At 25.6% G+C, this 57,671-nt stretch carries 52 protein-coding genes and 1 other annotated feature; of the genes, 12 read left to right on the top strand and 40 right to left on the bottom strand.

What is annotated here, in order from left to right; genetic code table 11:
• Window positions 1-250: 250 nt before the first annotated feature.
• The 3 genes from AZI32_RS07235 to AZI32_RS07225 form a co-directional block, all read right to left on the bottom strand.
• The gene (locus AZI32_RS07235; RefSeq protein ID WP_061995204.1) at window positions 251-1,090 is read right to left on the bottom strand and encodes a DUF6544 family protein; all 840 of its coding nucleotides are present in this window, start codon (window positions 1,088-1,090) and stop codon (window positions 251-253) included.
• A 49-nt stretch (window positions 1,091-1,139) separates the two neighbouring features.
• Entirely contained in the window at window positions 1,140-1,574 is a 435-nt protein-coding gene (locus AZI32_RS07230) for a MarR family transcriptional regulator (RefSeq protein ID WP_061995203.1), read from the bottom strand.
• Window positions 1,575-1,697: 123 nt separating this feature from the next.
• A complete protein-coding gene (locus AZI32_RS07225) occupies window positions 1,698-2,195 on the bottom strand; it encodes a hypothetical protein (protein WP_242865276.1) in 498 nt (165 codons plus the stop codon).
• Between the two features lie 147 nt (window positions 2,196-2,342).
• On the opposite strand from AZI32_RS07225, the gene AZI32_RS07220 reads away from it, so the two are divergent.
• Window positions 2,343-2,828, top strand: coding sequence for a GNAT family N-acetyltransferase (locus tag AZI32_RS07220; RefSeq protein WP_061995201.1), 486 nt, complete (start codon window positions 2,343-2,345; stop codon window positions 2,826-2,828).
• 476 nt (window positions 2,829-3,304) lie between these two features.
• Here AZI32_RS07220 and AZI32_RS07215 read toward each other — a convergent pair whose 3' ends face one another.
• From AZI32_RS07215 to AZI32_RS07170, 10 genes are all read right to left on the bottom strand, one after another.
• The gene (locus tag AZI32_RS07215; RefSeq protein WP_242865275.1) at window positions 3,305-4,231 is read right to left on the bottom strand and encodes a transposase; all 927 of its coding nucleotides are present in this window, start codon (window positions 4,229-4,231) and stop codon (window positions 3,305-3,307) included.
• 312 nt (window positions 4,232-4,543) lie between these two features.
• Window positions 4,544-5,443: a HAMP domain-containing sensor histidine kinase gene (locus AZI32_RS07210; protein ID WP_061995199.1), complete on the bottom strand. Its 900-nt coding sequence runs from the start codon at window positions 5,441-5,443 to the stop codon at window positions 4,544-4,546.
• 15 nt (window positions 5,444-5,458) lie between these two features.
• Complete coding sequence (locus AZI32_RS07205) at window positions 5,459-6,199, bottom strand: ABC transporter permease (protein ID WP_061995198.1); 741 nt, start codon at window positions 6,197-6,199, stop codon at window positions 5,459-5,461.
• Window positions 6,192-7,115 carry an ATP-binding cassette domain-containing protein gene (locus tag AZI32_RS07200; RefSeq protein WP_061995197.1) on the bottom strand — a complete coding sequence of 308 codons (924 nt, stop codon included), beginning with the start codon at window positions 7,113-7,115 and terminating at the stop codon, window positions 6,192-6,194. Before AZI32_RS07200 ends, AZI32_RS07205 begins: the two co-directional genes overlap by 8 nt.
• An 88-nt stretch (window positions 7,116-7,203) precedes the next feature.
• Complete coding sequence (locus AZI32_RS07195) at window positions 7,204-7,899, bottom strand: response regulator transcription factor (protein ID WP_061995196.1); 696 nt, start codon at window positions 7,897-7,899, stop codon at window positions 7,204-7,206.
• Between the two features lie 249 nt (window positions 7,900-8,148).
• The gene (locus AZI32_RS07190; protein WP_061995195.1) at window positions 8,149-8,574 is read right to left on the bottom strand and encodes a GNAT family N-acetyltransferase; all 426 of its coding nucleotides are present in this window, start codon (window positions 8,572-8,574) and stop codon (window positions 8,149-8,151) included.
• A gap of 265 nt (window positions 8,575-8,839) precedes the next feature.
• A complete protein-coding gene (locus AZI32_RS07185; RefSeq protein WP_061995194.1) occupies window positions 8,840-9,265 on the bottom strand; it encodes a GNAT family N-acetyltransferase in 426 nt (141 codons plus the stop codon).
• Window positions 9,266-9,793: 528 nt separating this feature from the next.
• Window positions 9,794-10,507, bottom strand: coding sequence for a GNAT family N-acetyltransferase (locus AZI32_RS07180; RefSeq protein ID WP_242865273.1), 714 nt, complete (start codon window positions 10,505-10,507; stop codon window positions 9,794-9,796).
• 203 nt (window positions 10,508-10,710) lie between these two features.
• Window positions 10,711-11,436, bottom strand: a complete 726-nt coding sequence (locus tag AZI32_RS07175; RefSeq protein WP_061995193.1) for an HAD family hydrolase — start codon at window positions 11,434-11,436, stop codon at window positions 10,711-10,713.
• A gap of 320 nt (window positions 11,437-11,756) precedes the next feature.
• Window positions 11,757-12,302, bottom strand: coding sequence for a GNAT family N-acetyltransferase (locus tag AZI32_RS07170; protein WP_061995192.1), 546 nt, complete (start codon window positions 12,300-12,302; stop codon window positions 11,757-11,759).
• A 501-nt stretch (window positions 12,303-12,803) separates the two neighbouring features.
• Between AZI32_RS07170 and AZI32_RS07165 the strand changes: the two genes are divergently transcribed.
• The 4 genes from AZI32_RS07165 (at window position 12,804) to AZI32_RS07150 (ending at window position 17,451) form a co-directional block, all read left to right on the top strand.
• Window positions 12,804-13,499, top strand: coding sequence for a response regulator transcription factor (locus tag AZI32_RS07165; protein WP_061995191.1), 696 nt, complete (start codon window positions 12,804-12,806; stop codon window positions 13,497-13,499).
• Between the two features lie 21 nt (window positions 13,500-13,520).
• Window positions 13,521-14,573, top strand: a complete 1,053-nt coding sequence (locus tag AZI32_RS07160; protein ID WP_061995190.1) for a sensor histidine kinase — start codon at window positions 13,521-13,523, stop codon at window positions 14,571-14,573.
• A 174-nt stretch (window positions 14,574-14,747) separates the two neighbouring features.
• The gene (locus AZI32_RS07155) at window positions 14,748-15,515 is read left to right on the top strand and encodes an ABC transporter ATP-binding protein (RefSeq protein WP_061995189.1); all 768 of its coding nucleotides are present in this window, start codon (window positions 14,748-14,750) and stop codon (window positions 15,513-15,515) included.
• Window positions 15,502-17,451 carry an ABC transporter permease gene (locus tag AZI32_RS07150; protein WP_061995188.1) on the top strand — a complete coding sequence of 650 codons (1,950 nt, stop codon included), beginning with the start codon at window positions 15,502-15,504 and terminating at the stop codon, window positions 17,449-17,451. The genes AZI32_RS07155 and AZI32_RS07150 overlap by 14 nt, the downstream gene beginning before the upstream one ends.
• 116 nt (window positions 17,452-17,567) lie before the next feature.
• On the opposite strand, the gene AZI32_RS07145 is transcribed toward AZI32_RS07150, so the two are convergent.
• On the bottom strand, window positions 17,568-18,383 hold the full coding sequence (locus tag AZI32_RS07145; RefSeq protein WP_061995187.1) for an alpha/beta hydrolase: 816 nt from the start codon (window positions 18,381-18,383) through the stop codon (window positions 17,568-17,570).
• A gap of 126 nt (window positions 18,384-18,509) precedes the next feature.
• Between AZI32_RS07145 and AZI32_RS07140 the strand changes: the two genes are divergently transcribed.
• Complete coding sequence (locus AZI32_RS07140; protein WP_061995186.1) at window positions 18,510-18,818, top strand: hypothetical protein; 309 nt, start codon at window positions 18,510-18,512, stop codon at window positions 18,816-18,818.
• 170 nt (window positions 18,819-18,988) lie between these two features.
• Here the strand turns inward: AZI32_RS07140 and AZI32_RS07135 are convergent, their stop codons facing one another.
• The 6 genes from AZI32_RS07135 to AZI32_RS07110 all read right to left on the bottom strand — a co-directional run bounded on the left by AZI32_RS07135 (window position 18,989) and on the right by AZI32_RS07110 (window position 24,798).
• Window positions 18,989-19,408 (bottom strand): GNAT family N-acetyltransferase, encoded by a 420-nt coding sequence (locus AZI32_RS07135; RefSeq protein WP_061995185.1) that lies wholly within the window; start codon window positions 19,406-19,408, stop codon window positions 18,989-18,991.
• A gap of 534 nt (window positions 19,409-19,942) precedes the next feature.
• Window positions 19,943-21,256, bottom strand: a complete 1,314-nt coding sequence (locus AZI32_RS07130) for a haloacid dehalogenase-like hydrolase (protein WP_242865272.1) — start codon at window positions 21,254-21,256, stop codon at window positions 19,943-19,945.
• Window positions 21,257-21,874: 618 nt separating this feature from the next.
• The gene (locus tag AZI32_RS07125) at window positions 21,875-22,423 is read right to left on the bottom strand and encodes a GNAT family protein (RefSeq protein WP_061995184.1); all 549 of its coding nucleotides are present in this window, start codon (window positions 22,421-22,423) and stop codon (window positions 21,875-21,877) included.
• Window positions 22,424-22,506: 83 nt separating this feature from the next.
• Window positions 22,507-22,920, bottom strand: a complete 414-nt coding sequence (locus AZI32_RS07120) for a CGGC domain-containing protein (RefSeq protein WP_061995183.1) — start codon at window positions 22,918-22,920, stop codon at window positions 22,507-22,509.
• A gap of 116 nt (window positions 22,921-23,036) precedes the next feature.
• On the bottom strand, window positions 23,037-24,302 hold the full coding sequence (locus AZI32_RS07115; protein WP_061995182.1) for a flippase: 1,266 nt from the start codon (window positions 24,300-24,302) through the stop codon (window positions 23,037-23,039).
• 88 nt (window positions 24,303-24,390) lie between these two features.
• Window positions 24,391-24,798 (bottom strand): GNAT family N-acetyltransferase, encoded by a 408-nt coding sequence (locus tag AZI32_RS07110; RefSeq protein WP_061995181.1) that lies wholly within the window; start codon window positions 24,796-24,798, stop codon window positions 24,391-24,393.
• A gap of 228 nt (window positions 24,799-25,026) precedes the next feature.
• Between AZI32_RS07110 and AZI32_RS07105 the strand changes: the two genes are divergently transcribed.
• Window positions 25,027-26,136: a Coenzyme F420 hydrogenase/dehydrogenase, beta subunit C-terminal domain gene (locus AZI32_RS07105; RefSeq protein WP_061995180.1), complete on the top strand. Its 1,110-nt coding sequence runs from the start codon at window positions 25,027-25,029 to the stop codon at window positions 26,134-26,136.
• 155 nt (window positions 26,137-26,291) lie between these two features.
• Window positions 26,292-26,624: an SdpI family protein gene (locus tag AZI32_RS07100; RefSeq protein WP_061995179.1), complete on the top strand. Its 333-nt coding sequence runs from the start codon at window positions 26,292-26,294 to the stop codon at window positions 26,622-26,624.
• Between the two features lie 230 nt (window positions 26,625-26,854).
• Here the strand turns inward: AZI32_RS07100 and AZI32_RS07095 are convergent, their stop codons facing one another.
• From AZI32_RS07095 to AZI32_RS07055, 9 genes are all read right to left on the bottom strand, one after another.
• On the bottom strand, window positions 26,855-28,015 hold the full coding sequence (locus AZI32_RS07095) for a methyltransferase domain-containing protein (RefSeq protein ID WP_061995178.1): 1,161 nt from the start codon (window positions 28,013-28,015) through the stop codon (window positions 26,855-26,857).
• 128 nt (window positions 28,016-28,143) lie between these two features.
• Entirely contained in the window at window positions 28,144-28,776 is a 633-nt protein-coding gene (locus AZI32_RS07090) for a superoxide dismutase (RefSeq protein ID WP_061995177.1), read from the bottom strand.
• Between the two features lie 225 nt (window positions 28,777-29,001).
• Window positions 29,002-29,547: a tryptophan transporter gene (locus AZI32_RS07085; RefSeq protein WP_061995176.1), complete on the bottom strand. Its 546-nt coding sequence runs from the start codon at window positions 29,545-29,547 to the stop codon at window positions 29,002-29,004.
• 144 nt (window positions 29,548-29,691) lie between these two features.
• Window positions 29,692-29,952: a binding site (T-box leader), on the bottom strand.
• 199 nt (window positions 29,953-30,151) lie between these two features.
• Window positions 30,152-31,456 (bottom strand): Na+/H+ antiporter family protein, encoded by a 1,305-nt coding sequence (locus tag AZI32_RS07080; RefSeq protein WP_061995175.1) that lies wholly within the window; start codon window positions 31,454-31,456, stop codon window positions 30,152-30,154.
• Window positions 31,457-32,552: 1,096 nt separating this feature from the next.
• Window positions 32,553-34,004, bottom strand: coding sequence for a catalase (locus AZI32_RS07075; RefSeq protein WP_242865271.1), 1,452 nt, complete (start codon window positions 34,002-34,004; stop codon window positions 32,553-32,555).
• A 298-nt stretch (window positions 34,005-34,302) separates the two neighbouring features.
• The gene (locus AZI32_RS07070; RefSeq protein WP_061995174.1) at window positions 34,303-35,199 is read right to left on the bottom strand and encodes a glucosaminidase domain-containing protein; all 897 of its coding nucleotides are present in this window, start codon (window positions 35,197-35,199) and stop codon (window positions 34,303-34,305) included.
• A gap of 347 nt (window positions 35,200-35,546) precedes the next feature.
• Window positions 35,547-36,053, bottom strand: coding sequence for a GNAT family protein (locus tag AZI32_RS07065; RefSeq protein WP_061995173.1), 507 nt, complete (start codon window positions 36,051-36,053; stop codon window positions 35,547-35,549).
• A 354-nt stretch (window positions 36,054-36,407) separates the two neighbouring features.
• Window positions 36,408-39,659, bottom strand: a complete 3,252-nt coding sequence (locus AZI32_RS07060) for a DEAD/DEAH box helicase (RefSeq protein ID WP_061995172.1) — start codon at window positions 39,657-39,659, stop codon at window positions 36,408-36,410.
• Between the two features lie 168 nt (window positions 39,660-39,827).
• Window positions 39,828-40,340 carry a DUF5698 domain-containing protein gene (locus AZI32_RS07055; RefSeq protein WP_061995171.1) on the bottom strand — a complete coding sequence of 171 codons (513 nt, stop codon included), beginning with the start codon at window positions 40,338-40,340 and terminating at the stop codon, window positions 39,828-39,830.
• Window positions 40,341-40,635: 295 nt separating this feature from the next.
• Between AZI32_RS07055 and AZI32_RS07050 the strand changes: the two genes are divergently transcribed.
• Entirely contained in the window at window positions 40,636-41,070 is a 435-nt protein-coding gene (locus tag AZI32_RS07050) for a DUF2691 family protein (RefSeq protein WP_061995170.1), read from the top strand.
• A gap of 117 nt (window positions 41,071-41,187) precedes the next feature.
• The gene (locus AZI32_RS07045; RefSeq protein ID WP_061995169.1) at window positions 41,188-42,039 is read left to right on the top strand and encodes a hypothetical protein; all 852 of its coding nucleotides are present in this window, start codon (window positions 41,188-41,190) and stop codon (window positions 42,037-42,039) included.
• A 46-nt stretch (window positions 42,040-42,085) separates the two neighbouring features.
• On the opposite strand, the gene AZI32_RS07040 is transcribed toward AZI32_RS07045, so the two are convergent.
• Complete coding sequence (locus AZI32_RS07040) at window positions 42,086-44,038, bottom strand: YgiQ family radical SAM protein (protein ID WP_061995168.1); 1,953 nt, start codon at window positions 44,036-44,038, stop codon at window positions 42,086-42,088.
• A gap of 512 nt (window positions 44,039-44,550) precedes the next feature.
• Here AZI32_RS07040 and AZI32_RS07035 point away from each other — a divergent pair.
• Window positions 44,551-45,279, top strand: coding sequence for a trimeric intracellular cation channel family protein (locus AZI32_RS07035; protein ID WP_061995167.1), 729 nt, complete (start codon window positions 44,551-44,553; stop codon window positions 45,277-45,279).
• Between the two features lie 112 nt (window positions 45,280-45,391).
• On the opposite strand, the gene AZI32_RS07030 is transcribed toward AZI32_RS07035, so the two are convergent.
• From AZI32_RS07030 to AZI32_RS07015, 4 genes are all read right to left on the bottom strand, one after another.
• A complete protein-coding gene (locus AZI32_RS07030) occupies window positions 45,392-46,603 on the bottom strand; it encodes a cytochrome c biogenesis protein/redoxin (protein WP_061995166.1) in 1,212 nt (403 codons plus the stop codon).
• A 268-nt stretch (window positions 46,604-46,871) separates the two neighbouring features.
• Window positions 46,872-47,621, bottom strand: a complete 750-nt coding sequence (locus AZI32_RS07025) for a M15 family metallopeptidase (protein WP_061995165.1) — start codon at window positions 47,619-47,621, stop codon at window positions 46,872-46,874.
• 130 nt (window positions 47,622-47,751) lie between these two features.
• Window positions 47,752-49,512: a methyl-accepting chemotaxis protein gene (locus tag AZI32_RS07020; protein WP_061995164.1), complete on the bottom strand. Its 1,761-nt coding sequence runs from the start codon at window positions 49,510-49,512 to the stop codon at window positions 47,752-47,754.
• Window positions 49,513-49,741: 229 nt separating this feature from the next.
• Window positions 49,742-51,442: an FAD-dependent oxidoreductase gene (locus AZI32_RS07015; RefSeq protein WP_061995226.1), complete on the bottom strand. Its 1,701-nt coding sequence runs from the start codon at window positions 51,440-51,442 to the stop codon at window positions 49,742-49,744.
• 221 nt (window positions 51,443-51,663) lie between these two features.
• Between AZI32_RS07015 and AZI32_RS07010 the strand changes: the two genes are divergently transcribed.
• Complete coding sequence (locus tag AZI32_RS07010; protein WP_061995163.1) at window positions 51,664-51,933, top strand: DUF1294 domain-containing protein; 270 nt, start codon at window positions 51,664-51,666, stop codon at window positions 51,931-51,933.
• A gap of 350 nt (window positions 51,934-52,283) precedes the next feature.
• Here the strand turns inward: AZI32_RS07010 and AZI32_RS07005 are convergent, their stop codons facing one another.
• The 6 genes from AZI32_RS07005 to AZI32_RS06985 all read right to left on the bottom strand — a co-directional run bounded on the left by AZI32_RS07005 (window position 52,284) and on the right by AZI32_RS06985 (window position 57,489).
• Window positions 52,284-52,955, bottom strand: a complete 672-nt coding sequence (locus AZI32_RS07005) for a manganese catalase family protein (RefSeq protein ID WP_010296045.1) — start codon at window positions 52,953-52,955, stop codon at window positions 52,284-52,286.
• Window positions 52,956-53,076: 121 nt separating this feature from the next.
• A complete protein-coding gene (locus AZI32_RS07000; protein ID WP_242865270.1) occupies window positions 53,077-53,736 on the bottom strand; it encodes a peptidylprolyl isomerase in 660 nt (219 codons plus the stop codon).
• A 351-nt stretch (window positions 53,737-54,087) separates the two neighbouring features.
• Window positions 54,088-54,231, bottom strand: coding sequence for a hypothetical protein (locus AZI32_RS18340; RefSeq protein ID WP_157450857.1), 144 nt, complete (start codon window positions 54,229-54,231; stop codon window positions 54,088-54,090).
• 173 nt (window positions 54,232-54,404) lie between these two features.
• Window positions 54,405-54,620, bottom strand: a complete 216-nt coding sequence (locus tag AZI32_RS06995; RefSeq protein WP_061995162.1) for a heavy metal-associated domain-containing protein — start codon at window positions 54,618-54,620, stop codon at window positions 54,405-54,407.
• Between the two features lie 56 nt (window positions 54,621-54,676).
• Window positions 54,677-57,124 (bottom strand): heavy metal translocating P-type ATPase, encoded by a 2,448-nt coding sequence (locus AZI32_RS06990; protein ID WP_061995161.1) that lies wholly within the window; start codon window positions 57,122-57,124, stop codon window positions 54,677-54,679.
• Between the two features lie 101 nt (window positions 57,125-57,225).
• Complete coding sequence (locus tag AZI32_RS06985) at window positions 57,226-57,489, bottom strand: metal-sensing transcriptional repressor (RefSeq protein WP_010296053.1); 264 nt, start codon at window positions 57,487-57,489, stop codon at window positions 57,226-57,228.
• Window positions 57,490-57,671: the final 182 nt, after the last annotated feature.

Here is a 57,671-nt window from a genome sequence, read left to right as displayed (position 1 = left end):
TTCTTCTTTGTATTAGGAAATTGTACAGTTTGTTTAAATACTTTAACTTAATCCCCTCTGCTATTTCTTTATTAATTATAATACTACCTAAGCTTTTTATAGTTTTAGTAGCCTTTTTCAAATACCAACCATACTACATATTCATCAGCAATAATTCCAAAAACTTTAAGTCATATACCTATATATTACTCTTTCTAGATTTCAACTTAAATATAATAATGTATGTAAGATAAAAGCCAATACTTAAAATTTATTTATAATAAATCTCCATACTTTTACTATCAAAATATATCAAATCTCCTTTATCATAATGCCATATAGCCTGTAATCTTGTTGGAGTATTAATCCCTTTAATTTTTTTATAATTTGATGCAACTGCAGACCAATTTTCATAAGAATCAGTATCTTCAGCAAATCGTTTTGATTGAAAACTTGTCATTTCATAACTTTCATTAAAATAAAATATACCACTAACCTTTATATCATTATCTACTATTGTTGCTTCAACTGTATATTTATCAATTTCTTTATATTTTATATTTTTTTGTAATGCTAGGCTTGGATGCATTAAACATTCTGAAAGATATGTAACTAATGCCCCTGAATTCATATCATCTCCCTTTTCATTAAACAGCGTAACATTTTTTGCAATAACTCCTTTCATTGAACCTTGTCCATTTTCATAAATATCAATGCCTTGAAATGGTATTTTAAACATCTTTGTATCAATTAAAGCCAATCTACTTAGATTATTTGTAAAATCATAAACTATATAATCAATTTTTATATTAGGTTTATTTAATCCCATTGAAAAATCAACATTTTTAAAACTAAACATTACTTCTGAAGTTTTTTCTATACCTAAATAACCATTGTTTATAAAATATTTTTGTATTGCTTCTGGTAAAACCCTTAAATCATCCTTAGATATTATTCCTTGTTCCTTAGCTTGTTTTTTTTCAATATTATTTATCTTTTTCCAGTATTCAGTTTTCACTGGAGAATATGGTATATTTAGATAAATTATGATTCCAATTATTGCTAAAATAGTAACTAAAAAAAGCATCTTTAATTTTTTTCTCTTTTTCATATGATTCCTTCTTTCATATAGATATATATTTCGTCCCATCACTAACTTATTATATATCCAAATTTAGTATATTATCTTCAAGTTTTTTCATAATTGAAAACATAGAATCTATTTCATCATCAGTAATGTTTTTATATAAATTTTCAATAAATTCTTCTTCTATGTTTTCTCTACCTTTAAAATAATTAAAACATTTTTTTGTTAGACATATTCTAATAGCTCTATTATCTTCTGAGTCTTTTTCTAGTTTAACAAAATTATTATGTTCTAAATGCAGTGCTAATTTTTTTACATTTTGTCTGCTATATCCCATAATTTCAGAAACTTGAGTAAGTGTTGGATTTTTAATTTTACTTTGTCCTATTGAAATTAATAAAAGCCATTGTTTCATTGAAATTTCATCAAACAATTTATCTCCTGCATTTTGTAATTTATTTGAAAATAGAAATATAGCTCCAAATATATATGCCTTTTTATTTTCCAAATTATCACCTCCAATTAAGTAACTAGTTACCTATATTTTATAATAAGCTCTCATTGTTGTCAATTTTTTAATTATATTTTAATTTATGCAAAAACAAAAATGCGACAGTAATTGCCGCACATTCTAATTGTCATGAAATCTTATCATATCTATCATTATTAAAAGTCCTATTAAAAACAAGGTATATTCTTCATCTATAACTTTTAAATTATATTTATCTCTACCAATAAAATTAAATTCTTTCTCTATATATCCTATATCTAAATCATTTTTACGTATGGTATATGACCTTCCAAGTATATTTTCACTTTCCATTTCTATATCACCATATATACCCGATATATTATATTTAGGAATCATAAATTCTTTTTCTATTAATGCAATTTCTTTACCACTTACATTATACATAACGTATTTATGTGCACCTATTCTTATTTTTTGTTCCATATATAATACTCTCTCATCTTTATTAGGAGTATATACATTTATATTTTTACCAATATCAAACTTATCAGCTTCCACTAAGTATATTTCTTTTCCATTCTCATCAAAAACATCAAACTTAGCACCTAATGCAATCAGTCTTTCTTTTATAAAATAGCTTTTGCTCAATATTATCACCTCACATATAAGTATATAATTTAACATATATTTACTCAATAACTATATTTATTAATATTTTTTTGACTATTTATATGGTATAATATTATGGAAAATAATGTAATAATATTTGTATTATTAATATATTAAAATTTTAGGAGGGACATGATGAATTTTAAATTAGATGTTTTAACTGAAGACTATGCAAAAGAAATTTGCAGTTGGAAATATACTGATGAATATTCTATATATAATTATCCAAGTTGGAGTAAAATGTATAATGAAAATTGGGGTATTACAAAGGAAGAAAAAAGAAAATCTGAATTTAATTCTATCATTGATGAACTCAATAATTTATGTGGCCATATAAGATTAGTAAATAAGGTTAACTACATTGTTATAGGTATTGGTCTTAAACCTTCTTTATGTGGAAAAGGATTTGGATCTATAATAATGAAATTAGTAAAAGACAAATGCAAGTATGAATATCCAAACAAACCTATTATTTTACAAGTTCGTTCATTTAATAAAAGAGCAATAAAATGTTACACTAAAACAGGTTTTAATATAATAGATACTTATAAAACTAAAACCCCTCTTGGCAATGGAGAATTTGTTAAAATGAAATATACATTTTATAATGACTGTCACTAAATTAATGTACTATATTGTAATTTATATAATGACTGTCACTAATAAATATACACTTTTATATTTAAAGTTCAAACTTAAATATAATAATGCACAAAAACACTCTAAATCTCTATTTATTTAAACATTTTATCTATTTACAATAATCATTTATAAAATTATTAACATCCTCACTTATTTCTTTATAGCATGTCCAATGTAAATAATGATGACCTTTTAAAATTACCAATCTTTTAAAATTTAGCTTATCCAAATAGGTATTATAAAAAGAAGTGCTAGTTTTACCCTCATCAGATTATTTGAAATGTTCCTTGTTAAATATCATAACTGGCTGGCACTTTTGTTAAATAATAATGACTGTCACTAAATAAAAACTATCATATTTTAAATTTATAAAAATTTACCTTTACTTATATTTAAGGTTTGTACACATTCTTATTTAATTTTATAAAGCTTTTTTTGTATTTTTAAAATTTCATTTATATTACATACTGTTCTTTTTCTATAAACTTTTTAAATATATTATTATAGTTGCTATTATATCTTATAAGTTCTATTCCATAATTGGTTAAAGTACACACTCTACTTGTTGTTATCCCCCCTAACACTTTTCCTATCTTAAGAGAACTTATACCACATAATGATGTTGCCATTAAAGCAAATATTGCTCTTCCTTCTTTATTATAACTTCTATTTTTTATTAATAAATCTTCTACTTCTAACCCTATTTCTTCTACTATAAACTGAGCCAACTTGCCAACAGAAAAATTTCTTTTTAGTATCTCCCTATTATTTACATATTCTACATTTTTAAATTCCATATCTAATTTTATCTCTACTTCCTTAAATTTATTATTTTGAATATTCATTGTTTCATTAAATAGTTTTACATAATCTTTTACTGCAAAGTATTTAAATCTGCTTAGTATACTTAATATAAATTCACTATCTACTATATCAAATTCATCTATACCTCCTGCATATGCCTTTATACTTGAAAACTTGTAAGTTTCAGGTGTGTTTCTATATCCTATAATATCCTTTGGATTCCTGTGAATATATAGTGATGCTGCTACTAGATACCCATCACTTTCTATTATTGTGCTTTCAAATCTTTCTTTATACAATGATCCATTTGAATCATGTTCTCTGTTGTAATACTTTGAGTATCTCTCTTTTATACTTTTCATAATAACTGATATATCTGTACCATATGAATCCACTATAAGATGTACATGAGTATCCATTAAGCAATAAGCATATACTTTAAATTTATATTTTTGTATACTTTCAGATAATTTTTCCATAAACATTTTTTTATCATATTCATTGTTAAACAATGGTTTTGATTTGCATCCTATTATTCTTACATGGTATATAGCATTTTCTGTTTTTTTTCTTGCCATTCTAGCCAAAGCTAAATTACCTCCTACTAACAATTATCCTTATCTAAAGCTTTGACAATAAAAATATAGTTAATCAAAATTATAATTATAAAATATTTTTATTAAAAGTTAGTAACTTTAATAATTTAATGACTGTCACTAATAAAAAAAGACACTTAATAACTTATTGTTTTGTGTCTTCTTATAACTATTTATTATTAAGTTTTTTTATTTTCCAATCTTTATATCTTACAGAAATATATACAACTAAAGTTCCAAATATAATTGCATAACAATGACTTTTTACCATAACAATATCCCCCACTATAAACTTCATATCTTTATCAAAATATTTATATACAAATACTTATCTTCTAACTTAGATGTAATATTACCTCCTAATTTTTCCACAAGTGATTTAGTTATGGCTAATCCTAATCCAGTATTCTGTCCTGTTCTCATCCTATCCCTTGTAAAAAACCTATCAAACATATGTGATGCATCATATAGTGTTAATTCTGGTGCATAATTTTTAAACTCAACATCCATATAGGGACCCTTTCTTTTTAAAGAAATACTAACTTCTCCTTTAGAATGTTTTAAGATGTTTTGAATCAAATTAATAAAAATCCGATTTATTGCATTTTTATCTGATATAACACACTCCACTTTTTCATCTATACTTATATTAGGCTCTAATCCCTTTGATATAAACTCCTCATAAAACTCCGATATTATCTCACATAAAACATTACCAACATTAACTTTTTCATAATTAAAATTATATTCATTAGCTTGTAATCTAGATAAATCATAAAAACTAGTTATTAACATTTGTAATGAATTAGCTCTTTTTTCAATTATATTTATATATTCATTTTTTTCTTCCTTTGATATACCCTCGTCTTTAATTAACTGAATATATCCTTTAATAGATGTAAGTGGAGTTCTTAAATCATGTGACATGTTTGCAATAGCTTGCCTTAATTCCACCTCTAGTTCTTTATAGTTTCTTTCTAATTGTTGTTTTGATTTTAAACAACTATTTATTTCCATAGCTAATTCTTCAATATACTTATCAGAAACAGAGATTTTAATTTTTTCATTAGTATCACTTGAATTTATTTTATTAAGATTTTTTTTTATATTTCTAATTTCTTTTCTGTTTAGAAAAAGTTTTAAACTTGTAATACTCAATAATGCAATAAGAATTACTATTAATATATAATGCATCAATTAACCCTTTCTTTATTTAATTTCTTGTTTTCTGAAAATTTTCATACCAATTAAACTAAATACTATTGTATATACAGCCCCTATTAACGCTATACTTATCATTTCACTATTAATACTTTCCATTATTTGAAGCTTAGATAGTTGCGATGTAAGTAATAACTTGTATACATAAATGAAACTCTTTGAAACTTTATATTCCAAATATAATATAATTTGACGAAAATTCAATACAATAATATATAAAATTGCTAATAGAAAATCTTTTTTACAAAATAACATTAATATATTTACAAGAGCTATGCCTCCTAAATATAAAGGTAATCCAACTAAAAACTTAGCTAATAATAGCAATAAACTTGCATTTGAATAGCCTTCATAAGGAATTGTAAATGTGTATATACATGTTATAAAAGTTATCAAACACGCTATACAAATTATTATGAAAATTATACTCTCTATAATTATTTTACCTAAAAATATTTTTTCTTTACTTAATCCATAAGAAGCTATGTTCTTTAAAGTTCCTTCTTTAAATTCTTCTAAAAATATTGATGTAAGTATTACTACAAATATCAATATCCCTGCTAAAAACTCATTAGCAATACTTATAAGCACACCTCTAGCTTCCATAGGAGCATTATCTGAAACAACTAAAAAAATAAATACTATTAAAGCCATAATAATTAAAGAACTTACATATAATAAAGGTCTTCTTAACCATTTGTACATCTCTGCTTTTATATAATTAAACATGTGCTTTTCCCCCTACTAAATCAATGAAATAGTTTTCCAAATTAGCGCCTAACCTTTCTAATGAATAAACCATTACTCCATTTTCAACTAATAACTTATTTATAATTTCTGGTTCATCTAAATGAGCGTAAATTTTTATATTATTATCAGGTAGTACTTCATATTCTTTACATCCAACTTTATTTTCCAATATAGCTGATGTTTTTTCTATATCATTAACCTTAATAGCCAAACACGTTCTACATTTTTCATTCATTTCTTTAGCTGAAATTTCTTCAATTAACATTCCATTATCAATAAATCCAAAGCATGTAGCTAATTGTGCAACTTCTCCCAGTATGTGACTTGATATAAGTATAGTTGTATTTTTAAGTTTATTAAGCTTTAAAAGTATTTCTCTAATCTCTACAATTCCCATAGGATCTAACCCGTTAGTAGGTTCATCTAAAACAAGAAAATCTGGATCTCCCATGATAGCTAAAGCAATTCCTAATCTTTGTTTCATACCTAAAGAGAATTTTTTAAATTTCTTATTTCCTACATCCCCTAATCCTACTAATTCTAATGATTCTTTTACAACTTCTCTTTCTACAATGCCTCTTTGAATTCTATAATATTCTAAATTTTGCTCAGCAGTAAAATAAGGATAAAACTTTGGAGTTTCAACAATTGAACCTACACGAGAAAGCTCTTTTAATTTTTCTTTTGTAGAGGTTTTTGAAAACAATTCTATTTCCCCATCAGTTTCACCTATTAAAGATAATATAAGCCTTATTATAGTGGTTTTTCCTGCTCCATTTTTTCCAATAAGCCCATATATATCACCCTTTTTAATATTCATATTAACATTATTAACTACAACATTGTTCTTATATCTTTTAGTTAAATTTCTTGTAGCCAAAATAGTTTCTTCCATTTAACTCACCCTTTCTTAACTCTCTATGTGTCTATATTAAAATAAAATGGTCAAGATAAGTTAAAGAAAATATTAAGAATTTATAAAGTTACTCTCCAAGTTTAAAACCTATTCCCCATACTGTTTTTATATATTCATTTCTATTATCTACTACTGATATTTTAGATCTTATATTACTTATATGTACATTTATAGTTTTATCATCACCTAAAAAATCATCATTCCAAACTTTCTCAAATAAATTTGCTCTAGTAAATACCTTCTTAGGATAACTTAAAAGTAACTCTAAAATAGAAAACTCCTTAGCTGTTAATGCTATCTTTTTCCCTTTTACCTTTACTTCTACTAACTCCTTATCTAAAACTAACTCTTTGTAAATTAAAGGTTCATTATTTTCTTTTATACTATTAAATTTAGTATATCTTCTTAGCTGTGCTTGTACTCTTGCTAAAACTTCATTTATATCAAAAGGTTTACATATAAAATCATCTGCTCCCAGTTTAAGTAAATTTATTTTATCATCTTGAGATTTTTTCGCTGATATAACTATAACTGGCATATTTTTAGTTTCTCTAATATATGAAATAAGTTCTTCTCCTGTCATTCCTGGCAACATTAAATCTAATATTATAAGTTTGAAATCTTCCATATTTATATATAACTTACCTTCCGTTCCTGAATAAGCTGATTTTACATTATATCCTTCTTTCACAAGAATTTTTCTTATAATTCTATTTATATCTTCATCATCTTCTACAACTAAAATATTTACATTTCTATCCATCTTCAATACCTCCATTAACTATTTTATACAATAATTATACAATACTTTTTATATTAATAAAATTTTATTATAAACCCACTTTTATATTCTTATAGAAAAAACAAAAATCCTTAATTGTTTTAATAATAATTTTTATTAAATATATTAAAATCTGCTAGCATTTTCACAATATCATTATCTCTTATCTTTAAATAAAAATATCGTAAAATCCATCTCTGAATAAATACGATATTTTTATAACTTAACAATTTATTTATTTTCTATTAATTGTTTCAAAAGATAATAACGTTTACTTGTTGCAGGATATTCATCTAATTTTAAAACTTCTTTATATCCTAATTTCAAATAAAAATCTCTAGCTTTTAAACTGAAAGTATCAAGAAATGCATATTTACATCCCCTTACTATAGCTTCTGCCTCAAGAGTTTTCAATAATTTAGAACCAATTTTTCTACCTCTGAACCTTTCATCAACCCATAACAATGATATTTCTAACCAATTACCATTAATTTGTGCTGTAATACCACCTATTCTATTATTATTTTTATTCTTAACAAAAATAGCTAAAGGCTTGGCTGCTTTTATCCCTAGATTAGAGCAATTATATTTTTTTAAATTACTTTCAATTCCATTAATATCATTTTCCCTTGGAATATCAGTTATCACAAATTTCATAAACCCTCCACCTTAAAATAAATGTTCTTCTAATTTTTATCTAATAATCATTCCGCTTTCTTCTAACAAAAATTCCATGTCTTATCATTACAATCTAACCTCTCAATTTAAATTACTATTTATTTTTTAAACATTATTTACAATTTACAGTGTATTTAATCGTTTACTTAGTTTATTAAATACATTCTAAAAAGTTAAATCTTAGGCTTGGTTCACTATATAATCAATGTAATTAGATCACATATTTTTTCATCTCATTCTTATCTTACCTACTTTTTATTAGTTGCTTAATAAAATAATGACGTTTACTAGTTATTGGATAATTTTCCAATGTGAAAACTTCCTTATACCCTAACTTTAAATAGAAATCTCTTGCTTGAAAACTAAAAGTATCAAGAAATGAATACTTACAACCTCTTATTATGGCCTCTGCCTCAACATTTTTTAATAACTTTGAACCAATTTTCTTATATCTAACTTTTTCATCTACCCATAATGAGGATATCTCTAACCAATTACCGTGAGTTTCCGCTATAATACCGCCTATCTTATTTTCATTTTCATCATTAACAAAAATAGCTAATGGTTTAACCTCTTTTTCTTCTATATGAGAAATATTATATTCTATTAAATTATTTAAGACTATATCAACATCTTGCTCCTTGGGATTATCTGTCATTATATATTTCATAATAATTACCACCTTTCTTCTTATTAACTTTTCATTAATACATAATAAAAATATGCAAAAATATATTCCTTGCCTTCTATTTTTTGATTATCCAATTTTTCTTATGAATAAAAAATTTCATTTTTTTCAAAATATTCTTAAACTCAGTATCTTTTTATAATAAGAATATAGCACTTTTTTACCATACTCAAGGTTCACAAACTCCCCCTCACTGATTTGTACACCTTGTCCATACGAATCACACTTTTCATTTAAGAATTTTATATATCACATTTCTTTTACATTTTGATACTCTGTAAAATCATTATAAATTTAGCAAAATACTATTTTTCATTAGTGCTATCATTTTAATTTTTTAAATTATATATGGAACGGTATTTATAAGACTGTGAATATTTTTCTTTTCTCCAATTCTATTATCATTCTACATTTAATCTTTTTAATTGTTTATTTTTTACAATTATACCATAATTATAACACAATTCTAAATTTTTTTAATATTCTAGCCAATATTATTTTTTATATTTATTATTCTCTTTCAAACCAATTCACTATCTTATACTTTTCAAATCCTAAACTAGTTGCTAATTTCATAGATTCCAAATTATCTTCTTCAATATGGACAAATGGAATTTTATTTTTATTACGAACTTTATTTATTAAATCTATAGTTATATCATGAGCATATCCATTATTTCTATATTGAGACAAAACATGCAAAAACCCTATGGCACCATCATCCTGTGTAATTGCCCATCCTACTGGTTTATCTATATGACGTATACAAGAATTTACCCCTTTAGTTATTCTATTAATTATATAATCAATAGATATAACATCCTTATAATCTGAGTTTTCATAGATAAACTTAGCATCATTAATATTTAGTTTATCCATAATATTTTCAGCCTCGTTTATATTTACTTCATTTTTTAATATTAATTTCATAGTAGATAATCGCCACTTGATTTCATACCCTTTAATTAGAATAGGCATCATCCATTCTTCCACTGCTGCAAAATTTTTATCATCATAATTTATTTTGCTTTTTATTATTTTCAATTCATCTATTGATTTCGAACTTATATAAATCCACTTTTTATCACTTTTCCCTTTAACTATAATTAATTCTCCTATTTGTTCTATATAGCTTATTGGATAATTTTCAATGAAATTTATAATATTTATATTTCTAATTTTATCTTTATATGAAAATTTTAATACATCTTTTATATCATTCATTTTTTATTCTCCTATCCTTAATTTATTTTCTTAATTTATTTTTAATACAATTTTATTTAGAACATTAGTTTTCTATAAATATATATACCTATATAAGTTTAATGCCTGTCACCAAAAAATTTTAGATATAATAAAAACACCTACTAAATTGCCTAATAAGCGTTTTATATATTATTATATTAATTTTTAATATATTTAGTTTATTATATATAACTTAATAGCTCCTTTATAGTTGATATTTTCCCATGTGGTACTATTTCTAATTTAGTATCATTAATTATATCATTCTTTAGCCATATGGTTTTCATACCTAATTGTAAAGCAGGTTTAATATCACTTTCTAAACTGTCTCCAACCATTATTGCTTCTTTAGGTGAAATTCCCATTTGTTCTATAGCTGCTTCAAAAATTTTTTTGTTAGGTTTTCCTATTTTTAATGAATAGCTAAAAATAAAATTATCTACTAATTCATAAATTTTTGCCTTTGAAAAACACTCTTTCATAACCTCGTCATAATAACAAGTATTAGATATAACACCTATTTTATAACCTTTTTCTTTTATACTTTTTAAAGTTTCATATATATTATCTTCAAACCTAACTTGCTCTCTATATTCTTTGTAAAAACAATGAATAGCTTGTATACATTGTTCTAAACTAAAAGTCAAATCATATTTTTTAAGAAACCCATTTAAAAAACTTTCAATTGGATATTCTATTCTTTTACTTTTTCTATCTTTTATTCCATCCATCCAAATTTTATAAAAATTATTCTTCACATCTTCAAATGTAATATTTTCATCAAATCTATTTAAATACTCAGTTAAATAAACTAAACCTTGAATATCTTTCTCATCATCTGATTGTCCATAATGAAAATGTAATAAAGTATTTCCCATATCAAAAAATATTACCTTAATATTTTTCATAAATTCCTCCATTAACAATAACATCTATATATTAAATTTAAATTATCTATTTTTCTTTGAATTTATTATATATCCAACCAATAATCCTATAAACGTACCAAAACTTATAAATAAACCAATATTATTAAAAATAACTCCAAATGTTACTCCTATACACATTTCACATGATATGCAAATACATATTCAATCTTCTTCTTTTTTCTTATCTTCATCCATTTTATATCTCCTTCTATTTTAATTTTTTATAAATTATAGTTTATATGTTTTTATTCAAATTGAGTGTACCAATAAATTTTAATAATATATTATATTTTTACTTTTCACTTGTCTATATATTTTATTTCAGTATCCAATAAGGAATAAATATGACTTCCATACCAATTATTATTTAATAATCTAACTGCTCTACATGTTCCCTCTTTTTTCATTCCTATTTTTATCATAACTTTTTCTGAATTAATATTTTTATCATTACATAATGCTTGTATCCTATGAGCATTTAATTTATTAAATCCAAATTTCATCAATGCTTTTGCTGCTTCTGGAGCATAACCCTTACCAATGTAATCTATATGAATATCCCAACCAATCTCCCATTCTCTAATAGAAGAATCTATCTCCCAAAACCCTAGTTTTCCTACTGGCTGAAAGTCAGGTAACTTTGTGATAACCAAATAATATTTATTTCTTGGTATTTCATTTATGCATTTAAGTATTTTAGAAAATTTCTCATCAATTTCTTCTTTTGTAGGTATGGTATCTGATTCAAATTTTTGAATAAATTCGCTAGTTTCTAATTCAAAAAAGAAATCATAATCTTCTGCTACAAACTCTCTTAAACATAATCTATCAGTAAATATATTCATATTCTCCACCGCCTATATTTCAATTCTCACCTTAAAACTTAAAGAATTTTATTAGTTAAATATTTATTAAAATTTATATATATGATTTATTTAGACTTTTAATTTACATATATTTAATTTAATTATAAATTATGGTTTTTAAAAATTATATCATATTATATGGATTTCAAGTTAGCTTTTTAAATTATTGATTTCAAGGTCTAATAACTAAAGTAATTTTATATATTAGTGAAAACTTAAAATTTCATATGTAATTTTTTATGACCATCCATAAATTAAAACATTTTAGCATTTTTCCCCTATAAGTACTAGCTGTACTAACCTATTAACATTTGTTGTAGGCAATTTAAAACTACTTAAATAACGAAAATAGTTGAAAACACTGATTATAAAAAGTATATTTATACATAGGAGAATAATATTGGAAAGTATTATGTTATTTAAAGTATTTATGATTTTTTATATAATTTAATATAAAATGACCAAAGGAGGTATATGGGTATGTACAATATAATGATAGTTGAGGATGATGTAAAACTTGGTATTTTGATGAAAAATCACATTGAAAAATATGGTTATGAAGTATGTGTAGTAAATGACTTTTTAAATATAAAAGGAGAATTTATAAAAAACAACCCACAGGTTGTTCTTATGGATATCAATCTCCCTTTCTATGATGGCTTTTACTGGTGTCGAGACATAAGAACACTTTCTAATGTACCCATTATTTTCATATCTTCACGAGAATCAGATATGGACCAAGTTATGGCAATAGAAAATGGTGGTGATGATTATATAACAAAACCATTCTCCTATGATCTTTTAATAGCAAAAATAAAAAGCGTTATAAGAAGAGTTTATGGCAGTTATTCTGAAAGTACTAACAATGAAATGTTTGAAGTTAATGGATTATTTATTTATATAAATCAAAACGTTGTAGAGTTTAATAAAAAAAACATAGAATTAAGCAAAAAAGAATTTCAACTTTTATATTGTTTACTTAAAAATGTAAATAAAATTGTTTCAAGAGAAACTTTACTTGAAGTATTATGGAATGATGTAGATTTTGTAGATGATAACACTTTATCTGTTAATATTACAAGATTAAGAAAACGATTAGAAGAATTAGATATTATAGATGTAATTGAAACAAAACGAGGACAAGGATATAGAATAATAGATAATTGGAAGATTTAATTTTTTGGGTAGGTGACAAATATGAAATTAAAAGATTTTTTTAAAGATAGAATAGGATATGCACTTATTTACTTTGTAAGTACATCAATAGTTATTTTAATAATGTATTTAACTTTAATTATTAACAAAATAAACCTTCCTAAAACTAATATATTTTATGCCTTTTTAGTTTCAACAGTATTGTTTATAATCTTTTTATTATATGATTATTTTAAAAATAAATCTTTTTACATCCAATTGAGCCTTATGATTAATTCAAAAGATGAATTAGATTACATGTTAAACTTAGATTGCACGCGAACACTAGAACAACGATTATATAGAAATCTTCTTTTAAAAATATATAAGATATATGGTGATAAGATTGGAAAATATGAAGAAGAACGTAAGCAATACATATATTTTATTAATCAATGGGTACATCAGATAAAAACCCCTGTATCTGTAATAAATCTTATCCTTCAAGATCAAAAAAACGAAGAATACAGGGCAATATTTGATAGTCTAGCAGAGGAAAATGAAAAAATATCCCATTGCATTGAAATGATGCTTTATAATACTCGACTTAATGAGTTTAATTTAGATTTTAATGTAGAAAGTTTTAATATTATATCTATAGTCAGAAATGTAATTAATCATAACAAAAAGTCGTTGATACGTAATTTTATCTTTCCTAAAATTATTGGTAATGAAGATATTATTGTGGAAACAGATAAAAAATGGCTTTTCTTTGTGATAAATCAAATTTTTGTTAATGCCATAAAATATTCTAAAGATAGCCAAAAAGATAAAAAATATATAACCTTTAAAATAAACCAAGAACCAACAAAAGTTATTTTATCCGTTGCAGACAATGGTATTGGTATTCCTCCTCAAGACCTAAGCAGAATATTTAATGCTTTCTTTACAGGTAAAAACGGTAGAAAAATTGCTGAATCAACTGGTATGGGTATGTATTTATCCAAGAAAATATGTTATGAGCTTGGACATGATTTACTTGTTGAATCTCAAGAAAACCAAGGTACAACTTTTTCTATTGTTTTTCATACTGGTAAAAACATGTTTAAACTATAATCTTTCAATATTGTAAGACTAAAGTATGGCATGAAAGGGAAATCGATACCTTGATTTTCCTATTTTTTTTATAATAAACATAGAGGTTATCACAAAATTTAATTACTTTAAAATATATAAGCTTATTTTAATAGATAACTTATCAATATGAAAAACAGAAAGGAAGTTTAAAATATGTCTGTATTAAAAGGTGTTAATATAACTAAAATATATGGAAATAATAAAGGTGGTTTAACTGTAAAAGCCCTTGATAGATTCAATATAAATATAGAAAAAGGAGAATTTGTTGGTGTAATGGGACCTTCTGGTAGTGGAAAAAGCACTTTATTAAATATTCTTGCTACTATAGATACAGCGTCTTCAGGAGAATTGCTTATAAATGGTACAAATCCCACCGAGCTAGATGAAAAAAATATTGCCTTATTTAGAAGAAGAGAATTAGGATTTATATTTCAAGATTTTAATCTTTTAGATTCCTTATCTATCAAAGAAAATATTATCCTCCCATTAGTACTAGATAAAATTAAGTTAAAAGATATAGAACAAAGGGTTGATGAAATTTCTTCACTTTTAGGAATAAAAAATATTTTGCATAAAAAACCTTATGAAACATCTGGTGGACAACAGCAAAGGGCAGCCTGTGCAAGAGCTCTTATCCATAATCCCTCTATAATCCTTGCAGATGAACCTACAGGAAATTTAGATTCAAAATCTTCTTTAGATGTAATGGAGTCTTTAAACAATTTAAATAATAAAGAAAATGCTACAATTATGATGGTTACTCATGATCCTTTTGCTGCAAGTTTTTGCAAAAGAATTATAATGATTAAAGATGGAAAACAGTTTTTAGAAATTGTACGCGGTGGCAGCAGAGAATTATTTTTCAAAGAAATTATTGATTCATTGTCTATGTTAGGAGGAAAATATAATGACCTTGCGTAGTATTGCTTATAAAAATATTAAAGGCAACTTAAATAAATATATAATGTACTATTTAAGTAATACTTTAGTTGTTATGGTATTTTTTATATTTGCAAATTTTATATTTAATCCTGAAGTTAAAAATATAAAAACTATGGGTAACTTAGGACTACTATCAATACAAATAATGTATCTTTGCGAATTTATAATATTAACATTTACTGTAGTATTTACTCTGTATTCAATATCAACCTTTTTAAAATCAAGAGCAAAAGAATTTGGACTACTTTCAATGTTTGGACTTACTAAAAGTGAAATAAGAAACTATATTATGTTTGAAAACTTAATAATTTCTCTAGCTTCTATAGCAACAGGGATTGTATTTGGAGCATTATTCTCAAAGTTATTTTTCATGGCAATTTCTGCTATTTTAAAGCTTAATTTAGAAATACCATTTTCTATATCTACTAAGGCCCTTATTATAACTTTAGTATGTTTTATTATATTATTTCAATTGATTGGATTTGTAGCAAGTCATAACGTAAAAAATAATAACATAATAGAACTTCTAAAAGGCTCAAGGATAGCAAAGCCTTCCCCAGAGTTTTCTAAATATAAAGCAATTTTATCTATAATACTTATTTTTCTAGGATATATTATAGCTGCATCATCAAGTACTTTAATAATTTTAACTATGTTCCCTATTTTAATTCTTGTAGTTACAGGAACTTATTTATTGTATTCTCAATTCAGTGTATATTTTACAAATAAGTTGCAAGAAAACAAGTTAATTTATTATAAAGGTATTAATATGATAACTTTATCTCAAATTATATATAAATTAAAAGATAACGCAAAAATATTATTTATTGTATCAATACTAAGTAGTGTTACTTTAACAGCATCATCCTGTATATATTCTTTGCAAAAAAGTATGCAAAAGGAAATTCAATTAAACTCTCCCCAAGATATAAGTTTTATTGAAAGTGGATTAAATTCTCATGATATAATAATACCTGAAGAAATTGAGTCTATATTAAATTCTAGTGATCATAATATAACTTTTAAAAGTAAAGTTATTTTAATTAAAGCCTTAAATACAGATGATTCTATGAATAATAGTTTTAGTAACAAGAAAGACTTTTACATTATGTCTAATAGTGAATATAACATATTAGCTACTGAATTTGGAAAAACTCCACTTAATCTTAATTACGATGATATAGTTATACGTTCCTATAGCAATATGAATCCTAAAAATGAAAAATTATTTTCAAATATAAAATATTTAAACTTAGATATAGAAGGATTCAATGAAAAATTTAAGATTAAAGATGAAATTATTGGAGGAATTATAAATTCTGATGAGAAAAATGCAAATATAGCTATAATTAACGATAGTAATTATGAGAAAATCTTAAATAGAATTCCTGACGAAAGTAAATATGTCTACTATGGCTACAATATAAATGATTGGATAAATTCATCAGATATCGTATCACAAATTAAATCTATGGTTTCTAAAGACAAAGAAACTATGTTTAACGAAAGAGTACTGGGATTTCTCACAGTTATGAACGGGATGTCACTATTTTTCTTTATAGGAACGTTCATTGCAATATTATTTTTTATAGCTACAGGAAGTATATTGTATTTTAAAATGTTTACTGAAATTCAAAAAGATAAACAAGAATTTATCTCTCTTAAAAAAATGGGGATGTCAAAGGATGAAGTAAAAACTATTATAAGTATTCAATGCTTTATAATGTTTTTCTTACCTTTTGTAGTAGCCTTTAGCCACACAGCCTTTGCTATAAAATCCTTAAGTAATCTTCTTGGTGAAAGTTTAAGCATATATTTATTAACTATAGTAGCCATATACTTACTACTTCAAACCAGTTACTATTTCTTTTCAAAATCAATATATACAAAGCAAATTAATAATTGGGAATTATAATTTTAAAAGTTAACTTATAATCATATCCATTATTTAATCTTTATTAATTTTATAAAATATAAAACACCGTATAATTAAAATCTAATAATGCGGTGTTTTATTAATAATTAAGATTATTATTCCTCTATAAATTGTATTAGTTCTTTATTAAACTTCTCCTTCTGATCATAAAACAATCCATGTCCACTACTTTCAAATGCTATAAGCTTTGAGTTTCTAATACCTTGATTTTGAGCTTGAGCTAATGGAAAAAGACAAACCTTGTCATGAATACCGTGCAATATTAATGTTGGAACATTTATTTTTTCCAAATCAGAAAATAACCCTTCTTCATTTAACCATGAATTAGCTACTGATGCTGTAGACCATCCTGCAGCCTCCAACCCTAATTGGAAAAACCAATCTGAAAAAGCTTCAGTTATATGTTGAAAGAAAAACATATTTCCAAAATCTCTTAACATCTTAGGTCTATCATCATAGGTTCCCTTAATTATATCATCTACATCTTTTTTTTCTAATCCATATGGAAAATATGATCTTTTTATTAGACTTGGTGCTGCTGCTGCGAAAAGTGCAAGCTTAGACACTCTTGCTTCATTATGTCTAGCCATATATCTGATTGCAATTGCTCCTCCTGTAGAATGTCCGCACAATATAACATTTTTTAAGTCTAAAGCTTCAATTACAGCTTTAACATCATCTGCTAATCTATTGTAGTCATATCCTTTAAAAGGTTTATCTGATTTACCAAATCCTCTTTGATCTATACCTATGCATCTATAACCCATTTTAGGAAGTTGATCAAATTGATATTCAAATAGCTTATGGCTTCCAGGCCAACCATGTAAAAATACAATTGTCTTTTTACCTTTTGGATTAAGATCTTCCACATAGACTTTCACATTTTCTTCTACTTCAATATAATATCCCACTGAAATACCTCTCTTAATAAATCTTTTTCATTAACATTTTATTCCACAAAAGCAGATAGGTGAATTATATATAATTCACCGTACTATATGGTAAAATATAGTTATAAAGTAATAGGTGGGATTTATATGAAAAATAAAAATTATCTTATTTTTAGCATTTTATTAATGATATTTTCATTAATACTATTATTTGTAGGAGCTGTATTAAATTTTACATTGTTTGTTGTCAGTTTAATTTGTTTTTTTATAGGAATTGCTTTATTAATGCATTGGAGTACAATTGGCTATAAATGGATATGCGATGAATGTGGAGAAACTTTTGAAATTACCTTTAGTGAAAATATTTTTGGAATTAATCATGGTGAAAATTGTAAAAGCCTATATTGTCCTAAATGTAATAAGAAAACTATGTGTAAAGGCATTTCAAAACAATAAAATATTAAGGTTATGTTTTACATTACTTTAAAATATAACCTTAATCATAAATAATTTTTATTTAAACTTTTTCTTACACCAATCATCTCTTGTTATTCCAAATAAGTTTAAATCTCTATATTCACCATAATCAAAACTGTATTTTCTTAACGTCCCTTCTAGTTTAAAACCTAATTTTTTCCAAGAAATTTCATGCTTTCATTATCACTTCTAGTCATAAATTGAATTCTCATTATACTTTTTGTATTAAATAAATAATTAATAAGCATACCTATAGCTTCACTGCCTATTCCTTTCCCCCTATTTGAAGATTCTGCAATTAATATTCCAAAATCAATCGAAACTTTACTTGCCATTGAATTAAAATAATCTATTATTCCAATAGGCATACCTTCTTTATTTTCTATAATCATATAAAATGGTGAATTAGTTCTTAAAGCCTTTTTCATTTCTTCAATAAATAAATCCTTATATATTAACTCTGCATTCATATAAAATCCCATATGCTCTTGTGTAGTATTCCACATATAGAATAGTTCAAGATCTTCAGCTGTCATTGGTCTTAAATTGATATTCTTTCCTTTAATCATTTTCATCCTCCAAATCATTTTTATATGTAGTTATTATATTATCTTCTATTATATTATGTAAAGTACTAATAACATAAATGCTTTTCTATAATAATTACTTTTATCCTATCTTTGATAATCTTACTTACCCCAGATATTAAAACAACCTAATTTAGGACCGTAACTCATTGATATAATTCTACTTTCATTTTCATAATTTCTGTGTATATTTTCTTTTCACTTGTAATATACTCTCATATTTATATAAAAAAATTCAATTTAATTTATGAATAAAATTTATAATACTTTTTTTCATAAAGTATTATAGAATCACCAACACACATTGCAGAATTTTCATTTACAAGTTCTTTTATTTACTTATTAATAATTAACTTGAAATATAAATTAAGGGAGATCATAAATGATCTCCCTAGAAATTGATATAATATAAACATTCACTTAAACCGTAGCATTAAATAAAAATCCACATATATTTTACAACATTTACAATATTGTAAATATTTTTGGTATTCTTTTTCACCTTTTATTTAAAAACTATTTGTGTAGTAATCCCTCTTCAGTTTGCTCAAACATTATTGATTTTTCAGAAGGTCTAAAAGTTCCAGTATTCTCATCTCTTCCTTGTAGTAAATATTTTACATCATCCTTACCAATACTGTCAGAAGCAAGTTTACTTAATTCACCTATTTCACCATCTTTAAGTCTATTAATTATTAACCCAATTTTAGTATCTTCAAAATCTTTTAGCATAGCCACATCGCCAGCACTATCTCCCGCTACAAGAATAGGTCCATAACCTTTTTCAGAAGCTAAAAATCTTTTTATTGTTTTAGTCTTTCCTGCTCCTTGAGTTTGATCATATCCTTCTTTAAATTCAGGAACTATAGCATTGTCTTTTCTTTGAAGCTCCATAGCCATTATATTTTGCTCTGGTACATTATATTTATACTTAGGGTTAGAAGCAAATGTTTTAACAATATCAACAAAACTTGCACTGCACACGTATACATCTATTCCATTTTCCATTAATGTGTTGTATAAATTTTGTTGTTCTTCTAAAGTTCTTAATCCACTATTATAAGAAACTGATACAACCCCTGCTTTACCTGGTAATTCTTCAGGACTTGTTAAACTTTTTACCCCTATTTTTTCATTTAATGCATTATCGATGCCTTTTTCTGCTAATTCTTTAACTTCATTTTCATTCATTCCTGCAAATAAATATGTAACCCAAGGATAACTTATATCTGCTGAAAATGTTTTTCCTATAGAATCATATAGATATCTTGTTTTAGCAATAAAATCTTTATATTCTGAAGTTTTTTTCATATCTTCAAGGGTTTTATCGCCTTTCATTCCTTTATAATTTTCATAAATAAATTTATAATCTGAATCGATATCCTCAGCTATTAAATCTATATTTACAGGTTGTCCATCTTTATTGTTACATTTTTCATTAAAATTATCCTTAGGTATATCTTTTCTAAGTACTTTTGACAATTCCTCTGGAGACATCTTAAATTCTAGATTTTCAAGTTGATATATTAATAAAGCCTCCTCTACATCATTATAAATTGATGTATTGTCCCAATCTACTACAATATATGGTTTTTTATTTGCATCATAGTTCTTACCTTTAACTCCATTTTCTTCAATAAGCTTATTTAATGCATTAAAATTATTTTCTGACCAATTTAATTTTTGTAATTTAACCTCATCTTTTTTTACATCACTTGCTACATTTTTATTTTCTTGAGTTTCTGTGTTTTGATTTTTTCCACATCCCACTAAAGTTCCTACTGTTAAACAAGTTACCATTAATAATGCTAAAATTCTTTTATTTTTCAATTTATTTACTCCCCTTCTTTACAAAACTTTTTAATCTTTTGCATTTTTTACTTTAGCAGTTTAAATAGAATGTTTAAAAATAAATTTAAATTGTTTTTTATTATATCAATTACTTGCGATGTAAATATTTAATTAAGCACCTTATTTTTATAATTTCTAACTATAATATAAAAAATTTCTTTACTAATTATATTTTTTATTTCTTTTGTAATACATACCAATTGTACCATATTTTTAAATTAAATTATATATTATTACATAAATATATATTATTTTATTATAATAAAACATATATTATATACTTTAAGTTTTTGTAAATTTGTATGATTTTTCAAGTAAATCAAAAAAGTTACTTTCATTATAAAAGCAACTCTTGATTAATTTCAGCCTTATTATAATTTTTTTTAAATTAAATGTTATATAGGGTTCCAAGTTGACTTTTAAAATTATCTATTTCAAAACTTGGATATTCAAAATAGTGAGACATGCTCTGAATCACTTAGAATTCAACACTACATTTTGTATGAAAATATTTTAAAGTTATTGAATAAATTTAAATTGGAGCTTGTTTCCTATATAATATAAAAAATTAGTATTTTAAAATTTATCACATATTCTCTATTTCACAGCATTATTCCATTCTGATTTAAGAATTGCATATTCATAGGTATCTTGCCAAATAGGTTGATTATCAACATTAGTTTTAAAATATATATTCTGATGATGATGCCCTTCACGTCTCATATTAACCCTTTCAAGTAGTTCCCATGATGGTTTATTCTCTGGATTACACATTGCAATAATTCTTCTAACATTTAATTCTTTAAATGCATAACTAATAAGAGCATTTGCACTTTCTGTTGCATAACCTTGATGCCAATAGTGAGCATTAAATACATATCCTAATTCATAAGTTCCATAATCCTGCTTCGAAAAATAAAGATTACCAATTACTTTTCCAGATTCTTTTAAACATACAGCTATAAAAGCTTCATCCTTAGTTCGATAAATAGCTTCCTCTTTGCTTTCTTCTTCTGAAAATGGATTGTAAGGTTCAAACCTAACTACTTTTTCATCTGATAAATACTCATGTATATCTTTCCAGTCATCCTCCCTAAACCTTCTAAGTACCAATCTCTCACTCATAAATTCATTCAATAACCCCATATTTATTTCCCCCTTTAAATAATTTTTCAATTTATTCTATATTTGTTCATCATATAATACTTATATATAAGCATATATTAACTTTATTTATAACAATTATACTTGTTTTCTTCTCTTTTTCTTTTAGCATTAGTACTAATATAAGATCCTTCAACTATATTTTTATAACCTTTTTTTATCAATATATTTTTTATATAGTCTATATTAGGACATCTATCATAATGATGATTATCAGTTACCATACAAGAGGATAAGTGAATCACAACCTGATCTTTCTTAATATTATATTTTTTATATACTTTTTTAGAAAAATGCTCTAATTTAGAGGCAACTCCCTTTCCACAACATCCACCACAAGTAAATGAAATATATCTTACATTATCATCATATTTTTTAAACATTTCATCTTTATTATAAAATGCATCAGTACAAGCAAACCCACTACACCTCTTATGTGCAATTTCACATTGAATTATAACAACGTATTTAACTTCCATATTTCCCTCCATCTTTTTACTAAATAAATATTAAAATTAAACATATACAACTTGTAAAATTTATGTTTTATAGTTAGTATTTAGATATAATTTTATCTAAACTAAATTTTTCTAAATTAACTATTCAGATATTTATATAAATAAGTATTAGATATTATGGATGATATTACAAATGTAATAACTGTTGCTATTGCAGCTCCATTATATCCAAATTTTAAAATTAACAAAATATCTAATACTATATTTAAAAGCCCACTAAAAATTGAATTAAATAAGTTAACTTTTTCTTTTTTTATAGTAAATAATACATTTCCACTAGGTACCCTAAATGTACCTGCTATAAAATAACCAACCCATAAAATTCTAAAAGCACTTATACAATTTAAATATTCACTTCCGAATATAATTTTTATAATAATTGGAGCAAATACAATACAAATTATACTAATTAAACCATTTATAATAGCTAAGTATCTTTGTAATTTAATATATTTTCCTTTAACCCAATTTTTATCATCACATTTCTTTGCAAAATAAGGATAAACAAAAATCATTACAGATGATGGTAAAAAAAGCATATTCATTGGAATTAATGTAGCTACTTTGTATATTGCAACGATAGATGCATCTCTAATTATATTACCAATTAAAAGTACATCTAATTGAAAAAGTAATTGTGAAATAGCATTTGTTAAAGATAAAACTATAGAATACTTCAAAAATTCTTTTTTATTAGCTTTATCTGGATATTTAACCTTTGATAAATTTGATATATGTTGTCTTAAAAATATTATTCCTAATATGATTGTTAAAATTAACGACATATATCTTGCAAGTATAATACCTTTTATTTTAAATAATATACCTAAAGAAACAATTCCAATTAAATATAATATAGTATTGGAATTGCTTAATATAGCAAATTTTTTATTTTCATAAAGTACTCTTAAATAAATTTGAATAATATCAAAAATTATAGAAAATACAGGTATTGCACTTAAATATAGTAGAATAATCATACTTCCTTTGATAGGTAGTGAACCAAATACAGAAAATAATACCATTAAAATAGATATAACTAAATTACTTATCATACCTATTTTAATTCCATATTTTAAATATGATAATTTTTGATCTTTATCATAATTTCCACTACAATATTGAAGAATAGCTGGTACAACACCTAATCCCTGCAATAATAAAAACATATTTAAAATAGTTTGAGCGTATGTATATTCACCAAATAAATCCTTTCCAATTATTCTAGGTAGAATTATACCTACACCAAATCCAATAACTTTATTTATAAAACTTGATCCAAAAATATGTAAAAATCCATTTTTCATTGCTACTTTAAAATCTAATAAAATACTATTTTTCATAATATTCTCCTTAATTGTAAAATATAACTTGGATTATATCACAATTACATAAATATACAAAATAGCATTTATACTAATATTTTTAATTTTAAAATTTATTTTGATTACGTAACATTCCACATTTACCTTTAGGTAAATATTCAAATTTATGTTTACTATAAATACAATCAGCAGGAGAATTTGCAATAAGAGAAATGTAACTATCTTCAAATGTATTAATATCTAAATATTCATCAATTACATCCATTATTCTATTTGCATATCCTTTTCTTCTATAATTTTCATCAACCATGACATCGCTTACAACATAGGTTATTCCATTATCTCCTACAACTCTCCCAAAAGCTATTAATTTATCGTCATCATAAATACTTGCTGTAAACAATGAATTTTCTATAGCAATACGACTTCTTTCTATATCTTTCTTTCCCATACCAGAACGAATTCTTAAACTCACATAATCCTCAGCAGTTGGTTTTTCATATATAATATTCATTTTCTCCTCCACTTTACATAAATAATTTAGTTATATAACTTATTAGCATATTATACTAAATACTTATCCACACAGTAAAAAAAACAATATAAGTATATTCCATTATGCATTTATATAAATAATTTATTTGCCTAGTATAATAATTTATATTAACATAAAATTATGACTATTAATAAGTATTTTTAGCAATCAATTTATGTTTTTAACAAAACTAAGGAGAGATTTATCATGGAGAACGTTTATTTAAGAAAAGAAGACTGTTGTAATTGTAGTGCTTGTTACAATACTTGTCCTACACAGGCAATTTCTATGAAATCAGATGAAGAAGGATTTTTGTATCCTGTCATAGACAAAGAACTATGTATAGATTGTCATAGTTGCGTAAACATTTGCCCTCTAATCTATGATGGAAATTACAAAGAAAAGGCTGTGCCTAATTTTTTAGTGGCTAAACACAAACGTGAAGAAGTTTTAATGAATTCCACATCTGGAGGAGTGTTCACAGCAATTTCTGATGTAATACTTAAAGAAGGTGGCGTAGTTTATGGTGCTGACTTTGATGATGAATTCCATGTTTTACATAAGAGAGCAGAAAATTACGAACAACGAAACCGAATGAGGATATCTAAATATGTACAAAGTAATATGGGGAATACCTTTGAGCAGGTAAAAAAAGACTTAATGAATAAAAGAAAAGTACTATTTACTGGAACCCCTTGTCAAAACGCAGGATTAAGAGGGTATATGGGAGATTCATCGTTGGTTGAAAACTTATACCTATGTGATGTGATTTGTCATAGTATTCCTAGCCCTTTAGTTTGGGAAGATTACAAAAGACTATTAGAAAAAGAATATAAAGGAAAATTAACCAGTATTCAATTCCGTTCCAAGACAATTGATTGGAGTAGAGAAAATAGTAATAAAACATTTCTATTTACAACTTCACATAGTGAAAAAATACATACCGACGAAAGGTTCTATCAACTTTTCTTTGGTAACAAAACTATTATGCGCCCTTCTTGTGAGCAATGCCCATTTACAGACATACACCGTGCATCTGATATTACAATTGCAGATTATTGGGGAATTGAAAAGTATGCCCCTGAATGGAATGATAAAAAAGGTGTTTCTTTAATTTTAATCAATAATGAAAAAGGTTCTAATCTTCTTAAAAAATGCAGTGAAGAATTAAAATATGAAACCCGTCCAATGGAAGAATCACTTGCAGAACAACAACGTTTAAGTGAATCTATAAAGTTCCCAAAAAAACGAGAAAAATTTTGGCATGATTATCGAAAATATGGTTTTGAGTATATCATTGAAGAATTAACTAAATAACATAAAGCATAACTTATCTAATATTTATATAAGTTATGCTTTTATATTTATATACATTATATAAATATATTGTAATTTATGTTATAATTTAATATTGAAAGAAATATTAATTTATTATTGAATTTTTAGATTATGAATAAATTTAGGAGGTAATTATGATAGCTCTTATAGGAATAATATGCATAGTCATTGGTTTTATATTTAAAGCTTTTCCACCGCGAAAAATCAATCGTATATATGGTTATAGAACCAAGTTATCAATGAAAAATGAAGATACATGGAATGTAGCACAAAAATATTCAGCCAATACTTTTATTATATTAGGTTTCATTTATCTTGCTTTAGAATTTATTTTAAATCAATTATCCAAAACTATTAACGTAAGCTATGAAAATATAATAATTTTAATAGGTTTGGTTATTATGATTATTCTTGATGAAATGCACCTAAAAAAAATTTTTAATAATGATGGAAATAGGAAATTATAAAGGAGGTTATTCCTCCTTTAATTTATATGAATATTTTAGCAATATAAAAAAACATAGCCTAACTTTTAAATATAAAACCACTATTTACTTTCCCTAAACATAACAGTACCACTATATCTACATATATATCATAACAATTCCCCCTACTTATACTAGTTTTTAAAAAAGTAAAGGAAACTTATTATAAGAATTATAACTTACATTAATAATAAAGATTTACTTAATAGTAATTATTTTACGCCTTTTAAAATACATCCTTTTGTCGTTATAGATACTGCTCCATTTTCATCAATATAATCTTCTATATACTTTATAAATTCTTGTTTTTTCTCTCCCATAAGTATATTCCTACCTTTTATTGTTGATGCCTTATAATCTACTATAGGCTTGGCCTTATCAACTATAATTTTTCCTGAAAGAGTATTTAACTTCACATTAGCAAAATATTTTTTTAATAATATATTACCACTTATACTATCAAATCTTTCACACATACCGTTACTACCTAACCCACTTTTACAGTCAAAGCCATCCATAATCTCATTTAGTTCACTCATAGCTTCTGGTGCATTAGTAGTTACATAAAAAACTCCACCTTTAACAAGAATTCTTTTCACTTCTGATAAAACTTTTTCTATATCAGGAACAAGATATAACATATGTCTTGCAATGACTATATCAAAACTTTCATCATTATAAGGAATATTTTGTGCATCAATAACTTTATAGTTAAAATTATGTCCTACGCACTTCAACTGTTCTCTAGTTTTTTCAAGCATACCAGTAGAAAAATCTGACAAAGTTATATTCCAATTTTTATTTACTTTATTTATATTCTTTAACCATAACCCTCCTGTTCCACATCCTAATTCCAATATTCGTGCTTTCTTTGTAAATGACATATTATCAAAACACCACGTATTCCAATCAGTTTTATTAATGTTATAACTATGCAAGTCTTCTCTTTTATCAAAATTTTCCGACGTTTCATACTGCTCTTTTACTTTAGATTCTATGTTGGTCATCTTAATAATTTTTATAAGATTTTCAACATCTAAAACTTTATTTTCTATTATTTGATTTTCAGCATTATTAAGAGCTTCTATAACTGAATCTATATGTTTCCTTTTTTCTTCTAATTCCTTTTTTTGTATATGAATCAAATTTTCAATATCATATTCTTTATTATCTAAAAATATTTTTATTTCATTAAGTGTTAATCCAATAAATTTTAAAGTATTAATTTGTTGTAACTTTAAAAGATCTTTATCACAATAAATTCTATAACCTGAATCTGTTTTCCTTGATGGTGTTAATAATCCGATTTCATCATAATAATGTAGTGTTTTTATTGTTACACCTGTTAAATTTGCAAACTTACTAATTTTCAAGTTATCATCACCTCTCTTATATCATTATAATTCCTCCTCTTAGGTTAGAGTCAATATTAATTTAAAAGTCCCACTACTATATTTAAAGAAAGTAGTGGGATTTCACTTATATTTTCTATTTTAATTTTTTACTCATACCTTTTATTTTCTTTCATTTCCATAATCTTCATTGAAGCAACATACCTTTGTAATCTTTCATTTAATACATCCCAATTTACATTTTTAATAAATGTATCCATATATTTTGCCTTATCTGTTCCAAAATCCATAAAATATGCATGTTCATAAACATCCATAACTAATATTGGGTAAGAAAGCCATACTGCACCTTGATCATGAAGGTCGCTTCCAATTATATGCAATCTATTATCTATTGGATCAATACAAAGAACTACCCATCCTCTCACTGCCAATCCTACATTAGTAAAATATGATATAAAATTTTCATATGATGAAAATTGATTTTCTATAGCGTCAAGCAAAACACCATTTGGGTTATTATTTCCATTAGTTATATTTTCAAAATAAAGTTCATGTAGTTTCACACCATTCAATGCATATGTTTCTCCAAGTTTTAAACTACGCATTTTTGAATAAGTTGGATTACTACCAGTAAAATCATTAGACATATAAGGTACGCTCCAAATTTCATTTAATTTATTTACATACCCTACATATAATTTATAATGTTCTTCTAGTTGCCTTATGGATATACCTTCAACTGAATTGAGATTAAAAGTTTCTGGTTTCATATTATACATTAAATCACCTCTATAAAATATCTTAATTATCTAAAAAGCTAGAATGTTATTATTTATTTTTGTACACTCTATTACATAATATGTAATAAAGATTTAATGTGCCTATTTATATAATTAACCTATCTCTTTACTCTTAAAAACTAACTATGTAAAATTTAATTAATGTAAATATAGTTTGCCATTAATTAAACTCTCTATACCTTTTGCTTAAATACTGTATAATTTTTAATTAAAAGTTTTTACTCTTTTAAAAGCCAAATTTATTATTTTATATAAAGCTAGTCCACTTATTGTGTTTATAGCAATAGTAGGTAATACAATTGTTAATACAAGTATTTTAAATGATGCTGGTAATCCTATTATTATTTCAGCTGATAATAAAAATATTATTCCACTTATTAAAGTTCCTATAGATAAAACAATTGTTGTTAAAAAAGAGTTATTATTCATCCTATTAAAAATTCTTATTTTACATATAAAATTTGTTAATATATATACTATATGTGCTGTAACTAACTTATCTATTAAATTAGGCAACTGACCTCCTGGAAATTTCGTAGTCATAGCAGTAAATATTCCCGTTATTATAGCTGATACCAATATAGTTTTATAGTCATCTTTATTAATTACTATTATTATAATCATCATAGTTAAAGCAAAATCTGGTTGCATTGGTAATCCTATGGCTGGAGTGATTTGATGTAGTATAGCACCTATTGCTAATAAAATTGAGTTCATTGTTAATATTTCTGTTTTATTAATTTTTTTCATATTTATAACTCTCCTTATACTAATTATTTTTCTTAATTGTATTTCTAAATAAATTTTGTTTATTAAAGAGCCATACCTTCACCTCATATAAATCACCACCTTCGTCTGATTTTTAATTTTAAATAAAAAAACTCCGTCCTAAATTAATAGGACGGAGATATTATCCGCGTTGCCACCTAAATTATATAATTTTATAAATTTAATAAAACTATATCCCTTAATTTCAAGTACTAACATACTCTATCTGCTATAACGTGCAGCCCACGATAACCAGTACTCTCTAAAAAGATTTCCCTTTATTCCTCAAAGGCCCATTCATTAAATTTTTTCATGCTAAGATTCCACCATTCCCAGCTCTCTTTAACGAACCTAAATTTAATTACTCCCCCTTATCAAAGGATTAAAACATTATTTATTTTATAAATAATAATATTAGGTATGCATTAAAATGTCAAGAAAAATATTTTTTAATACTTATTTTTTAAATACAATAAACTTTAAAATATAAATTACATATATAAAAAACTATCCCAAAATAGAATTTTAATTCTATTTTGAGATAGTTCCTTTAAACCTGCTAATATATAGCTTGTCCCAAAACCTCTTAAAGCATTAATGCTGCTACCATACCAATAATTAATAATGGTATATTATAATGAAGAAATGTTGGTACACAAGTATCCCAGATATGGTCATGTTGAGAATCTATATTAAGCCCAGATGTTGGTCCAAGAGTACTATCTGATGCTGGAGAACCTGCATCACCTAATGCTCCAGCTACACCAATTAATATAATTATAGCTAAAGGACTAAACCCTAATTTAATTCCTAGTGGACAATATATAGTTGCTAATATTGGAATGGTACCAAAGGAGCTTCCTATTCCCATAGTTATAAGAAGTCCTACTAAAAGCATCAATAATGCACCAATAAACTGATTTTGTCCCACTAAAGAAACTATAGAGTTTACAAAGGATTCTACAGCTCCTGTTTGCCTTAATACATTTCCATATCCAGCAGCTACAAGCATTACAAAAGCTATAAAACCCATTATTTTAATTCCACCATTCATTAAGTCATCAACTTCATCAAACTTAATAGCTCTTGTTACAATTAATACTATAATTGCACATAACCCACCTAGCGGTAATGATTTCGTTAAAATTTGAACTATAAACGCAACTATAGTAGCAACTAATACAAGCCAATGTGTTCTAGTCATTTTTAAATCTTCATTATCATTTGAAAACTCTTCTAAAATTACATCTTTATATTCTCTAGGTTTTCTATAACTAAAAAATACAGCCACTAAAAGCCCAACAATCATACCAACTCCTGGCATCCACATTACTTTACTTACCATACTAGTTGTAACTTCTATATTGTTAGCTATCATTTGGTCTCTTATAATATTTTGAAATATAAGTCCAAAACCTACTGGAATAGCTATATAGGGAGCCTTCAATCCAAAAGTTAAAGCACATGCAACAGCTCTTCTATCAATTTTTAACTTATTCATAATTGGTATAAGTGCTGGAATTAAAATTGGTATAAATGCTATGTGTACTGGAATAAGATTTTGAGAAAAACAAGTTATAAATGCTATAATTAATATAAAAGCAATTTTATTGCCTCTAACTACCGTAGATATTTTCTTAGCTAATATACTTGCAAGTCCAGTTTTATTTACGGCTACAGCAAGAGCTCCTAATAATAAATAACTAAGTGCCGTTTGAGAATTGTCACCCATTCCACCTACCAACAACCCCATAGTTTGTTCAATACTTAAATTAGCTGCAATTCCAGCAACTATAGCTGAAATTAATAAAGACAATATAACATTCAGTTTTAATAAACATAAAATTATCATTACTGCAATAGAAATGACAACAGGATTAAGTAAATTCATAACATCATTCTCCTTTATATAAATTTAGGTTGTTAATAATTTCAATTTTTAAGCTGTCTCATAATAATATATAAAAGATTTGTCTATAGCGACTTTTTCTAAGATGTTTGTTGAAACTAACATAGTGTTTATCCTGGTACATATACTGAGTTTATATTATAAAAGTGTATTCATATAAAAACTATTACGTATAATTATGAACCTCGAAATTATATACAGACTTTTCTGAAAATAAAGTATTTAATTTTAGAACTTCACACCTTATTTTTCATTAAAATAATTTTATAATCTTAGGATTTCTTAGTTACAAGTGCGTCTTATTCATTATTAGTTATCACCTTCATATCCAGTTATTCTTAGTCTTATATGAAATCATTTAAACACTGACTACAACTTAATATATAGCTTATCTAAATTATGTTAGTAATATATTCTAAACACTAGTTATCTTATGCTAATAAGCTAAAGCATTAATAAAAAAGTATATTAAGTTTAATAAGTTAATTAAATTAAAAAACTATTTTAAATAATAATACCAAATTTTAATCTATAAATAAAGTAAAATTTCAATTTGCTGAAAATTTAATCATTTGCGCCAGTTCAAATTAAATTTCAAATTTTACTTGACAATATTTTTTTGCATTATCAGGAAAACCTTTTCATTTTTAAAAACTTTATATAATACATTATAAATATTTATTTTTAGCTTATTCCATAATCTTCTCTTCAAGTTAACTTTTTAGATATAGCTATTTTATTTTTTCTATCTTTTTCAGAATATTACATCTTTTGATTTTTTGCAACTAATTTCTGTTTTAATATGTATTTATTTACACTTTGTTAACTGTTTATTTTTATTTTGTATTATTTTAAAATTCATTTCAAAGTTGTATAAAAGTATTTCCTCTTGTCCAATTATTAATTCTAAGTTTTTTATATCATTTGTATTTTTACTTTTAATATTTCCATAAAAAACATATAAAAATAAGATATCAATTTAGATACCTTATTATATATATTTTTTTTATTACTGTTTTTTAAATTATGATACTACAATATTTTTAAATCTATTTAATAATTAAACAAATATTATACTTTATAACTTTAATCCATCTTTTACCCTTATACCTAACTCTTTATCTGATTTCATAAAATTAATTACAGCTTTTTTTTGAATGAATTTATCTACCTTTAATAAATCATCAATTAAATTATCAACTAAATGGTCTTGCTCTATTTTAGAGAAGGCTCTATACCTATCTCCAGCTTGACTGAAATCATCGGTTATTGGTATATTATTTCTTTGTATTTTTCCTTCTATAAAAACCATATTTTTATTTTGTTCTTTATTTTCAATAGGTCTATTATCATTTAAAGAATTTGGTTTATAATTTACTTTTCCTTCTCTTATATGGTAATTCATTGCACCATCTTCAATATTATTATTAACTTGAACTTTAGGCTTATTAACTTGTAATTGCTCAAAATTTTTACCAATTCTATATCTTTGACTATCATGATATGCAAATAATCTTCCTTGTAAAAGTTTATCATTTGATGCTTCTATACCTGGAATTAAATTTGCTGGGCAAAAGGCTGCTTGTTCAACTTCTGTAAAGAAATCTTTCGGTGCTCTATTTAATGTAAGTCTTCCAACCTTAATAAGTGGATAAAGTCTTTCTGGCCATACTTTTGTTGCATCTAATGGGTCAAAATCATTATCTAATTCTTCATGTTCCTTCATAAGTTGAACAAAAAGGTCATATTCAATAGTTTTACCATTATTTAAAGTATCGTATAAATCCCTTGTTGCTATATCTGGATCAGTACCAGCAAGAATCATTGACTCATCTCTTGTTATTGTCTCAAGCCCTGCTAGTGGCTTCCAATGATATTTAACAAAATGTCTTTCTCCCTGATTATTAACCCAAACATAAGTATTTACACCAAATCCTTCTATCTTTCTATAACTTTTTATTGTTCCTCTATCTGAGAATAGCCATGTAATCATATGAGTAGACTCAGGACTGTTTGTTATAAAATCCCAAAACCTATTCGGATCATGAAGATTAGTATCTGGAGAAGGTTTAAAAGAATGAACCATATCTGGAAATTTCATAGCATCCCTTATAAAAAATACTGGTATATGATTCCCCACTAAATCATAATTTCCATCTTCTGTATAAAACTTGACAGCAAATCCTCTAGGATCTCTTAGGGTATCTGCTGATCCTTTTGAGCCTATAACTGTAGAGAATCTCACAAAAGTAGCCGTCTCTGTACCCTGACCTTGTAAAAATTTAGCTTCCGTATATTTTTTCATACAATTATGAACTTTAAAAACACCATATGCACCAGCACCCTTTGCATGTACAACTCTTTCTGGTATTCTTTCTCTATTAAAATTACTTAGCTTCTCTATTAATTGTATATCCTGAAGTAATGTAGGTCCTCTATCACCTACTGTTAATGAATTACTGTCATTATAAATTGGTGCCCCTTGATTTGTTGTCATGTACTTATCACATTCTATTTTTTTCTCCTTCATAACACCCTCCAATATGTTTAAATTATTATACTATAGGGTTCCAAGTTCACTTTTAAAATTATCTATTTAAAAACTTGGATACCCCAAATAGTGAGACATGCTCTGAATCGCTTAGAATTCAACACTACATTTTGTATAAAAATATTTTAAAGTTATTGAATAAATTTAAATTCGAGCTTGTTTCCCTATATGATTCATAAAATTTTAAATACATAATATGCCCATCTATAAATTATATTTCTTAATTTTTTATTTTATTACAATAAAAAATAAGCCTCCATATAATATGGAGACTATTTTAGGAATTTTCCTTCAACTGACTATCTATAAGTTGAAGATTATATTCTTTTATAAGTTGAATAAGTTTTTTACTATATATTTTTTCACCATTTTCGTCTTCTTCTGTACTATATCCTGCAACTTCTAAAGCCTTAGCTTGACCTATATAAGTTTTAGCCTCAAATAATCCATTTTCTTTATATCTTTCATTAGAATATAAAAATTTGCCATGATCATCTATAGATTGATTTGAATTATCATATTTTCTAAAATCATCTTCTATTACTAAATCATGAAACTCTTTAGTTTCAAATTTTATTTTTTCCCCACTATAATTAGCATCTGCTTTTATACCAAATAGATTACTACCCTTTATTGCTAAATCAGATCTTCCAAAGTCCGATTCTAAAATTGCTTGAGCTATTGTTATAGATGGTAAAATACCATACTTTTTATAATTTTCTATTGCACTTCCTTTTATGTTATTTATAAAATTCATTTGTTCTGAATCTTTTGCAACACTTTCTGGAACTATACCAAAATACTCTAGCTGTTCTAAGTAAGTATGTACTCTTTTCTTTTCTCTATTATTAAAATTTAACTGAGTCAATACATCTTCTAAAGACTTTAATTTATAACCATTATCTTCTTTAATTATAAAAGCTTGTCCTATTTGTTTAATTTGTTCTTCTGTTACCTGTTCAATCTTGTTTTTACTTTGGACTGCAGTTATTGCTGCTATGTACTTCCAATTTAATTGAACCTTTCCTTCTCCAATATCATCTGCATAATTGGTATATTCCAATGCATCTAACTTAGATGTATCTATTTCCTTAAGAGCTCTATAGTTAATCCCCCAAATCATACCTAAAATTATAAATACTACTATTAAGCTTATTATTAAAATTTTTTTCATCTATTCACCCCTCACCAAATACTTGTTTTTCACCGTATAACTTAAATACATATAAATTATACATTGATAATGTTACATATTTGTTACATAAAAAAATATAGACAAAATATCTATATTTTTATAATAGTATTTTGTCTATATTCTACATTATATAATTAAATATATTCAACTTTTTAAAAGCTGATTATATGGATTACAATAAATTCTAATACATTTAAAAGCAATTTTCTTAATAGATTTCAAAAATCATTTTTTTCAACTTACTTTAATATAAATTTAAGTATTTATGTATTATATATATAAATATTTTTTCAATATTCAGTATATTGCTTCTAAATCAAATTCATTTATGCAGCTATTTTTAAAAATTTGTTCATAGTCATATTATACTGAATTTCTTTTTTAAGTTCTCTATCAACATCAAACCCAACTTTTTTGAAAACTCTTTTTGAGCGTTCATTTTCAAAATTAATTTTTGCAATTACTTCATCTACTCTCCAGTAAAAAAATGCTTCCTTCAATCCTTGAAAAATAGCATTACTACCTAATCCCATTCCCCATTTTTCCTTATCACCTATTACAATAACTATCTCTACTGCTTTTCCTTTTGGTATAAGCTTTAAAAAACCTATTGATTCGTCTTTCTTTGTAATCATATAGAAACTTCCATTTTGATTAAACAGATGCGTTAAAACAGGTAAATTAATTGAATTCAGCGTATTCCTTATACTGCTACATACATTAGGACTTTCGTTTAAATATCTAGTAATCTCTTCATCCTCCATCCATTGTAAAATTTTTATAGCATCCGATTTAAAAACTTCTTGACGTAGCTCTAAATCATTATTTTTCATTTTTAACCCTCCAAAGTAACTTATTATAAAATGACTAACTTTTCATTAGCCTTGTTTAGCCCTTCTTAAATACTTTTTTGCATAATAATAAAAACTTATTACTTATTTGTAACAAGTTACTCAAACAATGTAAATGATATCATGAATAGTTTTTTTTTCAATCTTGTCCACCTGTCTAAAAACATGGTTGGGAGCATTTGTATTGGTATTCTACTGGAAATATCTATTTTGCTCCATAAATCTACCATAATAGCTTTTAAAAAGCAAAAACATTTTTTATATAATAAAAAAATGATGATATTTAAGTATTTATATAAAATACTTAAATATCATCACTAATATATATTTCATAAACTAATTCAACTCAAATAATGACAACAATTCTTCTTCACTTAACGACAATAAATCATTTCCTTTTTCATTTTCATTGTCCATTATTTGTGAAATTAACTTTCTTTTTTCATCTTGAAGCTGTACAATTTTTTCCTCAATAGTTCCCTCAGCTATTAACTTTATTACTTGAACAACATTTTTTTGACCTATTCTATGTGCTCTATCCGTTGCTTGATCTTCAACTGCTGGGTTCCACCAAGGATCAAAATGAATTACTATATCTGCAGATGTAAGGTTAAGTCCTGTACCACCAGCTTTTAGACTTATTAAAAATATAGAGTTATCTCCATTATTGAAATCTCCAACCATCTCCATTCGTTTTTCAGCTTTTACACTGCCATCTAAGTAACTAAAAGACATATCTTCCGTTTCCAATCTCTTTTGTATGTTCTTCAGTGCTGATGTAAACTGAGAAAATACTAAAACCTTGTGTCCACCCTCTATACTTTGCTGTAGCAATTCTACTAAAGCCTCTATTTTCCCGCTTCCATATGTATAATCTTTAGATACTAACGATGGATCCAGACATATTTGTCTAAGCTTTGTTATGTAAGCTAAAATTTCTATTTTACTGCTTCTAAACTCATCATTTTTAACCTTATTTTCTATTAATTCTACTGCATGATTAGCATAAGTTTTATATACACTCTTTTGTTTATCATTTAAAGACACCAACAGTTTCTTTTCAAGTTTATTAGGCAGTTCTTTTACAACATCTTTTTTCTTTCTTCTTAGTATAAAAGGTGCTATAAGTTTATTTAATTCTTCTAAAACTTCTGGTCCCTCTTTTAGTCTTTTATGATATCTTACTGAAAATTTATTCTCATCATAAAGATAAGTAGGCATAATAAAATCAAATATTGACCATAGTTCCATAAGTGAATTTTCAATAGGCGTTCCTGATAATGCAAATTTTATGTCACCATTTATATCTTTTACTGCTTTTGCATTTTGAGAATTAGGATTTTTTATATATTGTGCCTCATCTAATATTACAGTATGAAAAGACTGCTTTTTATAAAACTCTAAATCTATTTTTAAAAGATTGTATGTGGTTATTATCACATCAAAATTTTCTTTCTTTTTTATAATTTCTTCTCTTGACTTCTTATCTCCATTTATCACTACTATTTTTATAGATGGTGCAAATTTTGAAAATTCTTCTTTCCAGTTATAAATTAGAGATGTAGGCACTATCACTAAAGATTTTTTACCTTTATTAGAAAGAATATAGGTAATGACCTGAAGAGTTTTTCCAAGTCCCATTTCATCAGCTAATATACCTCCAAACCCCAAGTATTCCAATGTCTTCAAATAGTTATATCCTATTCTTTGATATGGTCTTAAAGTTGCATTTAATTCTTTCGGTTCTTTAAAACTTAATTTTTCTATATTTTTAAATTTATCTTTAATTTCCTTAAGCTCATTTTTACCTTTTACATATCTAATACTATTTTCTTTTAAATAATTATCTAAGAACATAGCTTTACTATTGCTAATTTTCACAATATTATTTTCTATATTATCTTCATATGATACAATATCTAATAAATTTAAAAACTTTTTGAGTTCTAATTCTTCCAAATCTAAAAATTCTCCACTCTTAAGTTTATAATATTTAAGATTTTCTTTAAAAGCTCTTAATATAGATATTGTTTCTTCCGTCGGAATGTCTCCAACTTTAAAATCTATTTCAAAATAATTGTGTTTTCCTGAATGTATTTGACCTTTAATACCTTTAGAACCTATAGACTTTATACCTTTAAAATTTTGAGAATAATAAATTTCTCCAAAATCCTCCAATTGCCATATATCTTCTTTAAAAAATTTAAATTTATAATCATCACCATATAATAGATAAAATTTTTCTTTAATTTCATCAAAACCTAAAGACTTTAATTTTGATATAACCCTTAGTTCCTTTTTCTTCTCTCTATATATAACTTTTTCACTAATGTCTTGAAAAATATTAAATTCAAATTCGCCATATTGAACTTTCAAATTTAAAACTACATCTTTACCTTCCATATCAAAGTAAAATTTAAATTTTACATCTTCCATTATAATTTTATCCTTTATAGATTTACTTAATGTTAGTTTTTGTGAGATTAAATTTAAATCTGGTATTAATTTTCTAAGTATCCTATCTTCCTCTTCCTTGCTTATAGCCACCGACTTAGCTCCATTAAAAACATTTAAGTAACGTTCTATTTTATAACAATTTTCATAATCTGGTAAGTATATTATTGTTCCAAAAAGAAAAACATCACACTTATCATTTAATACTGTTGGTACACCTGATATGCAACTTAAAATATATTCATTACTTTTTTTAATGTCCTTTAATCCAAACTCCATAGATGGAAAATCATTAACTATTTCTGTTTCTACTGCTCTGTAGAAAAAACCTTCATTTAAATAAACTCTATGATTTTTAACTCGTTGAAAAAACTCTCTTATTAAATGATTTGGTATTTTTATAAATTTACCATCTATATTTTTATTATATTTTCTATTAAAAGAATTTGAGTTATCCATAACTTTTAATAACTCTATAAAATCTAAAAGTCTTTTATCTTTTGTACTCAACTTTTGACTTTTTATATCTAAAGTAAAATTTTTGCCGTATCTTATAGCAATTTTATTATAGTAAGCTGTTAAAAATTGTTCTATATCCTTTAAAGTATATAATCCCTTATTACCATTAGCCTTTAACCCTATTTTAAATTCTGCAGTAATAAGATTATCCCATTCTCTTTTATTTATATACACATCTAATCTTAATTCTTCTTTATCACTATCCTCTAAAAGTGAATCTAATATACTATTTTCTTTTTTAAAAACTACATTAGATTTTACATCATTTTTAAAAAGCAACGGATTAGCTACAAGTGAATCTAGGGATTTATAAAATGTAGCTATTAGATGTTTACAGCAATAGTTATCATTTGAAAACTCTTTCTTTTCATAATCTGGACAAGTACAATAAGTTGATATAACCAACTTAGTTTCTGTATCTATCTCTATATTTGTATCATAATCACTAAATAGCTTTTCTGAGATGACATTACCTTTTATACACACTAAATGTTCATCTGATTCAATATCTAATTTTGATACTAAATCATTGTTAAATATTCTTTCACCACTTATATGATTTTTACCACTTGTGTTTTCATTAAATCTTTGTAATAAAATATCCTTACTTAACATAATTTCTCCTAACCTAAAAATAAAGTCTATCTTTTAATTATAACATAAAGCTGTAATTGTTATAGTACTTATAATCTGTATAATTTTAAATCTTTATACTTTAAGTAAAATATTCTTATGTATATTAAAAAATAGAAGTATAACGAATTATACTCCTATCTTCTATAATTATTTTCTAACCATCCCATAACCACCATATACAGTTTTTATATCAGTTACGGAAATAACCGATTTAATTTCTGTTTCTTCTATAAGCTTCATAATTTCTAGCTTTCTCTTTCTTTTTAAGTGGATTAGAAGTACTAATTTTTTGCTACTTCTTCCTTCTCCTTCAATTGAGGTTACCCCAACTTCTGCATCCCTTAAAGTATTTATAAGTTTTTCTCCATCCTCTTGTGCTACGATAACATTCATAGTTATCATTCCTATTGCTAATTTATCTTCAATAATAGATCCTACGTAATTACCACAGGCATAGCCTAAAGCATATACAATTATTTTTATAGGATCTTCTTGTATTCCATTTAATACGTTTCCAACTACTAGCAACCAAATTATAACCTCAAAAAAACCTATTGTTGCTGCATATAATTTTTCTCCTCTAGTTATAAGTACAGTCCTTACAGTAGTAAAAGATACTTCAATTATTTTGCATACAAATATGAATAAATACATCCACATATGACGTCACCTCTTCACTTATAATTTTAAATAACCCTTAAATTAATTAAACCATATTATTAACTATAAAAAATACTTTTTTTTAATTCTTAACTAAATATTAAGAAGTTTACTAAAACTATTTTTATACATTATATCATTTTATTCTTTCATGTAAATATTCGTAATTTTATTACGATAATTTATATATTATATAAATTCCAAGATGGCATTTTTTTATCAAGTGAAAATTTTTCATGTAAATAAGCAAACTATAAGCTTACTTTACATTATCTGCAAAATCTAAAATTGGAGAGTGATCAACATAAATACACCAATTGGCATAAGATTTAAAATTCCATTAGATTATGATGAATTACTCATTTATATACTAGAAACTTTAGATTGCAAACGGCTTATTTGGGTTATTGATACTTGGTTTGAAATTATAAATGATAAAATCGATAAACCTAAAAAAAATAAACCTACCTCCTTTGAACTATTTAACTTTATCTCTAGTTCTATAGATGAAAATAAATATTTAGATTTAAAAGCATATCTAAAAGAATCTGATATTTATGATATTAAAAGTTTTGATGATTTTTTAATTAGTAATTGTAGATTCATGCTTTTTATATATGATTTTGAATATGTTTACTTATATTTTAAAAATAATAATTCTCTTAATATAGTGCGGAATGCAGTCCACTCTTTCACAAATGAAAATGTTGAAATTATATGTACAAATTAAAAATTATATAAAGTATCTTGTAAATGTTTCTCGTTTTTATTTACATAATATGTAAATAACTTTATACTATACTTATATCGTATTTTATATATTAATTGATATAAGGGGGACGTTTAAATGAATTTTACTATTTTAAAATATGCACTGTCTATGACAATGTACTTTGCAGTTTTAATATGTATAGTAGAACTTATGAGAAAACATTGTAAACTAGCTAATATGGTTTGGATTTGTTCTCTTTTAACTTTTCCACTTTGGATTATGGGTGGAGTTTCAGGATGGTTTCGTTGGGCAAAAATTTTAAGTGTTATATTACCAACAATAATAGTAGGCTTTTGTAGAATTTCAAATTTTGAAGAACGCGAAGGGAAGTTTTGGGGGTTTTTTCAGAAAAATTGGATTCTTTGGTTTACCTATGGAATATTATTTTTAAATATATTAGAGGCTACCCTTAAAGATATCGCTCTGGGTAATTATGCCAATGCATGTTGTGGTTTTTTACTATGTGTAACAATTCCATTTGCGCCTAAATATTGGAAGTATGATAAACAAGGTGTTGGAGATTTAATTTGTTACACAACAATTGGATGGAATTTTTTATATACTACCTGGAATCTTTGTTTTGTTTTTGGTGAAAGCCCTAATTATTTTGCCAGCTCAATATGTATACTTCTTGCAGCGGAATTATATCCATTTATAAAAAGAAAACCAGAATTATATATTATGGCAAGAGTTTACACATTAGCAACTCATATGATTCTTCGCTCATGCTTCGGCCCAATGTTTATAACGCTTATGGATGCATCTTCTTGGTATAATGAAACCCTTTGGAAGTATTGGGGAATATTAAATCTTATACTTATAATTCCATACCTATTTTGGTATATGTGGCAACTTCATACTGGAAGTGCAAACCATACCTTTATAAAAAAAGACTCTTATTTACACTCTAAATTTTCAAGAATGTAATTATTATAAAAGCTACACTTTAATATAGTGTAGCTTTTTACATTTTTCATTGTCTTCTTTTCTTTCCAGCCTTTTTTTTATTTTTAATAACACCTGTCTCTTTTTTACTTTTTTTATTATCTTTATTAAAATTTTTATTCTTATCACTTTTTTTACTACAATTATTTTTATCTTTACTATAATATTGTGATTGTTTTTTATTTTTAGGTTTTATCAAACATTTTTCTTCAAATCCTATAAGATCTGTTCTATTTTCAATGTTTAAGGCTTCATATACTAAATCATATTTTTTAGGGTTTCTAAATTGAAGTAATGCTCTTTGCATAGCTTTTTCTGCCTTGCTTTTAGGAACGTAAACTTCTTTCATTGTTCTTGGATCTAATCCCGTATAAAACATCGTTGTTGATAAAGTTCCTGGTGTAGGATAAAAGTCTTGCACTTGTTCTGGTTGATATTTAATATCTCTTAAATATTCTGCAAGCTCTATAGCTGATTTCAGTGTGCTTCCTGGGTGACTAGACATTAAATATGGTACTATATACTGTTTTTTACCAACTTTTTTAGTTATTTTATAAAACTTATCCATAAATTCACTATATGTTTTTCCTGCTGGTTTTTGCATATATTTTAAAACTTCACCACAAGTATGCTCTGGCGCAACTTTCAATTGACCACTAACATGATGTTCTACAAGTTCATTAAAGAAAATATCATTTTTATCTGCCATTATATAATCATATCTTAATCCTGAACGTATAAACACTTTTTTTATTTTAGGTATTTCTCTAACTTTTTGTATAACCTGTAAATATTCACTATGATCTGCATCTAAATTTTTGCATGGTCTTGGATATAAGCATTGCTTATTTTTACATGCACCTATTTTAAGTTGATTTTCACAGGCAGGTTTTCTAAAATTTGCTGTAGGTCCACCTACATCATGTATATATCCTTTAAAGTTTTTAAGTTTTGTAATTTCTTCTGCCTCTTTTATTATAGATTCTTCACTTCTACTTTGTACAATTCTTCCTTGATGAAAAGTTATAGCACAAAATGAACAGCTTCCAAAACATCCTCTTGAACTAACAATACTAAATTGAACTTCTTCTATAGCGTCTATGCCCCCATCTTTTTCATATATAGGATGATACGTTCTTTTATAAGGCAAGTTATATACTTTATCTAGTTGCTCTCTTGTTAATGGCATTTCTGGTTTGTTCTGTACTAAATATTTACTTCCATGTCTTTGTATTATAACATTTCCTCTAATTGGGTCTTGTTCGTCGTATTGAACCTTAAATGCTCTGGCATATTGGATTTTATCCTGTGAAACCTCCTTATAAGAAGGAATCTCTATGTAATCAGAATAGACTTCCTCTAAATCGTCTACAACATAGCAAGTTCCATTTACGTCCCTTATGTATTTTGCCTCCATTCCAAGGTTTAATCTATCTGCAATATCGACAATTTGTTTTTCACTCATTCCATACGCTAATAAATCAGCTCCACTATCTATAAGCATAGATTTTCTTACTTTGTCACTCCAATAATCATAATGAGCAAATCTTCTTAAACTAGCTTCTACACCACCAATAACTATTTGAACATCTTTATAAGCTTCTCTTATTTTATTGCAATAAACAATAGTAGCCCTATCTGGTCTTAACCCCATCTTACCGCCTGGTGAATAGAAATCTTTTTCTCTTAACTTTTTATTTACTGTATAATGATTAACCATAGAATCCATATTACCTGCATTTACTAAAAATCCTAATCTTGGTCGTCCTAATTTTTTAAATTCATCTATGTTTTTCCAATCCGGTTGAGCTATAATCCCAACTTTATATCCTGAATTCTCTAAAACCCTTGAAATTATAGCAGTTCCGAAGCTATGATGGTCTATGTATGCATCTCCCGTAACTAAAATAAAATCTAACTGTTTCCATCCTCTTTCTTCCATATCCTTTTTACAAATAGGTAAAAATTTATTATTTGTCATTAAATCACCTGCTAATTTATTATTTATAACATACTCTATTATTTAATTTACTTTGTTATTTTACATTCTAACTTAGTATAATGCAAACATTTTATAGAACTTTAAATAGTAAACCAAATTAAAATTCAGTTTTATAATCATTTAATTTAAGTCTCAATTTTTTATTTGTATGTTTATTTGTATTTTTTATAAATTCATATAATATTATATTATTTTTCAATAATATTACTATAAATATACTTTATATACTATAATTCATTTGTAGTTTATTTAAGTAATGAGATTTTAAATGAAAGATTTACATAATTTTATTGATTAGTTTGCTCAAATTCGTAGAAATGTTTTTGTAAATATTAAAAATTTGAAAGATGGAGGAAAGATTACCTTATATAAAAATAGAGACAGCAGACATCGGTCAATTAAATATTAGAATTAAAGCATTTATAAAAATGTTATAATTATTTTTTATTTAAAAATTTAATTTATGCTATTTATTTTAAGGAGATTTTACTATGTTTTTATTAAATATTTTTGAATTTATAGGCACTGTTGTTTTTGCTATCTCTGGAACTCTTATTGCAATACAAAAAAAACTAGATTTATTCGGCATTCTAACTCTATCTATAGTAACTGCTGTAGGTGGTGGAATTTTTAGAGACATAATTATTGGAACTACTCCACCTATGGCTTTTAAAAATCCATTTTTTTGCTTTATAAGTATATTAACATCAATAATAACTATTTCTTTATACTCTTTCATATCAAAATTTACATATAAAAAAGCTTTACAAGAATATGAAATTGATATCTTTGATAAAGATTATAATAGTGAAAATATCAAACATAGAATAAGTTTTTTAAGAAAGAGAACTGCTATTTTAAAGAAATTCAATGCTATTTTTGATGCTATAGGCCTTGGTATTTTTACTGCTGTTGGTTCAAACATAGCTATTTCAAATAAATTTTCTAATTTATTCTTAGTAATTTGTATGGGATCTATAACTGGAATAGGTGGTGGTATATTAAGAGATATATTTGTACAGGATATACCAGTAGTATTTAAAAAAGAAATTTATGCTATAGCCTCTATTTTAGGCGCTTTTGCCTTTTGGTTCTTATATAAGCATATATCAATTATACATTGCTTATATATTTCTGCTTTTGTAACATTTTCTTTTAGAATATTGTCTTTGCATTTCAATTGGAATTTGCCTAAATTAACAATAGAAATTTTAAAATAAAGCTCTAAAAATAAGTTATCTCAAAATAAAAATGAAATAACTTATTTTTTAATTTCATCTATTAATATTATTTGTTTTCACTACATCTTCTATAGTTCTTTTCAGAATTAATCTATTTTTTCGAGCTATCTATAAGATATTTCATAGTGTCTTTATCCATTGCACCTGGAATATATTTATCTATCTTACCATTTTTATCAATTATAAAAGTTGATGGAAAAGCATTTATTCCATACTGATATAATAAATTCCCATTATTATCGAAAACAACTGGAAATGTATATCCTTCCTTGTTTAAAAATTCTATTATATCTTCTTTAGATCCTTCTGAGCCTATTTCAGGTGAAGCAACACCTAGTATTATAACTTCATCGCCATTTTTATTGTATTCATTATATAATTCTTCAATATGAGGCATCTCCCCTTTACACGGAGGACACCAAGTAGCCCAAAAATTTAAGAAAACAGTTTTTCCTTTATAATCGCTAAGTTTATGTTCTTTTCCATATTGATCATATAAAATAAAATCTATAGCACTACTGCTATCTTCTGTAACATTCTCTTTTTCTACTTGGCTATCACTATTCTCATTATTTTCTTTTACTATTTCAGAGTTTTCTACATTATTTATTTGATTATTTATTCCGCCGAAACCATTAATTACCATAAATATACCGGCTCCTATAAGAATTAAGCCCCCTATTTTCTTTATAATATCCATGTATAGTTTTATTTTATCTAGTGTTTCAAATAACTTATTATAAAATAATGCTGTAATTATAAATGGTAATATAAAACCTATAGTATATGTAGCTATTAAAATATTTCCTTTTAGCATGCTACTAGAACTTGAGGCTATTATTAATACAGAAGCTAGTATTGGTCCAACACAAGGTGTCCATCCAAAACTAAAGGTAAAACCTAAAAGATATGCAGATATAGCTTTCATTTCTTTTACTTCCATATTATATCTTTTTTCTTTATTTAATAAAGAAAAATTTAGTATCCCCATATAGAATAATCCCATTATAATTATAATAATTCCACCTATAAACATTATCATATTTTTATTTGTGTTAAAAAAACTACTTAATGCATTTACTGATGAACCTAATATAAAAAATGTAGTTGATATTCCTAAAGTAAAAAATATTGTATTTTTAAATAAAGAGCTCTTTATAAATTTATCTTCTCCATTTTTCAAACTTTGCACACTACTATTGGATAATATACTTAAATAAATAGGTAATATGGGCAATATACATGGTGAAAAGAATGATAATAAACCTTGTAAAAAAACAATTAATAAGTTTAAATTTTCCATTTGAAGCCTCCTATATATTTTTTTAATATCATTTAACTTGCATATTTCCACCAATATACCAATATATTTGAATATATTGGTATATGTATTTTTTCCATTATATCAGTATTTTAATAATAGTACAATTATAATTTATATTATTGTTTACTAAGTTCTTTTTTTTATTACCCTAAATCATCTACTATGCAAATTACACATAAAAATAATCCACTTATGATAAACAGTTTTATTATTTTATCTGTCTATCACAATGGATTATATAGAACTTTTAATTAGCTTCATAACAACTCTCTTTTTCTTCTACATATTCCTCTAATGTTATATTCTTATCAAACATTTCTTTTGCCACATCTTCTCCTACATATCTTATATGCCATGGCTCATACTCATAACCAGTAATATTTTCCTTATCCCTAGGATACCTAATTATAAAACCATATTTATAACTATTTTCTGTAATCCATTTATATGATTTAGTGTACTGAAAACCTTCATCTAATGTGGTATACTCTTCTGAAAGTATATCTATTGCCAATCCTGTTTGATGTCCACTTTCACCAGGTTTAGCTACTGCCCTGTCTGCTTCTTTCTTTCCAACAGACTTGACTTCATTATCGTAAAGAAGCTTTTGATAATAATAATCTCTGTAACCAGAAACCCCTAAAAGATATATTCCATCATCTTCAGCATAACTAAACATTTTCTCTAATGCTAAAGCCGCTGTCTTATCTAATAATTTTACATTTTCATTTGAACCTTTTAAAAATTTTATATTAGGCTTTACAAGCTCTTTTGGAATAAAATTTTTGTCTAATGAATAGTCTCTATTTACAATAAGAATTTTATGTTTTCTGTTATTTATAGAAGCTATAGATATATTTTTATATACATCATTTGCACTACTATCTTCTTTTTCTTTTATAAAATGTGATAACCCATTATTCTTTAATTCAACTGTAAATACTGCAATTAATATCATTAGTAATGAGATTATAATTTTTTTATTATTTCTATTCATACACACCCCCTGTTTCTCTAACTATATATAAATACTACACAGGTGATGTTTTTTCCTTTTTTTACCATGAATTAATTATATTCTATAAAAATACAAAGAAAATTCTTATGTTAACTTTTAATATTAAGTTCTAGTCAAGAGTAAATTTTTCTATCATGCCAACCATATCATTAGATATAGAATTTAACACTTCTGCTAAATTAGATAAATTAATTATAGTCGATGATTGTTGCTCAATTGATTGAGATACTTCTTCCATAGAAGATGCAAGCTCTTCTGAAGTGGATGTTACATATTCAATATTATTTAAAATTCCATCTTTCATTTTCACAGAATTATTAGTAAGAGCAGCTATTTCTTTAATTTCAGGTATTATAGTATTCATTTTATTAACTATATCTTTAAATATATTTATATTTTTTAAAATTCCTTCATGTTGATTTGAAAATTCCATAGAAATATTATTAGCTCTTTTCCCAACAGAACTAGTAGCCTTTGATATTTCTCCAATCAATTGAGTTATATTCTCCGATGACTCTAAAGTTTGCCCTGCAAGCTTTTTAATTTCCTCTGCAACTATTTTAAACCCTCTACCTTCTCCACTATATCTAGCTGATTCTATGGATGCATTCAATGACAGCAAATTAGTTTGTCTTGCTACATTATTAATTGTTTTGGTAATTGAACTTATATTATTAATATTGTTAGTAAGATTTGTTATTTCATCTATAAAACCTTTAAAGTTAAAAGTTAAATCATCTATACTTAGTATTACTTCACTTATTCCTTGGGACCCTCTGTCTGCAAATGATTTAATTTCATTACTATTATTTTCTATTGAATTTATTTTTTTATTTATTCCATTTAAATTAAGTGAAAACTCCTTAATTTTACCTGTGGCTTCTATTAAATTTTCACTTTGAACATTACTGGATTCTGCAATTGTATTTACTGAACTTGATATTTCTTCACTTACAGCTGCTATTTCTTTAGAAGACATATTCACTTCTTTTGAATAACCTTCTAAATTCTCCGATACATTTCTTATTTTCCATATAATATTTTTCAATGATATATTTGTTCCATCAATATCTTTGGCCAAAGCTAATATCTCATCCTTAGATTTTATATCAATTACCTTTGTTAAATCTCCATTTGACATATTTCTTAAATAATCTCTTATCTTTAGTAGTGGCTTGGTTATACTAGATGATATTATCAAGGCTATTACTATTGATACAAAAAATACTATTATACTAATTAAAATTGTAATATAGATTCTTTCTTTTACTCCTCTAAACATTTTACTATTATCCATTTTTACTACCACTAAACCAGGTATATCCAAATTAATACTAGCCGAGCTTATAACCTCCTCTTTTGCTTTAACACTAGCTGATGCTATAACATCTGATTTATCCTTATTATGTAAGCCATTAATTTTTGTATTATATAATGGAACTACTGAAAAATATTCATTTTTACCATTAAACTTCAACTTAAAGCTTGCTGGTTTATTTTCATCAATTAATTTATCTATATTATCATTGTTAAAATTAATACCTATCTTACTTTCATCTGTATTAGCAATATAATTAAAATTTTTATCTAGAACTCCAATATAAGAAGCTAATTCATACTGTGATTTTAATAGATCAATTATTTTAAGCTGAATTCTTTCTGGACTTTCTATACCAATTGGTGATATAACCTTTTCTATATGCTCTGCATAAGCATAGCTTTTATCTAATGATTGTTCTTCAAATTCTTTGTATCCATTAACAAATTCAACCGTTAAAAAAACAATCAAATTTATAATTATTACAGATAAAAACCCTAATATTATTTTCTTTTTAACTGAGTTTAAATTAAACATTCCTTTTAAATTCATAAAAATCCCTCCCCATAATATATTAGCATAATATTCATTAATTGAAAATAATTATCAAAAGATTTTTGATTTCATTTTCCATTAATTATTTCCTAATAATTATTATCGTAGATTTTGTTATAAAAATAATACTATTTTTATATAATTTTTATTATAAATTTTAAGGACAGTATATAGATTTATATATAACTAATCTACATACTGTCCTTTTAAAAGATAAAATTAAATCTTACATTATAAATTTGCAGTACTGTGCTATTTCATTTGCAGCTTTCATGCCACTACTTAAGGCGCCTTGACACCAAGCATGTAATACAGAAGTGTGTTCCCCTGCAAAATATACTCTATTATCATACTCTGGTGTTATCATAGGGTATGAAAAAAGTCTATGTTGCGATGGCATAAAATAGCAATACCCTCCATAAAATCCTTGTTCTCTTTCCCATTGTATTATTTTCACATCTTCAACTACAGAATCAAGATACCCTCTTTTAAGCCCATGCACTTGCTCAACTTGTCTTTTTACTGACTCAATTTTTGTTTTTTCATCTAAATTACCCAATCTTAATGCATCTTGTCCTACAATATAAGATGCTAGCAAAACACCTTTATCATTAGATTTGTTTTTTTTCTTATTATGGCAATCATTATTATCAATCTTACTATTATATCTCTGATCTACATACCATACCTTTCCTATAGGTAAATCAGTACTTGATGCTCCTCCATATATATCATCTTCTTCCCAAAATCTTTTATTACAAAGGAAAAATACCTTCTGAGCACACATATAATTCACTTCTTTAATAGCCTGCATTTTTTCATTACTGAACATAGGGAATAATTCTACATTTCTAAGACTTGAAAATGGAATACTACAAATAACAAAATCAAAAGTTTGATTAAATCTTTCCTGTGATTTATTATGTTGCTTATATTCTACTATTACTTTATCATCTTTATTATGTTTAGATAATGCTACAACAGTGCTACCAGTCTTTAAAGTAACCTTTCCTAAATTTTTTTCTTTAATATTAAAAACTTCTCTAGGCTTTTTAGACATCAATGATTTATAAAATGAATTTGAAAGATTTACAAAACCTCCATCTATTTTATACCTGTATAAATTTTCCACATTATATTCTTCTTGTAATGGTTCAAAATAACTATTATAATATGCCATACCTATAAAGGGCTCTAATCCTGAAATTAACTCTATAGCACCTTCACTTAACCCCAATTTTTCCATCATTTTTCTTGTACTAAAATTATCTAAGTAGTCAATTTCTAAAGGATATTCTTGCTGTACTTTTAAAATTTCTTTTCTTACCTCTGGACTCATATTTAATAGTGGTGTTGTTAATACATAACTTATAAGTTTTTGCCATGGAGTAACTCTTTCTTTTGGAGTCAACTTAAATTCTGGATAAATTTTTTTCATTACATCTTTTCCTAACAAATCATTTTTTGCTCGTTTATGCCTTATATATATATAAGTATTTTCATCTGATTGAATAAAAGGACTTGTTTTTAAATCAAATGTATTTATATAATGCCATGTAGTCTCATGGCTAACAGGTATTCTCATAGCACCTAGTTCAGCATATAGCCCTTCATCTTTATCAAAATAATGAGTATATATTCTACCACCTATGCGTTTTTCTTGCATTTCAAATATAGTAATATCAAATCCTAGTTTTCTAAGCTCAAAAGCAGATGATAAACCAGCAAGACCTGCACCTATTATACCAACTTTAATTCCTTTACAACTTCCTTCTGGAAGTATTGTTGTAATATCTCTTGGAGGCGACATCATCTCTATAATGTTTTCCAAATCCTCTGGTCTATTTAAAACTTCTAAAGCTCTTTTTAACATTTTATATCTCTCTTCATTACTAGGGTTATTAGGTTGCATATAACTTTCTTCCATATACAATATAAATACAGCTCCTTTTCCTTTCTATAATAAACATATTATTCAAATCAACAGAAAATGAGTATATTTATTATTTTTATGATTTCTATTATTATTTTTTAATATATTTTTATAAAAAGTTAAAAAGCTTTTCATTCTGATATTTTATGATGTACTATATAATATATAAATCAAAATTTTAGGTTAGAATCCTATATATAATTTAGGAGGTTTTTATGACTAATATATTTATATTTTATCTAATTACCATGAACATACTTGGATTCTTATTAATGTATATAGATAAAATTAAAGCTAAAAAACATAAATGGCGTATTAAAGAAAATACTTTACTCTTCATTGCAATTTTAGGTGGTGCATTAGGTTCTCTTATAAGTATGTATACATTTAGACACAAGACTAAACATGCAAAGTTTACCTTAGGAATTCCTTTAATATTAATAATTCAAATTATATTTTTATACTATACAATATACAAAATATAAATTTAATAATCACTCCTTTTACCTAATATATAGGGAAACAAGCTCCAATTTAAATTTATTCAATAACTTTAAAATATTTTCACACAAGATACAGTGTTGAATTTTAAGTGATTCGGAGCATGTCTCACTATTTTAGGCATCAAAGTTTTGGAATGGATAATTTTAAAAGTCAACTTGGAATCCTATAACTATTCAAAAGTAAATTTTAAATCTCACCCATACTTCAATTGCTGAAAAATACTCCTTTTCCAAAGAAATTATAATATTTTCTATGAATCTTTTTTATAAATTTAAAGAACACTTATTCATCACTGAACAAGTGTTCTTTAAAAATATTTACGTATATATTTTTATTTTCTTGGATTTTCAAATGAAGGTGGAGTTGGGTTAGGCGCCTCATGAGAAGGTCCTGGATTAGATAAATTAAAGTATAGTTTAGAATCCTCAGTAACTCCGAAATCTTTATTGGAACCAGTATTTTGCACTTTATTTAACGCTTCTCTAAATAATGCATTATGTGCTTCTTCTCTATTAAGTAAGAAATCAATGGTTGCCCTAACTTCTTTATCATCAATTTGGCGATATAAATATTCATATACAACTTTTGCTCTTTGCTCAGATGCTATATTCGATAATAGGTCTGCAACTAAATCACCTGTTACAGTTACATAATCAGCAGTCCATGGTGCGCCTGATGAATTAATTAATACTGGTGATAAGCCACATTGGACATGTGTTTGAATTTCTCCACTATTAACTTCGTTAATGTTTACATCATGACCATTTAATAAATTTATAGTTTGAGCTACCATTTCCATATGACTAAGCTCTTCTGCAGCTATATCTAAAAATAAATCTTTTATTTCTGGATCTTTGATTCTAAAACTTTGAGCCATATATTGCATTGCTGCTTTAAGTTCACCGTTGCCTCCACCTAATTGTTCTTGCATTAAAACTGCATATTGAGGATTAGGTCTTTCAACTTTCACCTCATGTAGTAATTGTTTTTTGTGTTCAAACATGAACAGCACCTCCAAATAATAAATTTCAGATTTATTATTTGCTACTACATATTTTATATACCTATATAAATATTAAATAAAAAACAGGATTCTAAGTAAAATTAGAAATCCTGTTTTTATTCTATTGAGCTACTTTTTCTGGTTCATTATATTGCACTCCAAAAGTATCTACTGTTATCTTTTTAATTTTAATTTCTTTTACTGGTTTATCATTTTTATCTGTCTCTACATTTGCTATTTTATCCACAACTTCAAGACCCTCTACTACTTTACCAAAAGCAGCATATTGATCATCTAAATGTGGTGCAACTTCATGCATTATAAAAAATTGAGAACCAGCTGAATCAGGATCCTGTGCTCTTGCCATGGATAACACACCTTTTTCATGTTTTAACACATTCTGCTCAAATCCATTCTCTTTAAATTCGCCTTTAATAGTATATCCTGGGCCACCAGTTCCATCACCTTGTGGATCCCCACCTTGAATCATAAATCCTTTTATAACTCTATGAAATATTAAACCATCATAAAAATTAGAATTAGCTAATGATATAAAATTTCTAACAGTATTTGGTGCTAAATCAGGATATAATTCTGCCTTTATAACAGAACCATCCTCTAACTCTATTTGGGCAATTGGATTTTTTCCATTTTCTCCCTTTTCACTTTTAACTACAGTCGGAACTTCCTCTTTGTCCTCTTCTTTTTTAGTACATCCAGAAAGTACAACTGTAACCCCAATTATAATTAATAATATTAGTGCTATGTATTTTTTGCTCATAAAAATCTCCTTTCTTGAGTTTTGATTAAATTTTACCATATTTATAAATGAAGTAAAATATTTATATTTAATCTAAATTAAAATAAAGATAATTTATTACTTAGAAAGTATTTTATTTGCTTAAAATCTTAATAATTTAATAATATCTAATGTTTATTACAAAGCTGTGACGACTGTAAAATATCTTTACTCATACATATTAAATTAAGTAATACATAAAATCCCTTAACTTCATAAAATATAATTTTCAACTTTTCAATCTATTATTTCTGTCATATATATTTACTTAAAACATAAAACCATGGATTGTATCAAAGCAATATATTCTATGCTTAAACCCATGGTTTATTCTTAATTATTATTTTTTTCTAAAGACCATTTTAAAATTTCTTCATATTTAGGATATTCACTTGTTGCTACCTTGTTAAAAGTATCATAGTCATAATCATATAATATTTCTATATCTTCTTTTTCTTTAGTATAAATTTTTCTCATTCCTTTCTTTAAACATATATAATTATATTATCAACATATAAATCAAACTTTATGTATTATACTTCAATTTTAAAATTTAGTCCAAAAATTATATAATTTCATTACTTATAAAAACTTTTAAAAAGTAAAAGGGTATTTAAAATTTAAGAAAATACCCTTTTACTTTTTATTTATTAAATTCTTTCAAAGTTTACAGCTTCATATCCATATTCATCTAATGCACTTTTTATTATATTTTCACCAATTTCTTTATTGCATTCTATTATAGCACTTTTACCTTCTAAATTGACTTCTACTGAAGTTACTCCTTCTAATTCGCTTAAACATTCATTTACATGTTTAACACAGTGCATACAACTCATTCCATTTATTTTGATTTTCATTTTCATAATTTTTTCTCCTTTAATTATAATTTATATAAAGTTTTATAGTTTTAAACTTTAATTTACTCCTTGAAATTTTTAAGTCTTAATGCATTTAAAAGCACTGAAACTGAACTAAAACTCATAGCTAAAGCTGCAATCATAGGATTCAAAAGTGGACCTTTAAAAATATGAAGTACACCCATAGCTATTGGTAATCCTAATGTATTGTACCCAAATGCCCAAAATAAATTTTCTTTAATATTTTTTATTGTTTTATCACTTAATTTAATAGCTAGAGGAACATCTATAAGATCACTTTTCATTAAAACTACATCTGCTGATTCAATTGCTACATCTGTTCCTGATCCAATTGCTATTCCTATATCAGCCTTAGCAAGTGCTGGGGCATCATTTATTCCATCTCCAACCATAGCAGTTTTCTTTCCCTTATTTTGAAATTCTTCAATAACTGAAGCTTTTTCATTAGGAAGAACATCTGAAACTACAACATCTATACCAACTTCTTTAGCTATTGCACTAGCCGTTATTTTATTATCCCCTGTAAGCATTGCTACTTCTATACCCATAGAATGTAACTTTTCTATAGCTTCTTTACTACTTTTTTTAACAGTATCTGCAACAGCTATAATTCCTTTTAATTCACTATTTATTGCAATAAACATAGGCGTTTTACCTTGCTGTGCTAACCTTTTATAATCATCATTAAAATCCTCTATATCTATATTATTTGAAATCATAAGTTTATCATTACCAAGTAAAACATTATTATTTTCTATTTCACAATCAATCCCTTTGCCTTGTATAGCTTTGAACTTATCAATAGTCTTAAATTCTAACTTTTCCTCTTTAGCCTTTAAAACTATAGCTTCTCCTAATGGATGTTCTGATCCCTTTTCCGCTGATGCTGCAATTGATAATAAGTTCTCATCACTAATGTTTTTACTGATTATGTCTGTAACTTTAGGCTTACCTTCAGTTATTGTTCCTGTTTTATCAAAAACTACAGTTTCTATTTTATGAGTTTCTTCTAATGCAGTTCCATTCTTAAAGAGAACTCCCATTTCAGCTCCCTTTCCTGTACCAACCATAATAGCTGTTGGAGTAGCTAATCCTAAAGCACATGGACAAGCTATTACAAGAACGGAAGTAAATATAGTAAGTGCAAATACAAAATCCTTTTCATATATATACCAACCTATAGAAGATATTAATGCAAGTATTATTACAGTAGGTACAAAATATCCAGAAACTACATCTGCAAGCCTTGCTATCGGTGCCTTCGACCCTTGTGCCTCTTCTACTAACTTAATTATTTGAGCAAGAGCTGTATCACTACCAACCTTAGTTGCTTTATATTTAATATGACCATTTTTATTTATGCTAGCGCCAATAACATTACTTCCTTTAGCTTTTTCAACTGGTATGCTTTCTCCAGTTAACATACTTTCATCTATAGAAGTTGTTCCATAAACGACAATTCCATCTACAGGAAGTTTTTCACCTGGTTTTACAACTACTATATCAGAAACTTCAACATCATCTATTGGAATTACAATTTCTTTTCCATCCCTCTCAATTGTTGCTGTTTTAGGTGTAAGTCCCATAAGTTTTTTTATAGCTTCTGATGTTTTTCCTTTTGTTTTTGATTCTAAATATTTTCCAAGAGTAATTAAAGTTAATATTGTTGCTGCTGATTCGAAATATAATTTTTCATGAACAGCATGTACGTTTCCATTATAAATTTCAATCATTGCATATATACTATACAAATAAGATGCTAAAGAGCCAATTGATATAAGTGAATCCATATTAGGATTCCCTTTAATTAATGACTTAAATCCAACTATAAAAAACTTATTCCCTATAATTATTACTAATGTTGTTAATATAAATTGTATTAAAGCAAAATTAAAGGGATTTCCCATAGGATTTATTATGCTAGGTAACTTCAATCCAAACATAGACCCCATTGATATTATAAGTAACGGTATTGTTATTACTGCAGATGCTACTAACCTATTAAAAAGATTCTTACTGTCTTTTTCTTTTCTTTCTTTGTCTTTGTCTTTGTCTATAGAATCATTTTCTGCACTTATTACTAAATATCCAGCTTTTTTTATAGATTCTTTTATTTTAGATATATGAACTTTATCTTTTTCAAATTCTACTGTCAATCTTTCATTTGCTAAATTCACATTAGCATCAACTACCCCATCTAATCTTTTTACTGTTCTTTCAACAGCTTTGGAACAAGCAGCACAGGTCATACCTCCAATTTTTACTGTTTTAATTACAGTATCTAACTTTGCCTTATAACCACCTTTTTCTATAGCATCTATTATAGTTTCTAACATAACTTTTTCTTTATCAAAAGTTATGTTTAATTTTTCTGTTGCCAAATTTACATTTGAACTTTCAACGCCGTCAAGTTTTCTTGTTATTCTCTCAACTGCTTTTGAGCAAGCTGCACAGGTCATTCCCTCTATCTTAATGTTTTTATTATCCATAACCCTCTCCCTTCGCAATATAGCGTTTTAAAATTAAACTTTAGCTTTAGTAAACTATTTATATCTTTTTATAATCTAAATATTAATGCTTTGTATTGCAACTATTTAGCTAACTTTTCAATAATCATCATAACTTCTTCTAATTTTGTATCTAAGTCACCTTCACAACAAGAATTTTTCACACAATGAGTAAGATGTTGCTTTATTATCTCTGAATTAGCTTTCTTTAATAAAGACTGAGATGCGATTATTTGATTAGATATATCAATACAATATCTTTCATCTTCAATCATTCTTATAATTCCTTCTATTTGCCCTTTAGCAATTTTTAAATACTTTACAGCATTTTTCTTTTCTTGATTCATAAAACTACTCCTTTCCACCCCACCCCGGGGGGGTATGAATTTAATATAATACTTTTATTTTATTTTGTCAATACTATAGGGTTCCAAGTTCAGAATTAAAATTATACTAGGTAATTTTTAGCATAAGCTAACGAAAAAAGTTTATTTTTATTTGAATTTAATTCGTCAAAAATAAGTTTAGT

This window comes from Clostridium sp. ATCC 25772 (assembly GCF_001573875.1).
GTDB lineage: Bacteria > Bacillota > Clostridia > Clostridiales > Clostridiaceae > Clostridium_J > Clostridium_J senegalense.
This window is presented reverse-complemented; position numbering and strand designations above follow the sequence as displayed.

Excerpts from the sequence above, each read along its gene's own strand:
- AZI32_RS07200 (WP_061995197.1), bottom strand. The coding sequence starts at position 7,115 with ATGGAAGAAACTATTTTGGCTACAAGAAATTTAACTAAAAGATATAAG.
- AZI32_RS07160 (WP_061995190.1), top strand. The coding sequence starts at position 13,521 with ATGAAATTAAAAGATTTTTTTAAAGATAGAATAGGATATGCACTTATT.
- AZI32_RS07010 (WP_061995163.1), top strand. The coding sequence starts at position 51,664 with ATGACTAATATATTTATATTTTATCTAATTACCATGAACATACTTGGA.
- AZI32_RS07220 (WP_061995201.1), top strand. The coding sequence starts at position 2,343 with ATGAATTTTAAATTAGATGTTTTAACTGAAGACTATGCAAAAGAAATT.
- AZI32_RS07190 (WP_061995195.1), bottom strand. The coding sequence starts at position 8,574 with ATGAAATTTGTGATAACTGATATTCCAAGGGAAAATGATATTAATGGA.
- AZI32_RS07065 (WP_061995173.1), bottom strand. The coding sequence starts at position 36,053 with ATGAAAAATAATGATTTAGAGCTACGTCAAGAAGTTTTTAAATCGGAT.
- AZI32_RS07215 (WP_242865275.1), bottom strand. The coding sequence starts at position 4,231 with ATGGCAAGAAAAAAAACAGAAAATGCTATATACCATGTAAGAATAATA.
- AZI32_RS07175 (WP_061995193.1), bottom strand. The coding sequence starts at position 11,436 with ATGAAAAATATTAAGGTAATATTTTTTGATATGGGAAATACTTTATTA.
- AZI32_RS07150 (WP_061995188.1), top strand. The coding sequence starts at position 15,502 with ATGACCTTGCGTAGTATTGCTTATAAAAATATTAAAGGCAACTTAAAT.
- AZI32_RS07195 (WP_061995196.1), bottom strand. The coding sequence starts at position 7,899 with ATGGATAGAAATGTAAATATTTTAGTTGTAGAAGATGATGAAGATATA.
- AZI32_RS07025 (WP_061995165.1), bottom strand. The coding sequence starts at position 47,621 with ATGAATAGAAATAATAAAAAAATTATAATCTCATTACTAATGATATTA.
- AZI32_RS07155 (WP_061995189.1), top strand. The coding sequence starts at position 14,748 with ATGTCTGTATTAAAAGGTGTTAATATAACTAAAATATATGGAAATAAT.
- AZI32_RS07055 (WP_061995171.1), bottom strand. The coding sequence starts at position 40,340 with ATGTGGATGTATTTATTCATATTTGTATGCAAAATAATTGAAGTATCT.
- AZI32_RS07045 (WP_061995169.1), top strand. The coding sequence starts at position 41,188 with ATGAATTTTACTATTTTAAAATATGCACTGTCTATGACAATGTACTTT.
- AZI32_RS07105 (WP_061995180.1), top strand. The coding sequence starts at position 25,027 with ATGGAGAACGTTTATTTAAGAAAAGAAGACTGTTGTAATTGTAGTGCT.
- AZI32_RS06990 (WP_061995161.1), bottom strand. The coding sequence starts at position 57,124 with ATGGATAATAAAAACATTAAGATAGAGGGAATGACCTGTGCAGCTTGC.
- AZI32_RS07120 (WP_061995183.1), bottom strand. The coding sequence starts at position 22,920 with ATGGAAGTTAAATACGTTGTTATAATTCAATGTGAAATTGCACATAAG.
- AZI32_RS07115 (WP_061995182.1), bottom strand. The coding sequence starts at position 24,302 with ATGAAAAATAGTATTTTATTAGATTTTAAAGTAGCAATGAAAAATGGA.
- AZI32_RS07205 (WP_061995198.1), bottom strand. The coding sequence starts at position 6,199 with ATGTTTAATTATATAAAAGCAGAGATGTACAAATGGTTAAGAAGACCT.
- AZI32_RS07180 (WP_242865273.1), bottom strand. The coding sequence starts at position 10,507 with ATGAATGATATAAAAGATGTATTAAAATTTTCATATAAAGATAAAATT.
- AZI32_RS07030 (WP_061995166.1), bottom strand. The coding sequence starts at position 46,603 with ATGGAAAATTTAAACTTATTAATTGTTTTTTTACAAGGTTTATTATCA.
- AZI32_RS07040 (WP_061995168.1), bottom strand. The coding sequence starts at position 44,038 with ATGACAAATAATAAATTTTTACCTATTTGTAAAAAGGATATGGAAGAA.
- AZI32_RS07060 (WP_061995172.1), bottom strand. The coding sequence starts at position 39,659 with ATGTTAAGTAAGGATATTTTATTACAAAGATTTAATGAAAACACAAGT.
- AZI32_RS07020 (WP_061995164.1), bottom strand. The coding sequence starts at position 49,512 with ATGAATTTAAAAGGAATGTTTAATTTAAACTCAGTTAAAAAGAAAATA.
- AZI32_RS06985 (WP_010296053.1), bottom strand. The coding sequence starts at position 57,489 with ATGAATCAAGAAAAGAAAAATGCTGTAAAGTATTTAAAAATTGCTAAA.
- AZI32_RS07035 (WP_061995167.1), top strand. The coding sequence starts at position 44,551 with ATGTTTTTATTAAATATTTTTGAATTTATAGGCACTGTTGTTTTTGCT.
- AZI32_RS07165 (WP_061995191.1), top strand. The coding sequence starts at position 12,804 with ATGTACAATATAATGATAGTTGAGGATGATGTAAAACTTGGTATTTTG.
- AZI32_RS07000 (WP_242865270.1), bottom strand. The coding sequence starts at position 53,736 with ATGAGCAAAAAATACATAGCACTAATATTATTAATTATAATTGGGGTT.
- AZI32_RS07090 (WP_061995177.1), bottom strand. The coding sequence starts at position 28,776 with ATGTATAATATGAAACCAGAAACTTTTAATCTCAATTCAGTTGAAGGT.
- AZI32_RS07210 (WP_061995199.1), bottom strand. The coding sequence starts at position 5,443 with ATGCATTATATATTAATAGTAATTCTTATTGCATTATTGAGTATTACA.
- AZI32_RS07135 (WP_061995185.1), bottom strand. The coding sequence starts at position 19,408 with ATGATTAAAGGAAAGAATATCAATTTAAGACCAATGACAGCTGAAGAT.
- AZI32_RS07085 (WP_061995176.1), bottom strand. The coding sequence starts at position 29,547 with ATGAAAAAAATTAATAAAACAGAAATATTAACAATGAACTCAATTTTA.
- AZI32_RS07005 (WP_010296045.1), bottom strand. The coding sequence starts at position 52,955 with ATGTTTGAACACAAAAAACAATTACTACATGAGGTGAAAGTTGAAAGA.
- AZI32_RS07170 (WP_061995192.1), bottom strand. The coding sequence starts at position 12,302 with ATGAATATATTTACTGATAGATTATGTTTAAGAGAGTTTGTAGCAGAA.
- AZI32_RS07100 (WP_061995179.1), top strand. The coding sequence starts at position 26,292 with ATGATAGCTCTTATAGGAATAATATGCATAGTCATTGGTTTTATATTT.
- AZI32_RS07125 (WP_061995184.1), bottom strand. The coding sequence starts at position 22,423 with ATGGGGTTATTGAATGAATTTATGAGTGAGAGATTGGTACTTAGAAGG.
- AZI32_RS07075 (WP_242865271.1), bottom strand. The coding sequence starts at position 34,004 with ATGAAGGAGAAAAAAATAGAATGTGATAAGTACATGACAACAAATCAA.
- AZI32_RS18340 (WP_157450857.1), bottom strand. The coding sequence starts at position 54,231 with ATGAGAAAAATTTATACTAAAGAAAAAGAAGATATAGAAATATTATAT.
- AZI32_RS07015 (WP_061995226.1), bottom strand. The coding sequence starts at position 51,442 with ATGGAAGAAAGTTATATGCAACCTAATAACCCTAGTAATGAAGAGAGA.
- AZI32_RS07185 (WP_061995194.1), bottom strand. The coding sequence starts at position 9,265 with ATGAAATATATAATGACAGATAATCCCAAGGAGCAAGATGTTGATATA.
- AZI32_RS07080 (WP_061995175.1), bottom strand. The coding sequence starts at position 31,456 with ATGAATTTACTTAATCCTGTTGTCATTTCTATTGCAGTAATGATAATT.
- AZI32_RS07110 (WP_061995181.1), bottom strand. The coding sequence starts at position 24,798 with ATGAATATTATATATGAAAAACCAACTGCTGAGGATTATGTGAGTTTA.
- AZI32_RS07070 (WP_061995174.1), bottom strand. The coding sequence starts at position 35,199 with ATGAAAAAAATTTTAATAATAAGCTTAATAGTAGTATTTATAATTTTA.
- AZI32_RS07140 (WP_061995186.1), top strand. The coding sequence starts at position 18,510 with ATGAAAAATAAAAATTATCTTATTTTTAGCATTTTATTAATGATATTT.
- AZI32_RS06995 (WP_061995162.1), bottom strand. The coding sequence starts at position 54,620 with ATGAAAATGAAAATCAAAATAAATGGAATGAGTTGTATGCACTGTGTT.
- AZI32_RS07235 (WP_061995204.1), bottom strand. The coding sequence starts at position 1,090 with ATGAAAAAGAGAAAAAAATTAAAGATGCTTTTTTTAGTTACTATTTTA.